Genomic DNA, 51,849 nt, shown 5'->3' on the forward strand with positions numbered 1-51,849 from the left:
GGTATGCTGTGAACGCCCCCGCCCCCGCATCTGCACCGGCAGCGGTACAGGCACAGGCACAGGCACAGGCACAGGCACAGGCATAGCAGTGGTAGCTTATTTGCTAAGTAGTTGGGGCGCGCGTGGGTTTCCCATGCAAACCCATCCGCGACGCACGAAGTGCGGAGTGGGGTGGATGAGTGCTGTGTCACGAACGGGGGAAAAGCGAGGGCAGGTCTTGTCTTGGGCCGTTTCCGGTGGCAGACCTAGATGGCTCACTACGGGCTAGCGGTTGCAGCCCGCTTTCTTTGCTTACTTTCTTTGCGGCGGCAAAGAAAGTAAGTGCCGCCCCGCACAGGGGCAACGCCAATAGACCAAAAACAAAGCAAGGAAAGGCCAACACCGCAAGAACAACAACCAAAATCAAAGCGCCGCAGGCAAAACCAAAAACCCCCGTGTAAGGCAAAAAAACCATCATTCTTTATGAATAATCCACTCATGCGCCGGATCATTCTTAAAATGCCAAACCCTCTGCTTCCCAGCCATAACATTCAGGTAGTACGAATCATACCCATAGGGCACAACAACAGGATGATACCCACGAGGAACCATAACAACATCATGATCCTCAACAGCCATGGACTCATCGATATCCCGCGAATCGGTATACACGCGCTGAAAAGCAAACCCCTGCGCCGGATCAAGCCGATGATAATAAGTCTCCTCGAGCGAGCTCTCGAGCGGCACATTATCAGTGTCATGCTTATGCGGCGGATAGCTTGAAGCATGCCCGCCAGGCGTGCGAACCTCAACAACCAGCAACGACTCCGCAGCCTCAGTCTGCGGCAAGATATCGCATACATACCGCGTGTTGAGCCCCTTGCCCCGCGTGGAACGCTTCATCTGCGATGGCTCGATCAGCCGTGCCGCAAACTCACCCTTGGCAGGCGCACTCGCCACCCCCACCTCCGCGTCGCGCAGCGCCCGCACCGTGGCCCGCACGCCGGGCGGCAAATACACCGCATAGGGCGCGGCATCCTCAAACACGCTGTCGCGTGAGCCGAGACTGCTCCATTTCTGATCCGCGGTCTCGACATCCACCGCGCCCGCCAGCACCACAATACACACCTCGCGCGTCGGCTCGAACACATGCACGACCTCGCTCGTGTTCAACCGGTACGCCGCAAAACCCACATAGCGCCATGACGCCGTCTCCGGCGTTACCCGCGCGATCGTTTGGCCCTCGCGCTGTGCCTTCACCAGCAAACTCATGCTGCCTCCTTCGTGCTGGACTCGCCCGCATCGAGCGGCGCATCCACCAGCGAACGCAATGTCCGGTATCCTTTCTCCGCATACGCATACGACGCCGCAATCACCGGGTCCTGTTCCGCTTCCACCACCAGCCAGCCGCGATAGCCGTGCCGCTTCAGGCGCCCGATAATCGCTGGGAAATCCACCGCGCCGTCACCCGGAACCGTGAACGCGCCGTTGATCACCGAATCCAGAAAACTCCAGTTGCGGTTGCGCGCCAGTTTCGTCACCGCCGGGCGCACGTCCTTGCAATGCACGTGGCACACCCGCCCGATATGCTTGTCGAGCACTGTCACCGGATCGCCGCCGGCAAACGTAATGTGCCCCGCGTCGAACAGCAGGCCAACGGCCTCGCTCGTGCGTGCCATCAGGTTGTCGACGTCGGTGGGCGTTTCCACGTAAGCGCCCATATGGTGGTGGTACGCGAGACGCACGCCGCGGCTTAATGTATAGCGGGCGAATTCGTCCACGCGAGCGGCATAGGTGTCCCACTGCGCTTCGCTAAAGAAGCGCGGGCGCTGGTACAGCGGTTGCGGGGCGCCCTGGATCGAATCGGCCACCTCGCCGTACACCATCACCGTCGCCCCGTTACGCGACAGCAGTTCCAGGTGCGAGTCCACTGACGCAATCTCTTCTTCGACGCTGCGGTGCGCCAGCTTGCCCGAATACCAGCCGGAGACGAGCGCCAGGTCGTATTGTGCGAGCAGCGCTTTCAGGGCCTGTGGTTCGCGTGGAAACTTGTTGCCGAGCTCAAACCCGTCATAACCGATTGCACGTCCTTCGGTCAGCGCAACGTCGAGCGGCGTTTCGCCGCCCAGGGACGGCAAGTCGTCGTTCATCCACGACAGCGGGTTGATGCCAATACGTACTTCGAACTGAGTCATGCCAGTGTCCTCAATCGTTTTCGGTGTCGCCGGCGCCTTTGGTGCGCTCGGCAATCTGGGCTTCGTATTTCTCACGCGCCGCGCGCACGCTTTCGCGCTCCGACACTTCCGGCACGGCCACTTCCCACCACCAGCCGCCATCGTCGGTGGTGCGGGCGGCGTCGGTGTCGATGCTGATCAGGTACGTACGGTCGGCTGCGCGTGCGCGTTGCAACGCGGCTTCCAGTTCGGCAATGTTCGCCACGTGTTCCGCTTGTGCACCGAGCGAGCGTGCATGAGCGGCGAAATCGATCGGCGGTGCGCCGAGCGGACCCTGCTCGCAATCGTCGAACATATTGTTGAACGGTGCGCCGCCGCAGGCCTGTTGCAGGCGGTTGATACAGCCGTAGCCGCGATTGTCGAGCACGACGATGATCAGCTTGGCGCCGAGCATGACCGAGGTGGCAATCTCGCTGTTCATCATCAGATAGCTGCCGTCGCCGACCATCACAATGACGTCGCGCTCGGGGCGGGCCAGCTTCGCGCCGAGGCCGCCGGCGATCTCGTAACCCATGCAGGAATAGCCGTATTCGACGTGGTAGGCGCCGGGACGGCCCGCGCGCCATAGCTTGTGCAGTTCCGCGGGCAAGGTGCCGGCCGCGCATACGACGATATCGTCGGTGGCCGAGATCGCGCTCGAACGCTGCACGGCGCCGATCACGTCCGCGTCATACGGCAGGACGGACTCGTGTTGCGGGGCATGCGTGAGCATCCCCACCGCGTCGCGCCAGCCCGCTGCCAGCTTGCGTGCGCGGGCGGTCCACGCGGGATCGGCGTGCCAGCCGCCGAGCTGTGCGGCGAGCGCGTCGAGCGCAAGGCGCGCATCGGCCTCGACCACGAGTCCACGATGCTTGAGGCCATCGAACGCATTCGCGTTGATGCCAATCACGTCTGCTTGCGTAAACAACGTGTTCGAGCCGGTCGTGAAATCCTGCAGACGTGTGCCGATGGCGAGCACGCAATCGGCGTCGTGCGCGAGCGCGTTGGCTGCGGGCGAACCGGTCACGCCCAGTGCACCGGCGTTGAGCGGATCGTTCCATGGCAGCGTGCCTTTGCCTGCCTGGGTCTCCGCCACGGGGATGCCGTGCGCGGTGGCGAAGGCGTGCAGCGCCTGCGTAGCCTGCCCATACAGCACGCCGCCGCCGGCCACGATCAGCGGCCGGCTTGCGCGCCGCAAGCGTTCGAGTGCGGCGTCAATCTCTTCGGCAACCGGTGCGGGCGTATGGAAACCGACCACGCGCGGTTCGAAGAAGTCAGCCGGGAAATCCCATGCGGCGGCCTGCACATCCTGCGGCAGCGCCAGCGTAACCGGGCCGCACAAGGCGGCATCGGTCAGCACGCGCAGTGCGCGCGGCAGCGCGCTCAGCAATTGCGCGGGATGCACGATGCGGTCGAAGTAGCGCGAGACGGGCTTGAACGCGTCGTTGGCCGAGATGCCGCCGTCGTGAAAGTCCTCGACCTGCTGCAGCACCGGGTCCGGTGCGCGCGAGACGAAGGTGTCGCCGGGCAGCAGCAGGACCGGCAGACGGTTCACGTGGGCGAGCGCGGCGGCGGTGAGCAGATTGGTCGCGCCGGGGCCGATGGAGGTGGTGACCGCCATCATCCGGCGCCGGAAATGTGCCTTCGCATACGCAATCGCACTATGCGCCATCGCCTGCTCGTTGTGTGCACGCAGCGTCGGCAGCTCATGACGATGCTGGTACAGCGCTTCGCCAATCCCCGCGACGTTGCCATGCCCGAAGATCGCGAAGACGCCGCCGAACAGCGGCTCGGTGCCGTTTCCGTCCTCGGTCCTGACATGCTGCGCGGCGAGGTAGCGCACGAGCGCCTGCGCGGTGGTAAGCCGCAGCGTGCCCGGCGTCGGCGCAGGCGATGCAGTAGCGGGGGCATGATGAGTGGAGGCCGGATCGTGATGCAAGATGCGCTGGTTCATGCAGCCTGCTCCTGGTGAACGATGGGCGGCGTCGCGCCGCGCGCCGTGATGCTGCCTCGGGTGGCGCGCCATGCGGCGATCAGCGTTTCAAAGGTCTGACGTACCCGAGCGATCAGTTCGCCGTCGCCAATCGAGCCGGCGAGCCACGCCTGGCTCGGTTCATGGAAAATCGTGCGGCCCACCGTGAAACCCCGGCAGGTTGCCGATTGCGCTGCTGCACGAAAGCCTTCGCTCAGTTGTTCGACCGCCGCCGACAATCCGAGCAGCACCACACCACGGCAGTACGGATCGCGTTCGGCGATCAGCGCGTCGATGGCCTGCCACTGCGCGGCTTCCATCGGTTCGAGCTTCCACCACTCCGGGTAGATGCCAATGTTGTACAGGCGCTTCAAGGCGCGGTACACGGTGTCCGAGCCACCCGGCAGGTGCGCGTGCCTGGGCGGAATCACTTCGAGCAGCAGTTCATGACCGCTCGCCTGGGTTGCATCGTAGAGCGCGCGCAATTGCGCTTCCTGTTCGAGCCGCTGCTCGATAGCTTCGTCGGGGTGGTATTGCACAAGGCACTTCACGACATGTTCTTGCGGCCAACTGGTGAGCGTGGTGCCGATCGAGCGTCCGTGATCGAACACGAGCGGCACCGAGCCCGGCAGTTCCACCGGGCGGCCGAGCCACCAGCCGCGGCCGGTGGCGGCGTTTAGCGCGTCCTGGCCATAGCGGTCGTCGATCAGCACGCCGATACGCCCTTGCAAGCCGAGCGCGCTTTCGGTCTGCGCGACGGCCTCGACAAACAGGCTCTTCAACTGTGCAATGCGCGCTTCGTCCGCTCCTGTCTGCTGCGCCAGATCGAAGAACTGGTTGCGGTGATCGAAGGCGAAGCCGAGTACTTCACCCCATTGCTTGCGGGCAGGGGAGACGCGGTGCAGCCGCGCGAGCTTCGCATCGCGGTCGGGGCGGCGCATGCGCTGCGGGTCCGCTTTCGCTTCGGCGAGGAAATACTCCAGTTCGGCCGGCGTCGGCATTGCCGGGGCGCAGCCGTGGCGCGACACGACCAGCGCGCCGCTCGCGTTCGCGGCCCGCGCGCACGCGTCGAGCGGCTGATCGCGCAGCCAGCCGGACAGGAAGCCGGAGGCAAACGCATCGCCCGCGCCGAGCACGTTCAACACTTCCACTTCAACGCCGCCGTGGATTGGCGCGTCGTCGAGCGAGGGCGGCACGTCGCCGTCGATGATCTGGCAGCCGAGCGGACCGCGCTTGACCACCAGCGTGGCCGGCGTCACGGCGCGCACCATCGCCAGCGCGTCGATCAGCTCGGTCTTGCCGCCGGCAATGCGGAACTCCTCCTCGGTGCCGATCACGAGATCCATCAAGGGCAGGATGCGCTGGATATGCGCCGTGACATCCTCGCTTGCGACGAAGCGGGTTTCGCCATCGGCCTTGCCGGTGAGACCCCACAGCACGGGACGGTAGTCGATATCGAGCACCGTGCGCACGCCATTGCGGCGCGCGTAATCGAGTGCGCGGCGGCTCGCGCGGTTCACCTGTTCGGTGGAGAAGTGCGTGCCGGTAATCAGCAATGCTTTCGATGAGGCGATGAACGCTTCGTCGAAATCCGCTTCGTCCACGGCCATGTCGGCGCAGTTTTCGCGGTAGAAAATCAGCGGGAAGGTATCGCGGTCCTTGAGGCCGAGCAGCACGAGCGCGGTCAGGCGCTCATGGTCGACGCGCACGTGGCTGACGTCGCAACCTTCCTTTGTGAGCGTTTCGGTGAGGAAGCGTCCCATATGGTCGTTGCCGACTCGCGCGAGCATGGCCGCGTCGAGTCCGAGCCGCGCACAGCCGAAGGCGATATTGGCCGACGAGCCGCCAAGGTACTTCGCAAAGCTCGACACGTCTTCGAGCCGCGCGCCGACCTGCTGGGCGTAGAGATCGACCGCCAGCCGGCCGAGGCAGATAATGTCGCGGCTGCGGCCCGGAGCAAAGCGGCTGCCCGTGGAAGACGTGGATGTGCTGGTGAGAGCCATGAAATGTCCTGTATGTCCTGGTGCCTGACTGACGCGCCGGGGCGCGGTGCAAGTCAGATCGTCGCGCCTTCGAGTTCGCCGATCATCTTCTGCATTTCGGCGCCGCCGGCCATCATGTCGAGCACTTCGTCCTTGGTAATGGTGTCCTTGGTGAAGGTGCCGAGCGATTTGCCGCGATTGAGCAGCGTGAACGAATCGCCGATCGGATAGGCGTGGTGCACGTTGTGCGTGATGAAGATCACGGAGATGCCTTTGGCCCGCGCCGTATGGATCAGCTTGAGTACGTTAAAGCTCTGCTTGACGCCGAGCGCCGCTGTTGGCTCGTCGAGAATCAGCACGCGTGCGCCGAAGTGAATCGCCCGTGCAATCGCGAGGCACTGCTTCTCGCCGCCCGACATGGTGCCGATCGGCTGATGCGGGTCGCGCACGTTGATGCCCATTTCCGCGAGCTTGTCGCGTGAGGCGGTCGCGCAATGGTCGAGGTCCATCACATTGATGAAGCCAAACAGCTTTTTCTGCGGCTCGCGTCCCATGAAGAAATTACGCGCCACCGAAAGCAGCGGCACCAGCGCGAGATCCTGATAGACGGTGGCAATGCCGAGATCGAGCGCGTCCTTGGGCGACGTGAAGCGCACGGGCTTGCCGTCGACGAGGTAGGCGCCTTCGCTTGGCTGGTGCACACCGGCCAGCGTCTTGATGAGGGTGGATTTGCCTGCACCGTTATCGCCGAGCAGGCAATGCACTTCACCGCGTTTGAGACGCAGCGTGATGTCCTTCAGCGCGATGACGTTGCCGAAATAGCGGCTGACGTTTTCAAGCGACAGAATGTAATCGCCGGAGGCTGCCTGGACGGCGTCCTCTGCGGTGTGGTTCGTGGTGGTGTTCATCATGACCTCCCCGATTAGCGCGATGCCGCAACGCGGCTGCGCACGTAGTGGTTAAAGAGCACCGCGAACAGCAGCATCGCGCCGAGGAAGACGCGGAACCAGTCCGAATCGATATTCGTATAGGTGATGCCGATCTGCACGACGCCGAAGATCAGCGCGCCGAAGGAGGCGCCCACCACCGAACCGTAGCCGCCGGTCAGCAAGGTGCCGCCGATCACCGCGGCAATGATGGCTTCGAATTCCGCCTGCAGGCCGCGGTCGGCCGCGGCCGAGCCAATGTCGCAGACCTGCAGCACGGAATAGAGGCAGGAGCAGAACGCAGTCAATACGAACAGTGAGATCTTCACGCGGCGCACCGGCACGCCGACATTCTTCGCGGCATTGGCGTCGCCGCCCACAGCAAAGATCCAGTTGCCGAATTGCGTCTTGGCGAGGGTGAACGCGCAGACGGCGGCCAGCGCGAACCACCACAGGATGACTTTCGGAATTCCCGGCACGAGCGGCAAGCCGTTGTCGAGCAGCTTGACGACGCCGATATGGCCGAGCCACAGAAACAGGCCCTTGAACGCGACGCCCTGGAACAGCGCGTGAGCCAGCCAGCTTTGCGCGGCAACGTCGCCGACACCGGAGATGATGGTGCGGTCGGCGAACATCACCGAGAGCGCGAGCGTGAGGCCGCGCAGGATAAACAGGAAGGCCAGCGTGACGATGAACGAGGGCAGCCGGGTGCGCATCACGAGGTAGCCGTTCAGCGCGCCGAGCAGCATCGAACCGGCAAAGGCAAACAGGATCGACAGCGCAATCGGCCAGTGAAAGTACATGGTCGGCAGCGCGACCATCATGCCGGAGAAGCCGATCATCGAGCCGATCGACAGGTCGAACTCACCGGCGATCATCAGCAGGCACGCGCCCACTGCGATGATCCCAAGATACGCGGCAACCTGCGACCAGTTCATCACGCCGTCGAGGTTGAACATGCCGGAGCTGCCGGCTGCGAACCCGAACACGAGGAACACCATGACGGTGCCGGCCAGAGCGGCGAATTCCGGGCGGCTCAGCAGATGCTTGAACCACGATTCGCGGCGCACGCGCTCGTCAGCGACAGCAGCGCTGCCGGTTTCCTGTTCGGAACGGGGATGTTTGGCGTGGAAAGGGTTGGCGACGCCCATTGAAACTCTCCTTGATGCGCCGGTGCGGCGCGCCGTGACGGCGCTTCGCTGACAGGCGCTTGATGCAGGTGAAGTGCAAGTGAAACCTTGCGAAGGGAAGCGGGGGCGGCCGGGCCAGTGGCGGCTGGCCGCATCCGCTCCCTTCATGTCTGCCGGGACGGTTCTCGCATGCCCGGATTCAATCCAGCATTGCTTAGCGGTACTGACCTGCGTACTTGATCACCTTGTCGATATTCTCCTTGGTAATGAAGCCCGGACCGGAGCCGATATTGCGCGGGCCGTAGGAGGGAGCGAGCCCGTAGGTGGACAGACGCGCCTGGAACTTGGGGTTGGCCTGCAGGATCTGGCGGATCTTCACCGGGTCGGTGGTGTGATCGTGCTTCACGATGGCCAGCACGGCGACGGCGATATAGCCCTGCAGATACGGCTGCTGGTCGATGGCGAACTGAATCGTGCCGTCCTTGATGGCCTTGGCAATGTCGTCGTCAAAGTCGAAGGTCGCGAACCAGATCTTGCCGGCGAGGCCCATCTGCTGCAGCGCCTTGATGGTCGGCGCCGCCGAGAGCGGGCCGAGGGCCAGCACGCCGCCGGTGTCCGGGTGATTGCGCAGGTATGCGCTGACTTTCGACTGGATGCCGGTCGGGTCTGTGCCTGCGTCGAGTGTGGAGGTCTTGAAGTCGACGCCGAGCGCGTCGGCAAAACCGCGGCAGCGTTCGAACGAGGCCGGGTTGGTGGCGTAGTGGTTCACGCACAGGAACGATTTGACGCCGGCGGCCTTGGCCTTTTCGCCCGCGGCCTTGCCGGCTGTGTATTCCGGCTGGCCGATGTGCATGATCGCGCCCAGATCGGCGCTCTGCTGCTCGGTGCCGGAGTTGATCGTCACCAACGGAATGTGCTTCTCGGTGACCTTGCCGATCGAGCCCTTCAGCACGTCGTAGTCGGCAATGGTGACGATTACGCCGTCGTAGTTGCGCGCCGCAGCCTGTTCGATCAGGCGGGCCATGTCGGCGATGTCGCCGTTGGGGGGATTGCGGTAGTCGGTCTCGACGTTGAAGTCTTCGTCGGCCTGTTTGATGGCGTTCTTGATGGTGTTCCACCAGGAATCGGAATCCGGTGCGTGGCTGATCAACACGAAGTGCGCATCGGCCGCACGGGCCGCGCTCGTGGCGGCCAAACCCGCCGTCAGTGCTAGTGCCGCTACCAGAACTCGCAGCGTTGCCTTGCCATTGCAAAGTCTCATTGTCTCCACCTTTCTCGGTCTTCGTTATTGAAGGGAGCGTCTGGCGTGTCCGATACCTGCGAGCCCTCTAAGCGCTGACACGCGTGCTCGCAACACCATCGCTCAGGACCAAGATTAGGCCATCTTCGAGCGTGTTGCAATGAAAATTTCATGACAAAGAAAAATGGAAAATATGTTCCATTTGATGGTGCGCCTGCCTATAATCGGCAACGTCAGCGCGGCGCACAGAGCCTTTGTGGAGGCGGTTTTGCAGCGCAATAAAGCAGCAGAGGAAGAACCATGGCGGAAGACAGCACAGAAGAATTGCCAAGCGTCGAAGATTTGATGCAACGCATCGCAGAAAATTACGAGTCGTTGCCGCGTCAGTTGAAGAACGTCGCGACCTATATCGAGCAGCATCGTTCGAGTGTGATGGTGGATCGCACCAGCGATATTGCCGCGAGTTGCGGCGTGCATCCGTCGGCGGTCGTGCGCTTTGCGCAGCGTTTCGGCTTCTCGGGATTCTCCGACCTGCAGGCGGTGTTTCGTCAGGCGTATACGGGCCAGGGCACGTCGTCGCCGAGCTATCAGCAGCGCATCCGCAAGCTGATCGACGAAAAACCGGGGGCGTTGTCGGGCGGCGCGGTGGCGCGCGAGTTCGTCGCCGCATGCCGGGGCGGTCTCGATGAACTCGAAGCAGGCCTGAACGACGCGGACTTCGACGCCGCCGTGAAGATGCTGCAGCAGGCCGACAACATCTATGTAATCGGCGTGCGGCGTTCGTTTCCGGTGGCGAGCTATATCGTCTACGCACTGCAGCACACGCCCAAGCGCGTGCATCTGGTGTCCGGCTTCGGCGGCATGTACCGCGAGCAGATTCGCAGCGTCAGGAAGGGCGACGTGGTGATCGCCATCAGCTTTGCGCCCTATGGCAAGGAGACGCAGTACTGCCTGCGCGTGGCGCACCACCATCAGGCGAAAACGCTGGTGATTACCGACAGCCAGTTGTCGCCGCTCGCACGCTACGCCACCACGCAACTGTATGTGAAGGAGGGGAGCGCGTTCGCGTTCCGCTCGCTCACCAGCACGATCTGCCTGTGCCAGGCGCTGTTCATCGCGCTCGCGTACAAGCTCGAATTGAACGTAGAAGAATCGAAAGACACTGGAGGATACGATGACTGATGTGGCAGGCGGCAAGACAATCGACGTAGCCGTGTTCGGTGCGGGGCGCATCGGCCGGATTCATGCGGCCAATCTCGCGCGGCAACCGGGCGTGCGGCTCAAGTATGTGGTGGACGTGAACAGGGAGGCGGCGGCATCGCTTGCGGCTTTGCACGGGGCACAGGTGGCGGATATTGACGGCGCCATGGGCGATGCCTCGATCGGCGCGACCGTGATCTGTTCGAGCACGGATACACACGCGGACCTGATCCAGCAATCGGCCGCGCAGAAGAAGCACGTGTTCTGCGAAAAGCCCGTGGACCTCACGCTCGAACGCGCACGGGCCTGCGCAGAGGCTGTGGAACGCGCGGGTGTGGTGTGCATGATCGGCTTTCAGCGCCGCTTCGATCCGACCTTTGCCGCGTTGAAGGCGCGCATCGACGCGGGCGAGATCGGCACGCCGGAAATGCTGATCGTCACGAGCCGCGATCCGGGCGCGCCGCCGGTCGAGTACATCAAGCATTCGGGCGGTATTTTCAAGGACATGCTGATCCACGACTTCGATATCTTCCGCTGGATTCTCGACGACGAAGCCGAGACGCTGCATGCCACCGGCAGTTGCCTTACCGATCCCGCGATTGCCGAGGCCGGCGACATCGATTCGACCGCCGTGACGATCCGTACGAAGAGCGGGCGCCTGTGCCAGATCAACACGGCGCGGCGCGCAGCCTACGGCTACGATCAGCGCTTCGAGGTGCTCGGCAGCACCGGCATGCTGCAGGCCGGCAACGTGCGTCCTACCGAGGTGGTGGCGTATTCGAAGACGGAAGTGTCGAGCGATGTGCCCGAGGCGTTTTTCCTCGAGCGTTACCGTGCTGCGTACGCCGCGGAAATCGCGCATTTCTTCGAAGCGGTCACCCATGGCCGGCCGGTTCGCACCACGGTCGCGGACGGGTTGAAGGCGCTCGAATTGGCAGAGGCCGCCACGCGCTCATGGCGTGAAGGGCGGCCGGTGCGGCTCGGGGAGGGCGCGTGATGAGCACGGCCTCTACCAGCCGCAAACCGGTGCGGGTAGGCGTGGTCGGCTTGGGACGCCTCGGCAGGCGTCACGCGGAGAATCTGGCGTATCGCGTGCCGGGTGCAGCGCTCGTGGCGGCCTGCAGTCCGCTTGAGGAGGAGCTTGCATGGGCCGGCGACGCTTTGCCGGCACCGCGTTTGTACAAGGACTACGCCGCACTGCTCGAAGACCGTGAGGTCGACGCGGTGTGGCTCGTCACACCCTCGGCGTTGCACGCGCAACAGATTGTCGACGCACTGCGCGCCGGCAAGCATGTGTTCTGCGAGAAGCCGCTCTCGCTCGATCTCGCGGAGTGCGAGCGCGTGCTGGCCGAAGCCGAACAGCGCCCGCATCTGCAGGCGACCATCGGTTTCATGCGCCGTTTCGATCCGAGCTATCGCGATGCGTTCGAGAAGATCGAGGCGGGCGTGATTGGCCGGCCGTTCCTCGTGCGTTCGCAAACCACCGACAAGAACGACCCCGACGGTTTCTTCGTGCGTTTCGCGCCGACCTCGGGCGGGATCTTTCTCGACTGCACGGTGCACGACATCGACGTGGCGCGCTGGCTGCTCGGCAAGCCGCGCGCCAAACGCGTGTTTGCCAGCGGCACGGTTGCGCTGCATGAAGGACTGCGCGAATTCGGCGACGTCGATAACGGCGTGGCGATCTGCGAGTTCGAGGACGGACGCCTTGCGATGTTCTACGCCTCGCGCACCATGGCGCACGGTAACGACACCGGCAGCGAAGTGATCGGCACGGCGGGCTCACTGGCGATCGGCCACAACCCGCGTTTGAACCGCGTCGAGATTACGGACGCGAGCGGCATTCGCAACGAATGCACGCCGACCTTCTTCGACCGCTTCGAAGACGCGTTTCTGTACGAAGCGCGGGCGTTCGTGGCGGCGGTGCAGGGCGGGGCGCCGGCAGGCGCGACGCTGGCCGACGCACTGGAGGCGACGCGCATCGGCAGCGCGCTGCGGCAGTCGCTGCAGACCGGGCAGGCAGTCACGCTATAAGGGGCGCGAAGGGACTTCTGTGATGACCGTCATATCCGCGCCGCACCGGGCGAGGATATGACGGCTGCGGTAGAATTTGGCCCTCTGTCCGGCGTCGTTCGCGGCGCCTCATCCCGAAGGTCATCGTCGATGCAAATTCAGGTTCACAAGGAAGTCGATGCGCGTGGGCTGAACTGTCCGCTCCCCATTTTGCGCGCCAAGAAGGCACTCGCCGACATGGAAAGCGGCCAGGTTCTCAAGGTGCTCGCCACCGATCCTGGCTCGCAGCGTGATTTCGCCGCGTTCGCCAAGCAGACGGGCAATGAAATCGTCGAGGTGTCGATGCAGGACAAGGTGTTCGTGTTTCTGATGCGGCGCCGCTAAGCCGTGAGACCGCGCCCTGAACTGTCCAGCACCGTGTTCAGTTCGTCCAAGGTATAGGGTTTGCGTAGCGCCTTCCAGTGAAACGTCAGCGCCGGCACAGCGGGCATCTCGTTGCCCGAAGCGAAGATCACACGCAAGGTCGGCCGTAACTGCAGCGCCCTTTCTGCGAGTTCGATGCCCGACTTGCCCGGAATCGCGAGATCGGCGAGCAGGACGTCGAACGTGCGGCTTTCAAGCAGGCACAGCGCCTCGTCCGGAGAGCCGGTGATCACCGGAACATGGCCGAGCATCTTCAGCAATTCGCTGGTGGCTTCCAGCAAGGCAAGATCGTCGTCGACCACCAGCACTCTCAAACCTGACATACCTGCGTTGAGCGTAGGGTGCGTGGCGTCGCCGCCGCTGTCTGCGCCTTCCTTATGCAGCATCTGGCGGATCTTGTAGGCGAGTTGCTCGCGGCTGTATGGCTTGCTCAGCAGCTCGACGCCTGGGTCCAGACGTCCGCCGTGGACGATTGCATTCTGCGCGTAACCCGAGGTAAACAGCACCTTCACGTGTGGCAGCAGCCGTACCGCCTGGGCGGCCATCTCGGGACTGCGTGGCAAGCCGGGCATCACGACGTCGGTGAAGAGCAGGTCGATGTGGACGCCGCTGCGGATCACCATCAGCGCCTGCTCGGTGCTGTCCGCCCTCAGTACGCTGTAGCCGAGGCCCGACAGCATGTCGACCACCGTCGATTGCACCTTGGGATCGTCTTCCACCACGAGGATCGTTTCGGTTCCGCCCCGAAGCTTCACGCTCGGCCGCGGCGGGGGCTCGACCGCGGTTTCGGTCGAACGCGGCAGGTAGACCCTGATCGTGGTGCCGTGCCCCACCTCACTGTAGATGCGGGCGTGTCCGCCGCTCTGCCGGACGAAACCGTATGCCGTGCTTAAACCCAGGCCGGTCCCCTGGCCCTCGGGCTTCGTGGTAAAAAATGGCTCAAACGCCTGTTCGACCACATCGGGTGGCATACCTGTCCCGGTGTCGGTCACGGCCAGCATGACGTACTGGCCCGCCGTCACGTCGGGCAGCGCGGCCACGTAATCGGTGTCGAGCATCGCGTTGGACAGTTCGATGGTCAGCTTGCCGCCGTCCGGCATCGCGTCGCGCGCGTTGATCGCCAGATTCAGGATCACGTTCTCAAGCTGATGGATGTCCACAAACGTGTTCCACAGACCGCCCGCCACCACGGTTTCCACGCCGATCGTTTCACCTAGCGCGCGCCGCAGCAGGTCGTCCATGCCGTGAATCGCGGTACCGAGGTTGATCACAACCGGTTGCAGGGGCTGCTGGCGGCCGAAGGCGAGCAGTTGCGATGCAAGCTTGGCGCCGCGCTCCACGGCGTCGACGGCCTTGTCCAGCCGCTCGCGTGTCCAGGCGTCGCCGGAGTGGCGCCTCTCCAGCAGTTCGAGGTTGCCGCGCAATACCTGCAGGACGTTGTTGAAGTCGTGCGCGACCCCACCCGTCAGCTTGCCGATTGCCTCCATCTTCTGCGACTGGAACAAGGCCTTCTTTGCATCCTCAAGCAGCCTGTTCGCTTCCATCCGCTCGGTGATGTCGCGCGTGATCTTGGCGAATCCGGCCAGCGTGCCATCGTCCTCGCGGATCGCGTCGATCACGACATGCGCCCAAAAACGCGTACCGTCCTTTCTGACCCGCCATCCTTCCGCTTCAAAGCGCCCATCCCTCGCCGCTGCATCCAGCCCGCGCTGCGGCAGGCCCGCCGCGGCGTCCTCGGGCATGTAAAAGCGCGAGAAGTGCGAGCCGATTATTTCGTTTGCCGTGTAGCCTTTGATGCGCCGTGCACCGGAGTTCCAGTTCGTGACCACCCCTTCCGGCGAGAGCATGAAGATTGCGTAATCGGTGACACCATGAACCAGCATGCGAAAGCGGCGCTCGCTTTCGAGCACCGCGTCGTGGGCGGCCTTTTTGTCCGTGATGTCGCGCACGATCTTCACGAAGCCCGCAAGCTGCCCATCTCTGGAGTGCAAGGCGGTCGTGACGACGCTGGCCCAGAACGCTTTACCGTCCTTGCGGATGCGCCACCCTTCGGTGTTGTGACTGCCTGCACGCCGGGCGATATCGAGGCCGGCTGCCGGCAGGCCTTCCCGGCGCTCCTCGTCGGTATAGAGGACGTCCAGCGGCTGGCCGATGATCTCGTCCGGCTGGTATCCGTGCATCGCTGTCCCGCCCGGATTCCAGGTCAGAATCCGGCCGTCCGCTGAAACCACGAAAATCGAGTAGTCGGAGACAGATGCAACCCAATTGTCGGTCCAATGCTGGACGTTATCGATTGACTGCCGCTCGTTCGGCATATCGGGCTCCCGATTTCACCGTCTTCTGAGTTCTTCAGTTTGCAAGCCTGGGCTGCGACGGGCGCGCCGCGCAGGAACGCTCGCGCGTGCTTCGCCCGCAGCAAAACAAAAAGGCGCCGTGCCCGGCATGCAGGGCAACAGCGCCTTTCTCGGTTCTACTGCGCGCTTTCCCGCACCTTCGCCGAGCGTCTACTTCGGACTGCCTAGCCTTCCAGCACCGGCGAACGCGTGCGCAGGTACTCCTGGAAGTCCGCGGCCACTTCGGGGTGGCGCAGCGCAAACTCCACGGTTGCCTTCAGGTAACCGAGCTTGCTGCCGCAGTCGAAACGCGTGCCGTGATATTTGTATGCCAGCACCTGTTCGTCGGCGAGCAGCGACTGGATCGCGTCGGTCAGCTGCAGTTCGCCGCCGGCGCCCGGCTTCAGCGCGCGCAGATGTTCGAAAATCCGCGGCTTGAGCACGTAGCGGCCGACCACGCCCAGGTTCGACGGCGCCACTTCCGGCGCCGGCTTCTCGACGATGCCCGACATCTTGATGATGGAATCTTCCCATTCCTTGCCGTCGACAATCCCGTAGGACTTCGTTTCCGACGGCGGGATCTCTTCGACGCCGATCACCGAGCTGTGATAGTGATCGAATACCTCGATCATCTGCGCCATTACAGGCGGCGTGCCATACAGCAGGTCGTCCGCGAGGATCACGGCAAACGGGTTGTCGCCCACCAGCTTTTCGGCGCACATCACGGCGTGACCGAGGCCGAGCGCCTCGGGCTGGCGCACGTAGAAGCAGTCGACATGGCTCGGCTTGATGCTGCGCACCAGATCCAGCAGCTTGTCTTTGCCGCGCGCTTCGAGTTCAGCCTCGATTTCGTACGATTTGTCGAAGTGATCCTCGATCGCCCGCTTGCTGCGGCCCGTGACGAAGATCATTTCAGTGATGCCGGCCGCCATCGCCTCTTCGACCGCGTACTGGATCAGCGGCTTGTCGACGATGGGCAGCATTTCCTTCGGGCTCGCCTTGGTGGCGGGGAGGAACCGGGTGCCGAGGCCTGCTACCGGAAAGACCGCTTTTGTAACTTTTAGCATGTTGTTTACCCCTGAATCCTCTAGTGGCTACGCCGGTGCGCAAGCACAGGCGTGGAGCATCAATCAGGCCGGCAGGCGCGCAAGTTGCGCGTTCAGCTTGCCGATAGTCGTTTCGTATTCTGCCAGCCTTTTCTGCTCCTGCTCAACGACCGCGGGCGGAGCTTTGGCAACGAAGCTCTCATTTTGCAGCTTGGCGTTGCATTTCGATACCTCTGCGACCAATCTTGCGATCTCTTTTGACAAACGCTCGCGTTCGGCGGCGACATCGATCTCGACCTTCAGCACCAGCTTGTCATTGCCTACGATAGCAATTGGCGCGCCATGTGCCTGGGCGTCGAGGGTGGCCTCGTCGGCGATGATCTGCACTTCGGACAAACGCGCCAGCGCCTGGGCATACGGCGCGAACGTGCGCAGCCGCTCGGCGTTGCCGGTGGCGAGCAGCGGCACCTTGGTGGCCGGCGACAGGTTCATTTCTCCACGCAGGTTGCGGCAGGCGTCGATCACGGCTTTCAGGTCGGCTACCCACTGCTCGGCGGCCTCGTCGAGCTTGCTGAGATCGGCCGCCGGATACGCCTGCACCATGATGGAGGCTTCGCCTTCGGCCTTGCCCTGCGGGTAACGGTCGGCAAGCGGCGCCACCTTTTGCCAGAGCGCCTCGGTGATGAAAGGAATCACCGGATGTGCGAGGCGCAGGACCGTCTCGAGCACGCGCAACAGGGTGCGGCGGGTGGCGCGCTGCTGTTCCGGCGCACCGCTCTGGATCTGCACCTTGGCGAGTTCGAGATACCAGTCACAGTATTCGTCCCACACGAACTTGTATAGGGCGTTGGCCACATTGTCGAAACGGTAGTCGGCAAAGCCCTTGGCCACTTCGGCTTCGACGCGCTGCAGGTGCGAGACGATCCAGCGGTCGGCCTGCGAGAAGTCGAGATAGGCGCCCGGGCCGCAGTTGCCTTCGCCATTCGGGCCGCACGCATCGGCGGGCTTGCCGAAACCGCAGTCATGGCCTTCGCAGTTCATCAGCACGAAGCGGGTGGCGTTCCACAGCTTGTTGCAGAAGTTGCGGTAGCCCTCGCAGCGTGCAAGGTCGAAGTTGACGTTGCGGCCGAGCGTGGCCATCGACGCCATGGTGAAGCGCAGCGCGTCGGTGCCGAACGCGGGGATGCCGTCCGGGAATTCCTTGCGGGTCTTTTTCTCGATCGACGCCGCCTGCTTCGGGTTCATCAGGCCGGTGGTGCGCTTGGCGACCAGCGAGTCGAGGTCGATGCCGTCGACGATATCGATCGGATCGAGCGTGTTGCCCTTGCTCTTCGACATCTTCTGGCCTTCGGCATCGCGCACCAGACCGTGCACATAGACGGTGTCGAACGGCACCTTGCCGGTGAAGTGGGTGGTCATCATGACCATCCGCGCGACCCAGAAGAAGATGATGTCAAAGCCGGTGACGAGCACGGAGGAGGGCAGGAAGGCTTCCAGTTCCTTCGTTTCGTTCGGCCAGCCGAGCGACGAGAACGGCACCAGCGCCGACGAGAACCACGTGTCGAGCACGTCTTCGTCGCGCTTCAGGGCGCCCGTGTAGCCCTTGGCCACGGCTTGCGCGCGGGCTTCTTCTTCCGATTTGGCGACGAAGATTTCGCCGTTTTCGCCATACCAGGCGGGAATCTGATGGCCCCACCAGAGCTGGCGCGAAATACACCAGTCCTGGATGTTTTCGAGCCATTGGTAATACGTGGTGGTCCAGTTCTCCGGCACGAACCTGATCTGGCCATTGCGGACCACGTCGAGCGCGGCTTCGGCGATCGATTTGCCCGGGTTATAGGTGCCTTCCGGAGCCGGCTTGCTCATGGCGACGAACCACTGGTCGGTGAGCATGGGTTCGAGCACGACGCCGGTGCGGTCGCCGCGCGGCACCATCAGCTTGTGCGGCTTGACGGATTCGAGCAGGCCGATGGCTTCGAGATCGGCCACAACCTGCTTGCGTGCTTCGAAGCGATCGAGACCGCGGTATTTTTCGGGCGCGTTGTGGTTGATCTTCGCTTCGAGCGTGAGGATTTCGATTTGCGGCAGCTTGTGGCGCTGACCGACCTGATAGTCGTTGAAATCGTGCGCCGGCGTGACCTTGACGACGCCGGTGCCGAATTCACGGTCCACGTAATCGTCGGCGATGATGGGGATTTCGCGGTCGGTGAGCGGCAGCTTGACGGTCTTGCCGATCAGGCCGGCGTAGCGCTCGTCTTCCGGATGAACCATCACGGCGACGTCGCCGAGCATGGTTTCCGGACGGGTGGTGGCAACCGTCAGATGGCCCGAGCCGTCGGCAAGCGGGTACTGGATGTGCCACAGATGGCCGTTCTCTTCTTCGCTGGCGACTTCGAGATCGGAGACGGCGGTCATGAGGACCGGATCCCAGTTGACGAGGCGCTTGCCGCGATAGATCAGGCCCTGTTCATACAGACGGACGAACACATCGCGCACGGCGGCGGACATCTTGTCGTCCATGGTGAAGTATTCGCGCGACCAGTCGATGGAGGCGCCCAGACGGCGGACCTGGCTGGTGATGGTCGAACCGGATTGCTGCTTCCACTCCCAGACGCGTTCGACGAACTTTTCGCGGCCGAGGTCATGGCGCGAGACACCCTGGGCGTCCAGTTGGCGTTCGACGACGATCTGGGTGGCGATACCCGCGTGATCGGTGCCGGGCACCCAGAGGGTGTTCTGGCCGAGCATGCGATGGTAGCGGGTGAGGCCGTCCATGATCGTCTGGTTGAAGGCGTGGCCCATGTGGAGGGTGCCTGTGACGTTCGGCGGCGGGAGCTGGATGGAGAAGTTTTTCGCGTTTTCCGCGAACGCCGGCGCGGCGTAGGCGCGTTTTTCCCACTCCGGGCCCCATTGGGCTTCGATGGTGTGGGGTTCGAAACTCTTGGCAAGCGTGCTGTCGCTCATTGTTCGTGGTCTGCTGGGAAGCGGTGGAATCCTTGATTATAAAGGGTGCGGCCTGTCGGGAGGTTGGCCTGCGGCGCCTTGCTCTTTTGGTTGTTGTTCCTGGGGTGTTGGCCTTTCCTGGTTTTGTTCATCGACGTCGAGCGACTCCTCGATGAACGCGGTGCGAACCGGGTACGCGAAGCCGTTGACGAAGCCGGTACGGCGGCGGTTGAGGGTTTTCCACGCTTCAAGCCAGCCCACATCGCGCGGGCCTTTGGGGGGCAGGTACAGCACTGAAGCGCCCTGATTTACCGGCATGTTAGTCAAATTTTGCTGCCTGTGAAATTTTGTGAGAATCACTTACCGGCAACGATCCTGACCTTTTTAATACTTGTCTGACTGCGTTTCGGGCCAAACGGGACGAGTATCAGAAGGATTAGGGGCGCGCCTTGCTGGCACCCCTGAGATATTCACCTGCGTTGGTTGGGTGCTCTTTTCCCTCAGGAGGGCTATCAATGTCGAATCAGCAGAAACACCAAGGCGTGCTGTACCGCTTCGTAACCGTCGGATCGCGCATCGGGCGCGGGGGACAAGTGTCTTCGCGGCACGCGGGAACACTCTCGGGCCTGGAACCGGCATGTGTAGCTGATACGGTGACTTACAGCGATGGAGCCGAAGTTGTGATTATGGACGGTGCTGGGGATGCTGACCGGAACGGTAACCCGATCACATGCCAATAGCGGAGCACCCATGCGAATCCCTATCGTATGTCATGGTGACGAGACGACTACACGCGGAAAGGTTGTTGCCTTCAGTGCGACCGTGCACGACCACGGCCGGAAGATCGCGCTTTATGACGATGAGGCAACGTGCGGTAACTGCGAAGGCTTGTGGAAAATTTTCGGCACTGGTGAAGGTGTGCGCGAAAAAGGACGTGTTGCCGTTGTCGACGGCGATCATGTTCTTTGCCCTTGTGGCCAGAACCGCGTTATCGCGAACGCCGATGCAGGAATGTTTATTCATCGCGACACTGGTGCGGCCAGTACCAGGGCGCATGATCCGGCGAGCGCCGCGCGCACAAACGGGATTGCCGGTCACTGGATTGGCTTCAGGTTGACCGAACCGGGGAGCTGCGAGGGTTTGCAGTGCGTAGCGCATTTCACCGATGGGAGCGAGGCGAACGGAACACTCGACGCGAACAACACCGTTCGATTCCAGCGCGCCAGCAATGGAAATGCTTGCGTCCGCATCGAACTATTGACCGGCGGCGACCCGGCCGTTTCAGGCTCCATAACAGACTGTATTCTTTCGTTAATCGCGAGGTAGGCATGTCAGAAGTTCAAGCCACACAGTCTATTGTTCATGAAGGCCCGTTCCACACCCGGCAGGAGCATTCGTTGCCGAGCAACCTGTTGCGAGACGCGCGCGATTCGCTCGAAGCGGCAGGTGCGAAATTTTCGGCTGACGCGATAAGCGACGAAAGAATCCGCGGCCGTTATGCAGCGGGAATTCAGCGGGTTAGCCAGCTTGCGCAATCCGAAGTCGATTCGGGAAACATGACGGCTTATGAAGGTGCGAAATATTGCAACCAGCTTAGAAACCAGATTCTCATAGAGACCCGCAAGGTAACATCATCGTGGAATCGCGCGAGAGCCGAAAAGAAGAAGCCAGTTGGCCCAACCATTGAGGAATCACTCGATAAATATTCGTATCGGATTTTCAAAAAACCTTATTCGGCTCTTTCTGGTATGGAGAGAGAAAGGGCAAGTTACGCGGTGATTGCGTCGGCGGGGAGAAATGATAGCCAGATAACGGCAGGCACCAAGGTAATGAAAAATGCCGCTAGAGGTGCGATCCTGCTTACGGCCGGTCTTGCTGCTTACGCGATCCTGAGTGCCGATGATAAAATCAGGGAAACGGCGCGGCAGGGAACCGTAATACAGGGCGGAGTGCTAGGGGGTTATCTTGCAGGCCTTGGAACAACCTTTCTTTGTGGACCCGGTGCCCCACTTTGCGCTCTTGCCGTCGCAATTATGGGAACAACCGCAGGAGCGATGGTGACGGAATACGGCTTCGATGCCTATAAAATCGAAATACAGGAGCTTCAAAAATGGGGGATTCAATAACCGGAGAGGACCGTGAGTTTGTGTGGATTTTCCTCGCAGATGCTTTTGCCGGAATTGAATTGCAAGGGGATGGAATAGCGAAGCTAAAAAAATTCCCTATTGAAGAAATCAGAAGGATTTTTTTTGACGAAATTTCTGTGGCTTGTGCATTTAACCTGTATATAACGACACCGGAAATGGATGGTTTCGATCCAAGGTGGGTAAAGGCGGAAATTTCACGTATTCTCTCTGAGAGAGACGCGTCCATCTTCGGCAGGATTTCGTATCAGTCGCGGGCACTGGTCTGCAAGTGCATTTCGCGGGATGTCTGGAAAGACGTAAAGAAGTCCCTTGGAACGTGAGTGTTGAGTTGTGGTTTCGTAGCTCCGCTTCGGCGGGGCTTTTCATTGTGCGCCTCATTGCACAGCGGCGCCACGCGTGTCCGAAGGGGCCGAGTATCTTTCGGCCCTGCTGGCGATTGCCGCCCACCGTCTTGGGCTTGTCCCAGCGGTAATAGTATCTGACGGTGTCGGTAGGGCTGACCTTTACGCAGAAGCCGCGCAGGCAACCAACCCAAGCCGCCTGCAAGGCAAAACACCCCCCGAACCTTATAATAACGAACGACCCGCCGCCGACCCCCTTGGAAAATGCCCGAACTCCTCACCAACCTGAACCCTGAACAACACGCAGCGGTCACGCTGCCAAACGAACCGGCACTGATTCTGGCCGGCGCGGGCAGCGGCAAAACCCGCGTTCTGATTACCCGCATCGCCTGGCTCATCCAGCAAGGCCTGGCATCGCCGGCAACCATCCTCGCGGTGACCTTCACCAACAAGGCCGCCCGCGAAATGATGGCGCGCCTGCAAGCCCTGCTGCCCATCGACACCCGCGGCATGTGGATCGGCACGTTCCACGGCCTCTGCAACCGCATGCTGCGCGCCCATCATCGCGATGCCGCCTTGCCCGCCACCTTCCAGATCCTCGATACCGCCGACCAGTTGTCCGCGATCAAGCGTCTGATGAAGGGCCTGAACATCGACGACGAGAAGTACCCGGCGAAAAATCTCCAGTACTTCATCAACAACGCCAAAGAGCAGGGTCTGCGCCCCAAAGACGTCGACGCCACCGATAACTTCAACCGCAAGTTCGTCGAGCTCTACGAGGCCTACGAGCAGCAGTGCCAGCGCGAAGGCGTGGTGGATTTCCCCGAACTGCTGCTGCGCTGCTATGAACTGCTTGCGCACAATCCGCCGCTGCGCGCGCACTATCAGGCGCGTTTCCGCCATATCCTCGTCGACGAGTTCCAGGATACCAACAAGCTCCAGTATGCGTGGCTCAAGCTGCTCGCCGGACAGACCAACTCGATCTTCGCGGTCGGCGACGACGATCAGTCCATTTACGCGTTTCGCGGCGCGAACGTCGGCAACATGCGCGACTTCGAGAACGAGTTCAATGTCCGCCATCTGATCAAGCTCGAACAGAACTACCGCTCGCACGGCCATATCCTCGATGCGGCCAATCAGTTGATCGCCAACAACTCGCGGCGTCTGGGCAAAAACCTGCGCACCGACGCGGGTCACGGTGAACCGGTGCGCGTCTACGAAGCCGCCACCGACTCGCAGGAAGCCGGCTGGATCGTCGAGGAAATCAAGGCGCTGATCAGCACCGGCACCTCGCGCAGCGAAGTCGCCGTGCTGTACCGGAGCAACGCGCAGTCGCGCACCATCGAACACACGCTGGTCAATGCCGGCATTGCCTACCGCGTGTATGGCGGTCTGCGCTTCTTCGAGCGTCAGGAAATCAAGCACGCGCTCGCCTATCTGCGCCTGATCGATAACCCGAATGACGACACCGCGTTCGCCCGCGTCGTCAACTTTCCGACGCGCGGCATCGGCGCGCGCTCGATCGAGCAACTCGCGGACGCGGCGCGTCTCTACAACTGCTCGATGGCGGCTGCGATTCCTTATGTCGCCGGCAAGGCAGGGTCGAGTCTCGCCGGCTTCGCCAATCTGATCGGCAAGATGCGCGCGGAAACTCAGCAGATGAGCCTGCCGGAAACCGTCGAATACGTGGTGCGCACGAGCGGTCTCGCGGAGTTTTATCAGACCGAACGCGAGGGCCAGGACCGCCTCGAAAACTTGCAGGAACTGGTCAACGCGGCAGCGGCCTTCGTCAGCGAAGAAGGCTACGGGCTCGACACACCGGCGCGCTCCATTCCGCTGCGCCCGGGTGCGACCGCCGCGCCTGAACTGGCGGCGGAAACCGACGATCCGAACGTCGTCGTCCTCGATGCGCCGGATCTCACCGACCCGGCGCAGAACCCCGACACCATGACGCCGCTGGCCGGCTTCCTGTCGCACGCCTCGCTCGAAGCCGGCGACAACCAGGCGCAGGCTGGCCAGGAAGCCGTGCAGTTGATGACGGTCCACGCGGCGAAGGGACTCGAATTTACCGCGGTGTTTATCACGGGTCTCGAAGAAGGCCTGTTCCCGCACGAGAACAGCGCGATGGAAACCGACGGGCTCGAAGAAGAGCGTCGTCTGATGTACGTCGCCATTACGCGCGCCAAGGAGCGCCTGTACCTCTCATTCGCGCAGAGCCGGATGCTGCACGGCCAGACCCGTTACAACATCCGTTCGCGCTTTTTCGACGAACTGCCGCAGGAAACGCTCAAGTGGCTCACGCCCAAGGTCGAGGCGGGCGCTCGCTGGGGCGGCCGCTCCGACAACGCCGGCTATGGCCGCGACTGGTTCGCGCGGCCGGGCTACACCGGCCCGTCGTCATCGACCTCGGCGCCGCTGCCGGCTTTCGCCAACGAACAGCGTGCAGCCGAAAGCGGTTTCCGGGTCGGCCAGCAGGTGTTTCACACCAAGTTCGGCGAAGGCACGATTACCGCGCTCGAAGGCGGCGGCGCCGACGCGAAGGCGCAGGTCAAGTTCAAACGGCACGGCGAGAAGTGGCTGGCGCTCGCGGTCGCCAAACTGCAGGCGGTCGAATGAGCACAGTGCAAACCGGAGCTGCGGGCGCCCGTCGTCCGCTTGGAGTGATGGCGGCATTGCCGCAGGAACTCGGTGATCTGCTCGAGGCGATGCGCGCCGAATCCGAGGTGCGCACGCTTACGCACGGCCGGCGTGACTATCACGTCGGCACGGTCCATGGCGCGCCTTGTGTCGTCACGCTTGGGCGCATCGGCAAGGTGGCCGCGGCAGCGACGGTCAGCGCGCTGATTCACGTGTTCGATGTCGAGGCGGTGGTGTTTACCGGCGTCGCGGGCGGAGTCGGGCGCGAAGTACGGATCGGCGATGTGGTCGTGGCCGATACCTTGACGCAGCACGATCTCGACGCGTCGCCGCTGTTTCCGCGTTTCGAAGTGCCGTTGCTCGGCGTGGCGCGCTTCGCTGCGGATCGGGTGCTGGCCGATCAACTCGCGGCGGCGGTGGAGCAGTTCGTGGCGCAGGAGGGGCCGGCTCTGGCGGCGCGCTTTGGTACGCAACTGCCGCAGGTGCACCGTGGGCTCATCATCAGCGGCGACCAGTTCGTCGCCAGTGCGGCGGCGGTCGAAGCGCTGCGCGAGGCCTTGCCCGATGCGCTCGCGGTCGAGATGGAAGGCGCGGCGATTGCGCAGGTCTGCCATGAGTACGGCGTGCCGTGCGCGGTCGTGCGCACGGTGTCCGATACCGCGGATGCGCATGCACCGGCGTCGTTCAAGTCGTTCTTGACCGAGATCGCCGGGACTTATTCGAACGGTATTTTGAAGCGGTTTCTGCAGGCACGCGCCTGAGCGCGCGGGGCGAATGAGGCCTGCGCGATGCAGCCCCCATCTGCTTGCATCGCGCAATCCTTATGCTTTCCCACCCGCCGCCAGCGCATCGCGCACCTGCTGCAGGGCGCTGGCATCTTCGATGGTAGGCAGGTCGCCGGGGTCGCGCCCTTCGGCCAGCGCCGCAATCGCGCGGCGCAGCAGTTTGCCCGAGCGCGTCTTCGGCAGCATCGCCACCATATGCACCCGCGCCGGCCGCGCAATCGCTCCAAGCTGACGGTCCACCGTTGCAGCCAGTTCGGCCTCCAACTGCGCACGCGCGTCGTCCGCCTCGTAACGCCCGGCATCACGCAGCACCGCGAAGGCCAGCGCCACCTGCCCCTTGAGCGGATCGGCCACCCCCACCACCGCGACTTCGGCCACCGCCGCATGGCTCGACAGCGCTTCCTCGATCTCGCGCGTGCCGAGCCGGTGACCGGCAACGTTGATGACGTCGTCGGTGCGGCCGAGAATCGTCACGTAACCGTTGGCATCCTGGATGCCCCAGTCGAACGTCGAATACAGCTGCTGATCCGGCACGCTCGACCAGTAGGTGCTGACAAAGCGCCGGTCGTCGCCCCACACGGTCGACATGCAACCCGGCGGCAGCGGATAGCCGAGCGTGATGACGCCTTTCTCGCCCGGCGCGCAGACGTCACCGGTCTGCTCGTTGCGCAGCGTCAGGTTGTAGCCGTAGACCGGTACGCCCGGCGAGCCGAGCTTCGGCGGCAGCGCTTCGACGCCGCGCTGGATCGCTAGCATCGGCCAGCCGGTTTCGGTCTGCCAGTAATTGTCGACCACCGGCTTGCCGAGCGCATCGGCGATCCACGAGGCGGTGGGTTCGTCTAGCGGCTCGCCGGCCAGAAACAGCGCGCGCAAGCTCGACAGGTCGGATTTCTTCAGCAGCGCCGGGTCTTGCTTCTTGAGCACGCGCAACGCGGTCGGCGCGGTGAACATCAGGTTGATCCGATGCTGCTCGACGAGCCGCCACCAGATGCCGCCGTCCGGGCGGATCGGCGTGCCTTCGTACATGACCGTGGTCAGGCCCGCGATCAGCGGTGCATAGATGATGTAGCTATGGCCGACCACCCAGCCGATATCCGAGGCGGTGAACATGGTGTCGCCCGCACGGCCCTCGAAGATGTATTCCATGGATGCCGCCAGCGCCACCGCATAGCCGCCCACGTCGCGCACCACGCCTTTGGGCCGCCCGGTCGTGCCCGAGGTGTAGAGCACATACGACGGCTCGTTGGATTCCAGCCATTCGCACGGCACATGGGCATCGAAAAACTGTTCGCGCAGCGGCTCGTAGTCGACCAGGTAGCTGGCGCTCAGGCGCTCGGGCGCAAGCTGCCGGTCGATCCGCAGCACATGCGGCGGCTTGTGCTGCGCGCGGGCGAGCGCCTCGTCGACGAGCGGCGTGTAGTCGATCACCTTGCCGCCGCGTGCGCCGGCATCGGCGGTGACGATCAGCGCCGGCCTGGCGTCGTCGATGCGCGCCGCGAGGCTCGGCGCCGCGAAGCCGCCGAACACCACCGAGTGAATCGCCCCGAGCCGCGCGCAGGCGAGCATGGTGAATACGGCTTCGGGGATCATCGGCAGGTAGACCAGCACGCGGTCGCCGCGCTTCACGCCCAGTGAGCGCATCACTGCGGCCATGCGGTTGATTTCGGCGTACAACTCGGCGTAGGTGTAGTGCCGCTCGATGCCGGTTTCCGTCGATACGTAGACCAGCGCATTCTGCTGCGCCCGTTCGGCCAGATGGCGGTCCACTGCGTTATGGCACAGATTCGTCCGGCCGCCCACGAACCAGCGCGCAAACGGCGGATTCGAGCGGTCGAGCACGGTCTCGAACGGCGTTTCCCAATGGATGCGGCGTGCTTCTTCGCGCCAGAAGTCTTCCGGTGCTTCGACGGAACGGCGGTGGAACTCGCGGTAACGGGTCATCGGCGGCGATCCTTGTCCTGCTGCGTGGGTGAGCGGGCGGGCGAGCATCCGCGCCGGCGGGTGAGCGGCGACCCCGGCCGGGGCGGAGCATGTGCGCACAGCATAGAGCAGGCTCACCGGCGCGGACAACGCGGGTTCACCATAGGCGCGGCGCACGCCCAGAATGGAAAAAGGCGCCGCAGCGCCTTTTTTCCATTCGGTCCCGGGCGTCGACTCCCGGTCGGGATTCCGCGGTTCAGGTCCGCGGCGGGTTCGATCCCGCCATCCCGCCTGCTCAAGCCTTGGCGCGCTTGCCCTCGACGTCAGGCAGGAACACGGTGAGGATGCCGATCAGCGGCAGGAACGAGCAGACCTTGTACACATAGCTAATGCTGGTCGCATCGGCCAGCTGGCCGAGCACTGCCGCGCCGATCCCGCCGAGACCGAACGCAAAGCCGAAGAAGAGGCCCGCGATCATGCCCACCTTGCCGGGAATCAGTTCCTGCGCATAGACCAGGATCGCCGAGAACGCCGACGCCAGCACCACGCCGATAACCACGGTCAGCACGCTGGTCCAGAACAGGTTGGCGTACGGCAACAGCATCGTGAACGGCGCGACACCGAGGATGGAGACCCAGATCACGTATTTACGGCCGATCCGGTCGCCGATCGGACCGCCGATGATCGTGCCCGCTGCGACGGCCGCGAGGAAAATGAACAGGTGGACCTGCGCGGCCTGCACCGGCAGATGGAACTTGTCGATCAGATAGAACGTGAAGTAGCTGTTGATGCTGGCGAGGTAGAAGTACTTCGAGAACACCAGCAGCACGAGCACGCCCATTGCAAGCAGCACCTGGTTGCGCGACAGCGTGGCATGAGCGGCCTGTGCGCCGCGCGCTTTTTTTGTTGCCGGATGACGCTTGTACCAGCGGCCGATCTGCGTGAGCACGACGATCGCCACCAGCGCCGCGGCCGACACCCATGCGATGCTGCGCTGGCCGTGCGGGATGATGATCAGCGCGGCGAGCAGCGGTCCGAGCGATGAGCCGGCGTTGCCGCCCACCTGGAACAGCGACTGCGCGAGCCCATGCTGGCCGCCCGAAGCCATCCGCGCGACCCGCGACGATTCCGGGTGGAATACCGAAGAGCCGCAGCCGACCAGCGCCGCCGCCACCAGCAGAATGCCGAAGTTCGGCGCCACCGACATCAGCAGCAGGCCGGCGAGCGTAAAGCCCATGCCGATGGGCAGGGAATATGGCTTCGGATGCTTGTCCGTATAGCTGCCGATCAGCGGCTGCAGCAGCGAGGCGGTGATCTGATAGGTCAGCGTGATCAGGCCGATCTGGCCGAACGACAGCGCAAAGTTGGCCTTCAGCATCGGATAGATCGCGAGGATCAGCGACTGGATCATGTCGTTGATCAGGTGCGAAAAGCTGATTGCGCCCAGTATGGAGTAGACCGTGCGCTGCGCCTTGGCGGCCAGAGGAGGAGTGGCGGGGCTGCTTGAGACGCCGGCGAGGGCGTTTTTGTCGAGGCTCGTTTGCATACGCTTGGGGAGGGAGACAAAAGTGAACGAGGGCCGGATCCGCGGGCTGCGGCATATCGGCACATTAGCCGGAACTATCTGAACTTTCACAAAGTGTAATGTGGCTCACGTGAAATGTACGGACAACTTTTGTCGCGAATCGGACATGGGATGGCCTCGAATGCGCCATGAGTCGGCTGTGACCCGGCTGTGGCCCGGCCGTGACATGACGCGCCTGCGAGGAATTTTGGCCGGGTATAAGACGGCACGCGGGGCGCCGCCTACGAGGCGGATGCGTCATGGCGCAAGGAGCACCGGGAGGCGGCGGCATTAAAGATTGCAGCCGCAAATGCCGTAGACCCGGTGAGATAAAGATGAATGCCGGAACTGACCTTTCCGGGCGGTCGATATGTGGGGACGAAATATGAAAGCAGTTTCGCTGGGCAGCCAGACTAGCGCGGGGTTCGTGGCGGACGGGGAGCCTGCGGGCAAGGCGCCGCGTTCGGGCGCGCCGGTTGGGCGGCTCAAGGGCTTGTCGGTGAAGGCGACGTTGCGCCTGGCTTTCGCTGTGCTGCTGATCGGCACGCTGTTGATCGGCGTGTTTTCGCTGGCGCAGATCAGCCGGCTCAACGGTTCGACGCAGTCGATCTACGACCAGGGCCACGTGGCGAGCCGCGCGGCCGAGGAAGCGCGCGGTTACGTGTTGCGCGCGAGCCGGGCCCAGAAGATGCTGCTGACCGCGACGACCGGCAAGGAACGCGACGACCTCGGTTCGGACATCGACAAGGACCTCGCCGGCCTGTCCGCGCAGATGAGTACGCTGCAACAGTATGTCGACGCCTCGGACGCCGATCAGGTTGCCCAGCAGAAGAAATTCGCTGCGGCGATCGCCACCTGGAGCGGCCACCTGCGCGATTTCGTGACGCTGGTGAAGGCGCAGCCGCTCGACCTGTCGCAGATGAACTGGCAGGTGGGCACGCAGGACGTGTCCTTGCTAGTGGAGACCGAGAAGCTCGAGAAGATGGTGGACGTGCTGGTCGAACAGCGCAGCGTGGCCGCGAAGGCGACCATTGCGGCTTCGGCGTTCATCTACCACTCGTCGTTTGTGATGATGGCGGCGATGACGCTCGGCCTGATCGTGCTGGCGTTTGTGATCAGCGAATGGGTGGTGCGCCGGCTCGCGCGGCAACTGGGCGGCGAGCCCGCGTATGCGAAGGAGATTGCGAGCCGGATTGCGGCGGGCGACCTGTCGAACCGGATCGCGCTGGCGCGTAACGATCATTCGAGCATGCTGTCGGCGCTGCACGACATGCAGAGCGGACTGTCGACGACGGTGTCCGACATCGCCGCGAGCGCGGACGCGATTGCGACGGCGTCGGGCGAGATTTCGATGGGCAACCTGGACCTCTCGCAGCGGACCGAGCAGCAGGCGATGGCGCTGGAGCGCACGGCGAGCAGCATGGAGGAGTTGACTTCGACGGTGCGGCAGAACGCCGACAACGCGAAGCAGGCGAGCACGCTGGCCAATAACGCATCGGCGATTGCCGAGAAGGGCGGCGACGTGGTGAGCCGCGTGGTTTCGACCATGAACGAGATCAACGATAGCGCGCGCAGTATTGGCGACATCATCGGCGTGATCGAGGGGATTGCGTTCCAGACCAACATTCTCGCGTTGAACGCGGCGGTGGAGGCTGCGCGGGCGGGTGAGGAAGGGCGCGGTTTCTCGGTGGTCGCGGCGGAAGTGCGCAATCTTGCGCAGCGTAGTGCGGCGGCTGCCAAGGAGATCAAAGGGTTGATCAGTACTTCTGTTGAACGCGTCAGTAATGGTTCGACTTTGGCGCAGGACGCCGGGCAGACCATGGATGAGGTTGTTAAGGCTGTGAAGCGTGTGACCGACATCATGGGGGAGATTTCGGCTGCTTCCGCCGAGCAGAGTTCCGGGATTGAGGAGATTAATCTCGCGGTGACGCAGATGGATGCTGGGACTCAGCAGAATGCGGCGCTGGTGGAGCAGGCTACTGCGGCTGCTCGGTCGTTGGATGATCAGGCTAAGGCTTTGAAGGTTATGGTTGGGAAGTTTTTGTTGAATGGTTGATGTGGTTTTTTTGCCTTGCAGGTGGCTTTTGGTTTTGCCTGCGGCGGCTTGAGTTTGGTTGTTGTTTTTAGGGCGTTGGCCTTTCCTTGCTTTGTTTTTGGTTTATTAGCGTCGCCCCTGTGCGGGGCGGCACCTACTTTTCTTTGCCGGCCGCAAAGAAAAGTAGGCAAAAGAAAGCGGGCTCACACCGCTAGCCTGTAGTGAGCCATCCCGGTCTGCTACCGGGAACGGCCCGAGACGAGACCAGTTCTCGCACCACTGGTGTTAGTGACAAGGCACTCATCCGTTCCAGCGTCGCGCTTCGCGCCCCGCCGTTGGGTATAACCCTTTCTGCAAATTATGTAGGCATTCTAACTATCCAGGCTCGCCAACCCTGCGAATTCCAGGTGATGCGTAAGCCACATGTCCCGCCTCCCCCCGTTTTCCCATGCAAACCCGTCCGCGACGCACGTAGTGCGGAGTGGGGTGGATGAGCGCTGTGTCACGAAGGGGGAATTTGCGAGGGCGGGTCTCGTCCTGGGCCGTTTCCGGTCGCAGACTGGGATGGCTCACTACGGGCTAGCGGTTGCAGCCCGCTTTCTTTTGCCTACTTTTCTTTGCGGCGGCAAAGAAAAGTAGGTGCCGCCCCGCACAGGGGCAACGCCAATAGACCAATATCAAATCAAGGAAAGGCCAACACCCCAGGAACAACAACCAATAACAAGCCGCCGCAGGCAAAACCAAAAGCCGCCTGCAAGGCAAAAAAATCAGCTAGGCTTAACAACAACCGTGCACGTAGTGCCAGCCGAAAGCACAACCCCATCAGGAACACGATCAATATGAATCCGCACGGGCACCCGCTGCGCCAACCTGACCCAGTTGAAAGTCGGATTCACATCGGCCAGCAACTCCCGGCTCTGCGGATTATCGCGATCATAAATACCGCGTGAAATACTCTCAACATGCCCCTGCAAAACCCCGCCGCTCATCAACCGCATCTCGGCCTTGTCGCCAATCCCGACATGCGGCAGCTTGGTCTCTTCAAAATACCCATAAACCCAGAACGAATGGCTATCCACAATAGCAAGCTTCGCCGACCCGGCAATCGCATAATCCCCCTGGAACACCGCCAGATTCGTCACATAGCCATCCACCGGTGACACCACGCGCGTGCGCTCCAGATTCAGCTTCGCGGCATCCAGCGCAGCCAGCGCCTGCTCATAAGCAGCCTCCGCCGCCGAGGCGGTATGCGTCGCGTTATCGCGGCTTTCCTTCGATACCACCAGGCTGTCCATGTCCGCGCGGCGTTGCGCATCGTCGCGGCGCATCTGCAGTTCGGCCTTGCGCGCGGCTACCGCCGCCTCGGCCTGCTCGACCGCGATCTGGTAGTGCGACGGGTCAATCTGCATCAGCAAATCGCCTTTCTTTACCAGCTCGTTGTCGTGCACCGGGAGCGCCACCACCGCGCCCGAGACGTCCGGCGCTATGTTGACGACATCGGCCCGCACCCGGCCGTCGCGCGTCCAGGGTTCGTCCATGTAATGAACCCACAGGGCGCGGCCTATCAGGATCGCGATAACGAAGACGACGGCTGTCGCGACAAAACCCAGAATATTTCGGATGGTCATGATTCGACTCTGATCAACGATAAACGGCGAGACCCAGCACGCCGCATACACACACGAGCAGACTGGCCCGGAACAGGTTCGGATGCCAAACCACGCGATAAAGCCCCGTATAGGCAATCACGCGATCCAGCAACCAGGTAAGCGCAGCACCGGCCACGAACAGCAGCACAATGGCCGGCACGTAAGCGTCAAGAACAGCAACTTCACGCGGCATGGCGAACTCCTTTTTCTCCCTCGCTGCGGTTCGCCACCAGCGTTTCCAGCGGCGATTGCGGATCGAGCAACGCAGTACGAATGAAATGCAGATGACTCAAAATGCGTTGCAGTTGATGGCGCTCCTCGCGTGGCGGCGTGAACGCCGTCAGCACTTGCTGGACGGCGGCTGTCGCTGCCACCGTCGCCGCCAGCGCTGCATCCATCCTCTGCGGGTTCGGCCGGTCGAAGAGCGCCGCCACCGCGTCGCGCATCTTGCGCTCGGCAATGCGCCACGGCATCGTCGCGGCATAGCGGGCGTCCCGCGGCAGCGCGGCGATCTCACGCCGCAAATCGATCATTGCGTTACCCACTTCGAGCACGGCAAACAGCCAGCGCAGGCTGTCGCGCCTGACTTCGGGTTCCTTGTCGGCGAGCGCGTTGATCTGGAACATCAGATCGCGTGCGCCGCTTTCGAAACGCGAGCGCAACCGCGACAGACGCGAATGGCAGGCGTGCACGACATGGCGGCGCAGGTCGATCAGCAGGCGGTTGCGCATCCAGGGCAGCGACGGCGGCAGCAGCAGCGCGAACGCGACCGAACAGGCCAGCATCGACAGAAACAGCGCCAGCGCATCATTGATGAAGCTGGTCGGATCGTAATGAATCACGTTGTCCGGGCCCGCAAGGAAACAGAAGAAGATGCAGTAACCCACCCCGTAGCCGGCCAGCTTCGGGCGCGTCGTCATGAACACGCCGAGCAGCAGGAACGGCGTGAGCGCGACACACAGCAGAGGAAACCCGTCGACGTGCGGATACACGCCGAACACCAGAATCATTCCCAGCAGCGACGACAGGACCGTGCCGCCCGCCATCTGGAACGCCATGCGCGTGGGGTTCGGCGAGGTGGACGCCAGTGCGCAGGTTGCCGCGCCCACCGGCAGCAGCGTGACGCCGCTCGGCCACGCGGTCGCGATCCAGAACGCGCCCAACAGCGCGATCACGATGGCCGCGCGCGCGCCGGCCACACCTGCGGTCAAGACGTTGGTCTTCGGCTCGTAGCGGTCGATCCAGCGCTCGCGCTCGTGGGTATCGACAGCCAGCGATGCATAAGTGGCCGCATAGGCGTGCAGGTCGTCGACGAAGCGCGAAAGCAGTTCGGCTGCGGTATCGAAATCGAGCAGCGGCACATCCGGCTGAGACTCCAGCGCTTCGCGCGTCGCACGCAGCCGTTTGGACAATTCGGCCTTATAGGCGTCGAGCTGCCCGGTCACGTGCGCGGCGTCGGCGGCGGTAAGCACCGGTTCGCCCGATTTGTGGAGCAGCGGCGCGATCTCCTTGAAATACGGTTCCAGCGCTTCAATTACGACGGACGCACCGGCGTCGTGCAGGCGGTTCATCAACTGATGCAAGGCGTGAAAGCGCGTCGATGCGGTCATGAACTCATTGTTCAGCCGCGACAGGCGGCCACTCCTCATCCGCGAGGCGGGTGTTTCGAATACAGCGACGCTGCGGATCGCTTCGAAGCCGACGATGTCGGCGACAAAGCGCGCGTTGGTGGCTTCGATCTGCGCGCGGTCGACCTGTCCCGACAGCGAGGCCGAAACATAGTCGACGAACGCGCTAAAGCGGGCGCGGATGGTGGTGCGCATCTGTTCGCCGGTGAAGCGCGGAAACACGAGCCCGCTGACCACACCCGAACAGACGATGCCGACCACGATTTCCGCCACGCGGGTCAGCGCGGACATGAACGCGCCGTCCGGATTCTGTGCCGCCGGAAAGCCGATCAGTGCCGCGGTGTAGCCCGCCAGCACGAAGCCGTAAGTGCGGAAATTGCGGTTGCGCGCGGCGCCTGCGGTACAGATGCCGACCCAGATCGCCGTCGTCGCGATGAAGAGTTCCGGCTGCTGGGCAAACAGCCCGATCAGCGCCAGCATGACGACGAGTCCGACCAGCGTGCCGCAGATCCGGTAGAAGCTCTTCGCGAACACCATGCCGCTTTGCGGCTGCATCACGATGAATACGGTGGTCATCGCGGTGCGCGGCTGCGGCAGATCGAGCTTCATTGCTACGTACAGCGAAAGGAATGCGGCCGCCAGCGCCTTGAACAGGTAGATCCATGTCAGCCCGTCGGTGCGGGCCCAGTCGGCGGCAGCCGTGGAGAGCGCCGCGAATGTGAACGGCTGACGCGCAGCGGAAGAGGGAGCGGTGGACATGGTCAGCTCCGCGCTTACTGAACTGCTGCCGGATGAGCAGAGGCCTGGCTGCTCACCGCCGCGCTGCCGGATACGGGCGTGGTGAGCGTGGTGGCCGCGGCCGCCTTGCCCTTACCATGCGCGGGCAGTGTCTCTTCCGTGTTCGGGCCATCGGACGGATCGGCAAGGCCGCCGCCGAGCGCCGTCATCAGCGAAGCATGGGCACCGAGCCGTTCGGCCTGCACCCGTGCCACGCCTTCCTGGGCTCGCAGCAACTGGTTCTGTGCAATCGGCACGTTCAGATAGTCCGTCAGACCACGCCGGTAGCCTTCCTTCGCCAGGCCATAGTTCTTACGCGCAGCGGCGACCGATCTCTCGGCATCGTTTTCCTGCGTTTCCAGCGAGCGAATCCGTACCACCTGATCGGCAACATCTTTCAGCGCGCTCACGATAGTCTGGTTGTACTGCTCGACCGCGGCGTCATAGCCCGCGTCGGCTGCACCCAGTTCGGAGCGTAGCCGGCCGCCGTCAAAGATCGGCAGCGACAGGGCCGGGCCGGCCGTCCAGCCGCCGTTTGCCGAGCGCAGGAACTGGAACAGCGGGCCGGCCGCGGCATAACCGCCGATCGACGCCAGCAGGTTGATGTCCGGATAGAAATTGGCCTTTGCCACATCGATACCGCGCGCCTGTGCCGCCACCGTCCAGCGTGCCGCGACGATGTCGGGCCGATGGCCGAGCAGTTCGGCCGGCAAGGCCGACGGCAGGCCCGCGGGTGCGGCGAGCGAGAGCGTCGGACGGGTGATCGAATCGCCTGCGCCCGGGCCCTTGCCGGCCAGCGCCGCAAGCTGGTTGCGGCCCAGCGCGATCTGCTCTTCGAGTGCGTCGATCTGGCGTTCGTATTCGGGCACCGGCGTTTCGGCCTGGCTGACTTCGAGCTGGGTGCCGAGCCCCCCGTTCAGGCGGCGCGTGGCGAGATCGACGATCTGCTGCTGTTGTTGCAGCGTCGCCCTGGCGATATCGAGCAGCGCGTAGTTCATCGACAGGCCGATATACGCGCGCACCACATTCGCTTCGAGTTCGAGCTGGGCGGCGCGTTCGTCCGCGGCGCTGGCGTGGGCGGCGTCGAGCGCGCCCTGCGCAGCGTTCTTGTCTTTGCCCCACACGTCGAGGTGGTAAGACAGGCCGATCGTGCCGGTGTTGTCCCAGGTCGTCGCGTTGGAAAGCGAGCCTGGGCCGTAGTAAATATTGTCCGCCCAGTGCTGGCGCTCGACCGAAAGATTGCCGTTGACCTGCGGCGAGAGCGCCGCGTGCGCCACGCCGGCCATCGACTGCGCCTGGCGCACCCGTGCCTGGGCGATCGCGAGTGTCGGATTGCCGGCCTGGGCGGCGTCGATCCAGGCGTTGAGCTGCGGATCGTTATAGGCGCGCCACCAGTCTGCGGCGGGCCATTGCGCGTCCGCGTTGGCGGCCCGAATGGCGGCGCCGGCATCGAGCGAGGACGGTGCAATGCCGCGAGCTTGCGGTGTGATGCCTCCGGTACTGGCACAGCCGGCGATTGTTAGTGAGATCGTAAGAACGGCGATAAAGGCGACCCCTTTTTGTACCGGAGACTGCACGATTTACCCCCTTAATTGACTAAAGAACCTTGTGCGTTATTATATTTTTTGCGGTATTCCTGAATAACCCGTAAAGATGCAAGGTATCTTTACCTAAACTGAGACAATCGCTCTTACGAAGCATGTAACAATCACCTTGTCTCAGTAAGGATATGTATGGATACGCTTCAAAACATGCGTGTATTTGTCCGAGTCGTCGAAGCAGGCAGCTTCACAGGCGCCGCCCAGCACCTGAATACGACCACGGCGTATGCCTCGCGCGCGGTCTCCGATCTCGAGGCGCATCTGCGCACGCGCTTGCTGAATCGCACGACCCGGCGTATTGCGCTGACCGAAGCCGGCGAGCGTTATCTGCAACGTTGCGAACAGATTCTGGCCTACGTCGATCAGGCGGAAGCCGAGGCGAGCGACGCCCATGCGCGGCCGTCCGGCAAGCTGAAAGTCCATGCCATGACGAGTCTCGGCCAGCATTACGTGGTGCCGGCCGTCGGGCGCTATCAGCAGCGCTATCCGGACGTGAATATCGAACTGACGCTGGCCCATCGCGTGCCTGACCTGCTCGACGAGGGTTACGACGTCGCTCTGGTGCTGGCGTCGCAGGCTCTGCCTGATTCGGGGCTGGTGTCGCAGCGCCTGGGCAGCGCATTCAGTATTGCGTGCGCCTCACCCGCCTACCTGGAGCGCCATGGCGTGCCGCAGACGCCCTCCGACCTCAGCCGGCATACCTGTCTGCAAATGGTCACGCCGGTTTTTCCCGCGAACGAGTGGACCTTCGATGGTCCGAGCGGCCAGGAGACCCACGTGCTCGGGACGGCGAGCTTTCAGGTGAATGTCGCAGAGGCGCTGGCGGTCGCGGTGCGCGAAGGCATGGGCATTGGCCTCGTGCCGATCTACTCGGCGATCAGCGGTCTGCGTAGCGGCCAGCTGGTGTGGGTGTTGCCGGAGTACACCTCGCAGGAGATGAAGCTGTATGCGCTGTACCCCTCGCGTCAGTATCTGGACGCGAAGATTCGCACCTGGGTCGAATTCCTGCGCGATGAACTGCCCACGACGCTCGCCACCGATCAGGCCGAACTGCGCAAGTTCGCCCGCACCTGAGCGCGGCGCCGGCCGGCTGACGCCGGCTCCCTTACGTTGACAGTCGCCGCCGCACGCGCATCACGGCCTGTTACAGATGTGCGGCGTCGCAACATTTCCTTACTTCTGCGGCCGATTTGATTTGGTAACGTTGGGTCAACGCGCTGGCCGACCGCTGGGTTGCCGTCAGAAACTGGATCTAACTGGAATAAAGAGGGACTCATGGATACGCATCTGCTCATCGGCGTGGCCGTCATGCTGGGACTGATCGGAATTGCCGCGTCGCGTGAACTGCTGCGCAACCTGCGCGCGCAACCGCAACTGGTGCCGGTTCGCGCCGAGCGCCGCGACGCTGCCGGTTATACGCGTCGCCGCTGAGCGGGGCCCACGGTTCTGACCTTCCAGACGTCGATCATCTAGACGTCAATCACCTTATCCCACGCAAACTGCGGATTCTCCGGTTGGCGCGTGCGGCGGTCGAGATAACCGCGCGGGTTGCATACCACCCGCGTGCCCTCGACGGTGTAGTCGAACGCCGTGTGCGTGTGGCCGTGAATCCATAGCGCGACGGGCGAGCGCACCAGCGTCGGCAGATGGTTGACGAAACCGGCCGAGACGCGGTCGTCCGCATAGCGCTCGGCGAGGCTGAGCCGGTGTGGGGCGTGGTGCGTGACCACGATGGTTTTTCCCGCAAACGGTTTGGCCAGCTCGCGCGCGAGCCATGCGCGCGCCTGCATATGCAGGGCGAGCGAGTCGGCAGGAGTGAAATCGCGGGTGGCCGTGGGGTCCGCGGGGGCGGCGCCTTCATGCGAGCGCTCTTGCGCCGGCGCATCTGGTCGGCCATGCGGCCAACTGAGTTGAATCAGGCCGCGGAAGTCGAGCATGAAGCGCCGGGCGGCTTCGATAGATTCTGCAAACGCTTCGTCGTCGGCGCCGTAAAGCGTGAAGTCGGTCCACAAGGTGGTGCCGAGTACGCGCCACTCGCCGGCGGGGTCCACCAGCGCCGCGTTGTTCAGCAGATGCACATTGTCGACCGATGCCGCCGCGTCGTGCATCGCCGCTTCCAGCGCGCCGAATTCGCCGTCGTAGTATTCGTGATTGCCCGGCACATAGACGACCGGCACGGCGCCGTCGAAGGTCTGGGCGGCCCAGCGCGGTCCGGCCGCGTGATTGTGGATGTCGCCCGCAAGCACGACCAGGTCGGCCTGCGCATGCGGAATCACCTCGGGTTCGTCGCACTCCAGATGCAGATCGGACAGCACACGAATCTTCACGACAGGCACTCCTCTGAAGAAACCGCCGGGCCGCGCGGGGCTTACGCCGTGCCCCTAGCGTAGCACCTTGCCGGGGTTCATCAGGTTGAGCGGATCGAGCGCCTGTTTGAGCGCACGCATCAACGCCACTTCGACGTCCTGCTTGTAGTGCATTGCCTCGTCGATCTTCAACTGGCCGAGCCCGTGCTCCGCGCTGATGCTGCCACGATGCCGGTGCACGCTGTCATACACGACCTGGTTGATGGGGCTCTGGTATTCGGCAAGAAACGCTTTGGCGTCGACGCCTTCAGGAGCCTGCACGTTGTAGTGCAGATTGCCGTCGCCCAGGTGGCCGAACGTCACCATCCGCACACCCGGCACGGCCTGCGCGATCGCTGCGTCGGTTTCCTCGATAAAGTGCCCGATGCGCGAGATCGGCACGGCAATGTCGTGCTTGATGTTGAGACCCTCTTCGGCCTGCGCGAGTGGAATGTGTTCACGCAGATTCCAGAACGCCTGCGATTGCGCGAGGTTTTCCGCCACCACAGCATCTTCCACGACACCTTCTTCGAGGGCGGTTTCCATCAGCCGCTCGAACAGCTCGCGCGCATGTTCCTCGCTTTCGCTGTCCGAGAGTTCGAGCAGCACGACTTGCGCATGCGCCTCTGCGAACGGATAGCGCATCTGCGGAAAATGCCGGCCCACAAGCCGCAGGCAGAAATCGGACATCAGCTCGAAGCCGGTCAGAAGCGGCCCGGCGAAGCGTTGCGTGAGCGCCAGAAAATCGAGCGCGGCATGCGGCGAGGCAAGTGCGGCGAGCGCCGTGACGCGTGCGGCGGGTAGAGGATGAAGCTTCAGCACGGCAGCAGTGATGATGCCGAGCGTGCCCTCCGCGCCGATATACAGGTCGCGCAGGTCGTAGCCGGTGTTGTCCTTGCGCAATCCGCGCAGGCCGTCCCACAGCTCGCCTTGCGCCGTCACCACTTCGAGGCCGAGACACAGTTCACGGGTATTGCCGTAGCGCAGCACGCCGGTGCCGCCCGCGTTGGTGGCGAGATTGCCGCCGATCGTGCAACTGCCTTCGGCGGCGAGGCTCAGCGGGAACAGGCGGCCGGCTTCTTCCGCGCGAGCCTGCACCTCGGCGAGGATCACGCCGGCCTCGACGGTGATCGTGTTGTTGTGCGGATCGATGTCGCGTATGCGGTTCAGGCGGCGCAGGCTCAGCACGGCTTGCGTGCCGCTCTCGTCCGGCGTGGCGCCACCTGCGAGACCCGTGTTGCCGCCCTGCGGCACCAGCGCGACGCGGTACTCGACCGCCAGCTTGACCAGCGCGGCGGCTTCGGCGGGCGTCGACGGACACAGCACCGCGCATGCCGCGCCGGCGTAGCGGCGGCGCCAGTCCGTGAGGTAGGGGGCGGTGTCGTGCGCATCGGTCAGCACGTGGGCTGCGCCGATGGCATCGCGGCAGGCGGCGAGGAAGGCGGCGCTCGACGTGGCGGTTGCAGCCGCGCCGGATGCCTGGCCGCTTGTCTGCGCTGTTGATGGGTTATGTGCCGGTTGGGAGGCGGATTCGGTCATGATGGTCGGTCGGTGGAGTGGGGCAGGCAGCCTTGCGCATCGTCTCAGGCGGCCCGTTTCGCACGCCGTGCCGCGCGCTTGAAGGGCGCCACGTAGGCCAGCGTGCAGACAAAGAAGACTAGCGCAAGCGCGGTTTCGAGCCAACCTAGCCGGGCGGACAAGCCGCCATCGCTCATGCCTCGCACGATGCCCTCGGCAAAATACAGCAGGATCAGCATCGACGCCCATTGCAGCGTATAGATGCGTCGACGCAGCACGCCGGGCAAGGCGAGCAGCAGCGGGACGGCCTTGAGAACGAGCGCGGTGCCGCCTGGCCGCAGCGGTGCGAGCCACCATTCCCAGGCCACCGAGAGCACGATCAGCGCCAGCAGTGCGGCGGCTGCGCCAAGCGCCGCGCCGCGGCGCCGCGCGACCGGCTCCTGCGCGCTGTTCACGGCCGTTCGCTCATGACTGCCGCGGTGCGCGCGATGCGTGTGCCGAGCGCGACAGCGAGCGTTTTCTCGTCAGCGGAAATGCCGTGTTCCGCGGAGCCGGCCCGCGCGAAATGCGACGCGCCGTAAGGCGTGCCGCCAGTCAGCGTGGTGGTCAAGGTGGATTCCGTGTAGGGAATGCCGACGATCAGCATGCCGTGGTGCAGGAGCGGCAGCATCATCGACAGCAGCGTCGATTCCTGGCCGCCATGCAGGCTGCCGGTCGACGTGAACACGCAGGCCGGCTTGCCTGCCAGGGCGCCGGAGAGCCACTGCGGCGTGGTGCCGTCGAGAAAGTATTTGAGCGCGGCGGCCATGTTGCCGAAGCGGGTCGGCGAGCCGAGCGCGAGGCCCGCACACTCTTCCAGATCGCGCAGTTCGACATAGGGCGGCCCTTCGCCAGGAATGTCGGGCTGGGTCGCCTCGCAGACGGTCGAGACGGGCGGCACGGTGCGCACACGCGCCTGCATCCCGGGGACGCTGTCGATGCCGTGCGCGATCGCCAGCGCGAGTTCACGCGTGGCGCCGTACCGGCTGTAGTAGAGCACGAGAATGTCTTTCATAGGCCTGATCGAGTGAGCAGGTATTATAGGGGTTGGGTCTGCGGCACAGGCCGGTCGCAGGCAATCCGGGCCGGCTCGCGGATGGTTCACGAAGGCGAAGGAGGTGTGGTTTGTTGTCCAGGGTGCGTTTCGACCTCAATACGCTCAAACGCCTCGCGCAGTTCGCCGCGAAGCGCAGCAGCGAAGATCGCATTCCCCAGGTGGCCGGCAGTCTGACGTTCACCACCATGCTCTCGCTCGTGCCGCTTGCGACGGTGGCGTTCGCATTGTTTACCGCGTTCCCGATCTTCGGTTCGTTCCAGATGTCGCTGCAGGGTTTCCTTGCCGATCACCTGATGCCCGCGCAGATCAACGACCAGATTTTCAAATACCTGAACCAGTTCGCGTCCAAGGCCAAAGGGCTGACGACGATGGGCATGATCGTGCTGTTCGTCACCTCGGTGATGACGATGATGACGGTCGAATCCGCCTTCAACGTGATCTGGCGCGTGCGCAAGCCGCGGCCGTTCGCGCAGCGCGTGCTGGTCTACTGGGCGATCATTACGCTCGGGCCCATTCTGATCGGCGTCAGCCTGTCGATTTCGTCCTATCTGTTCACGCGTTCCATGGCGTTTAGTGCCGCGCAGCACATCACGCCGGTGATCGACTGGGCGCTGACGGGCGCGGCGCTGCCGCTCACCGCGCTCGCCTTCACGATGCTCTATGTGTACCTGCCGAACTGCCGCGTGGAGTGGCGCGATGCGGTGGTGGGCGGCCTCGGCGCCGCGATTGCGTTCGAACTGGCCAAGCGCGGTTTCGGCTATTACATCCGGCGCATTCCGACTTATACGGCGGTGTACGGCGCATTTGCGGCGCTGCCGATGTTCCTGCTGTGGATGTACCTGAGCTGGTTCATCACGCTGGCGGGAGCCATGGTGGCTTCGGCGTTGCCGGCGATACGCATCGGCCAGTTCCACCGGCCGCGCTTCGCGGGCAGCGACCTGTTCGATGCGCTCGAAATGCTGGCGCGGCTTTCCGAAGCGCGCGAAGCGGGCAAGCCCGGTTACACGCAGCAGGATCTCGCGCGCATGCTGCGCCGGGACATGGATACGACCACCAACCTGCTGGACAGCCTCGAGGAGATCGAGTGGATTGCGCGTCTGCACCAGGACGGCTCGCGCCCGCGCTTTGTGCTGCTGGCCAATCCTGCGCAGGTGACAGTGGCGCGGCTCTTCGACCTGTTTGTGATCGACCGCGCGGAACTCGAATACCAGCTCAATCTGGAATCGACTCGCGTGGACGGCGCGACGCTGCTGGCGGCGCTTGAAAACGACAAGCTGGGCGTTTCGCTCGCTGTTCTGCTGGCCGTGCGGGCCTCGGCGCGCGCAGCGCAGGCGGCGGAAAACGAAGGCCGCAGTGCGGCGATGCCGCATCAGACAGCATAAGCGGGCATACGCGGCCCCCCTCCCGCTAGAGGGAAATCTTCCCGATGCAGATATCCTTGAACATTACCCAGTCGCCCATCAGGCTATAAACCGGGTGCCGGAAGGTTGCAGGCCGGTTCTTCTCAAAGAAGAAATGCCCGATCCACGCGCACCCGTAGCCGCTGACCAGCGCGGCAGGCAGCCACAGCCAGTCCCCGGTGGCGAGCGCCATGGCGAGGCAGCCGATGACGCCCAGCGAGCCGACAAAGTGCAGCCGCCGCGAAACCAGATTGCGATGCTCTTCGAGGTAGAACGGATAAAACTCCGCAAAATTCGCGAAGTGATCAGTGTGAGCGGATTGAGACATCATGGCCTCCGTTTCGCTGCTCTTTTGTGGACTTCACCTCGGGCCCATCCCAGGCCGACCCGGAGTCTGTCCCGGCGCCCAGTTCCGGCGCCCAGTTCCGGGTCTGCGCCCCAAGCCCATCCCCCCGCCGAACCGGTTTGCGCGGTGCGGCGAGCCCGGCTGCCAGCATGTACACATACGTATGCTTGAAACCGGGCGGGCCTGAATCATTGTGCTGCTAGAGGCGCTTGCGTGCAACCTGGCCATTCGGCATATGGTGCGTCGTGTCCTGCGACGGTATCGTCGAACTTACTGAACCGGTGCGGCGGGTGCAGCCGCGCTGGAGAATGCGTGCGTCGCAAAGCCGAACAGCGCATCGAGCGTGGCGTCCGGTTGCTCGCTCATCAGCGCATGGCCGGCGTCGAGCGTCACGGTGTCCACGGCTGTGCCGGCTTGCGCGAACGCTTGGGCGAGCGCTTTCGTGGCACGCGGTGGCGTCATGGCGTCGCGTTGTCCCACGATCAAGCGAACGGGGCAGCGCACCTCGGCTGCGCGAACGAGGCCGTCCGCGTACGCGTTGCAGGCCGTGAAGTCGGTGTGGAACAGACCGGCTTCGCCGTTGGCCGAGATCCGTTCCATCAGCCGCTGGTTCATGCCGTGCAACCAGAAGCCTGGGCCCGGGCAGGACGGTTTGGCGGCGAGCGTCGAATGAGACCACTGGTTGACCATGGCGATGGCTTCCGGCTCGCGGTTGAGGGCGGCGTCGAGCAGTGCGTCGGAGACGGCCATCGGCACCGCGGTCGCCACGAGAGCAAGCGCGCCGGCCCGTTGGGGATAGCGCGCGGCGAAGTCCAGCGCGATCAGCGAGCCCATGCTGTGGCCGATCACGCAGGCTCGCGCCACGCCGGCCGCATCCAGCAGCGCGGCCAGCCAGTCGGCCATGGCGTCGATCCTGGTGAGCGCCGGGCCGGCGCTGCGATGGTGGCCCGGCAGGTCGACCGCCAGCACACTGAAGCCGTGATGCGCGAAGTAGCGGGTCTGCAGCGCCCACACGCTATGGTCGTGCTCGGCGCCATGAATGAACACGGCAGTGGGCAGGCTGGCGTCGAACGGTTTGCCGCCGGTGTAGGCATAGGCCGACTTATGCTGGACCTCGAAGATCATGCCGGCTCCTTGCGTGCGCCGCCGTCGCTGGGGTTGTTGGGACTGTCGTTCGGTTTGGCAGCACCTGCGCCGGCCGGCTTTTGCTCGGCCTTGTTTGCGGCCTTATTTGCGGCTTTGAGCGCGCGCTTGAGATCGTCGATCAGATCGTCCGGGTCTTCGAGGCCGATCGACAGGCGGATCGTGCCTTCCGCAATGCCCGCTGCGGCGAGGGCGGCGGCGTCCATGCGGAAATGAGTGGTCGATGCGGGATGAATCACGAGCGAGCGGGCGTCGCCGACATTGGCCAGATGCGAGAACAGCGTCAGCGCCTCGATGAAGCGGCGTCCGGCGGCGCGGTCGCCGCGCAGGTTGAAGCTGAACACGGCGCCGGCGCCGCGCGGCAGCAGGCGCTTCGCGAGTGCGTGATCGGGGTGCGAGGCCAGTTCCGGATAGGCAACGGACTCGACCGCGGCGTGCGCGGCGAGGAATTCGACCACTTTGCGGGTGTTCGAGACGTGCCGGTCCATGCGCAAGGGCAGGGTTTCGATGCCTTGCAGCAGTTGCCACGCGGCCTGCGGATGCAGGCACGCGCCAAAGTCGCGCAGCCCTTCGCGGCGGGCGCGCAGCAGGAACGGGGCGACGGTGCTTTCCTCGGCGAACACCATACCGTGAAAACCCTCATACGGCTCGGTAAATTCGGGGAAAAGCCCGGAGGCTTCAAAGTCGAAAGTACCGCCGTCGACCAGCACACCGCCGATGGTCGTACCGTGGCCGCCGAGGAATTTGGTTGCGGAGTGATAGACGAAATCCGCGCCGTGCTCAAAGGGTTTGAGCAGATACGGGGTGGTAAAGGTCGAGTCGACCAGCAGCGGCACGCGCTGGCCATGCGCGATTTCCGCCACTGCGGCAATATCGAGCACGTCGAGGCCCGGATTGCCGAGCGTTTCGCCGAACAGCAGGCGCGTGTTCGGGCGCAAGGCGGCGCGCCAGCCGTCCAGATCGCCGGGTTTGACGAAGGTGGTTTCGATGCCGAAGCGCCGCAGCGTGTAGTTCAGCAGATTGTGCGAGCCGCCGTAGAGCGCGCCCGAGGCGACGATATGGGAGCCGGCGCCCATCAGCGTGGCAATCGCCAGGTGCAGCGCCGCCTGGCCGCTGGCCGTGCCGATCGCCCCGGCGCCGTTCTCCAGCGCGGCGACGCGCTCTTCGAAAACGGCCACGGTCGGGTTCGAGATGCGCGAGTACACGTGGCCGGCGCGTTCCATATTGAACAGCGCGGCGGCGTGGTCGGTGTCGCGAAACGAGAACGAGGTGGTCTGGTAGATCGGCGTGGCGCGCGCGCCGGTCGTGGGGTCGGGGGCTGCGCCTGCATGCAGCGCAAGCGTGTCGAAACGGTTGGCGGACATCCTGGGCGGCGGAGCCACGGGCGGCTCCGCGAAGGGTGAAAGTGGGGGCATCGTATCACCGGGGCACGCGGCTTGAACTCCGGTTTTCCCCATGCGCCTTGCCGGCAGGCCCTTGCCGCCATGGTGGGCGGGCCGCTTTCCTTTTACAGGTCTTTCCGCTAGGATCGAAAGTCAGTCATGTATTAACGGCTTCACCGGATTTTGCAACTATTGTGCATGGGACGGGAGTCAGCGTTTTTCTCTCACTCCCGGCGACAAAGGAGACAATCATGCGAGTCAGCGACATTCTCAAGGTCAAGGGCAATACCCTTTTCACCGTCACGCCGGATACGCCGCTCATCGACGCAGTCAATGCGATGGCGGAGCACGATATCGGCTCGCTGGTTGTCATGGAATATGGCGATCTGGTCGGCATGCTCACGTTCCGTGAAATCATCCTGACGCTCAGCAAGCACCACGGCAGCGTCGGCACGGCAACCATTCGCAAGGTCATGGACGACCATCCGCTCACGTGCACGCCGGAAACGGATGTGAACGAGGTGCGCCGCATGATGCTCGAACATCACGTGCGCTACCTGCCGGTCATGGAAAGCCGCACGCTGATGGGCGTGATCTCGTTCTACGACGTCGCGAAGGCAGTGGTCGAGGAGCAGGGCTTCGAAAACCGCATGCTCAAGGCATATATCCGCGACTGGCCGGAAGAGCAGGAGCCGCAGCAGGCGAGCTAGATTGTTAGCCCGGGTCTTAGCATGGTGTTAGCCGGGCCGGCCGCGGCGCCGTCGTCCCCGCTGCTCATGCGGGCGCAAACCGGCGTCAACGGCCATCGGATTGCCACAGCCTGAGGTCATCATCGAGGGGCGTGCGCGCAAGCGTGCGCCTTTTTTGCGTCAGGTCCCTTCTCCCACTCACCAGCCTTCATGAGCGATCGTCCCTTACCCGCCGCCCGCCGCGCCGCCCACCGTAGCGACGCACACGAGTCCCAGTTCCGCCTTCTGGGCGAGCGGCGTTTTGCACCGTTTTTCTGGACCCAGTTCCTGGGCGCCATGAACGACAACGTGTTCAAGATTGGCTTTACCTCGCTTGTCACGTATCAGACCGCACGCTTTTCGGGCGTCGATGCGAAGACCGCGGCCTTTCTGATTTCCGCAATCTTCATCCTGCCGTTCGTGCTGCTGTCCGCCACCTCCGGACAGATTGCGGACAAGTACGACAAGGCGATGCTGACGCGCTTTGTGAAGACCTTCGAAATCGGTGTGATGCTGATCGGCGGAACCGGCTTCTGGCTGCATAGCGCGCCGTTGCTGTACCTCTGCACGTTTTTGATGGGGGTGCATTCCACGCTGTTCGGCCCGGTTAAATACTCGTACCTGCCGCAGCATCTGCAGAAAAACGAGCTGGTCGGCGGCAACGGCATGGTGGAAATGGGCACCTTTGTCGCGATCCTGGTGGGCACCATTATCGGCGGGGAGGCGGCCGGTTTCGTCGAGCACGGCGCGGTGGTGCTGGCGTTTGCGTGCGTCGGGATCGCGCTGGTGGGGCGTGCGGTGTCCGCGTTCGTACCGGCCACGCCGGCGCCGCAGCCCGATCTGCAGATCAACTGGAACCCGGTTAGCGAAACCTGGCGCAATCTGAAAATCGCCGCCGGGAATCGCACGGTATTTCTCAGCTTGCTGGGGATTTCCTGGCTGTGGTTTGTCGGTGCGATCTTCCTGTCGTCGTTTTTCAGCTTTGCCAAGAATGTGCTGTCGGCCAACCCCGATGTCGTGACGGTGCTGCTCGGCACCTTTTCGATCGGTATTGGCCTCGGTTCGCTGATGTGCGAGCGGCTTTCCAAGCGGCGCATCGAAATCGGCCTCGTGCCGCTCGGCTCGATCGGCATGAGCGTGTTCGGCATCGACCTGTTCTTCGCGAGTCACGCGCTGCCGCCGGCCGGACATTTGCTCAGTGTCGGCGAATTCATGCTGATGCCGGCCAACTGGCGTGTCCTCGCCGATCTGTTCCTGCTCGCGATGTTCGGCGGCTTCTATAGCGTGCCGCTGTATGCGCTGATCCAGAGCCGCAGCCAGCCGAGCCATCGCGCACGCATCATCGCGGCGAACAATATCCTCAATTCCGCGTTCATGATCGTCTCGTCGCTGATGGCCATGGCGTTGACTTCCGCGGGCGTCAGCATTCCAGGCATTTTCCTTGTGACGGCGCTGCTCAACATCGTCGTGGCCACCTATATCTACTCGCTGGTGCCGGAGTTTCTGCTGCGCTTTGTGGCGTGGGTGCTGGTGCACACGTTCTACCGGATCCGCCTCGTGCACGCGGAGCGCATTCCGGAAGAGGGCGCGGCGGTGCTGGTGTGCAACCACGTCAGCTATGTGGATGCAATCGTCATCATGGCCGAGAGCCCGCGTCCGATCCGCTTCGTGATGGATCATCACATCTTCAGGACGCCGCTGGCCGGCTGGGTGTTCCGCCACGCCAAAGCGATTCCGATTGCGCCGTCCCACGAAGACCCGGAAATGCTCAAGCGGGCCTATGAAACCTGTGCGCAGGCGCTCAGCGAGGGCGACCTGGTGTGCATCTTTCCGGAAGGCAAGCTGACCAAGACCGGCGAACTCAACCCGTTCCGTCACGGCGTGACCGAAATCATCCGCCGCACGCCGGCGCCGGTGGTGCCGATGGCGTTGCGCGGGCTGTGGGGCAGTGTGTTTTCGCGCGCGGCCGATGCGCGCTGGCCGCGGCCGGTGCAAAAGGGCGTGATGAGCCGGCTGACGCTCGCGGTCGGCGAGCCGCTCGGTCCGGCGCAGGTGACGCCGGAAGGGCTGCAGCAGATCGTCACCGAGTTGCGCGGGGCGCGTAAATAGGCGGGCTGGCATAATAGCGGTTTCCCCGCATTTCTTTGGACGACGCTCATGTCCGGCAATACGCTTGGTACGCTTTTCACTGTCACGACCTTCGGCGAATCGCATGGTCCCGCTATCGGCTGCGTGATCGACGGTTGCCCGCCGGGCATGGCGCTGGTTGAAGCGGACATCCAGTTCGAACTGGACCGCCGCAAGCCGGGCACTTCCCGCCACGTCACGCAGCGTCAGGAAGAGGACAAGGTCGAGATTCTGTCCGGCGTGTTCGAGGGCGTCACCACCGGTGCGCCGATTGCGCTGCTGATCCGTAATACGGACCAGCGCAGCAAGGACTACGGCAACATCGCGGAAACGTTCCGCCCGGGCCACGCCGATTACACCTACTGGCAAAAATACGGCATTCGCGACTATCGCGGCGGCGGCCGTTCGTCGGCGCGTCTGACTGCGCCTACCGTGGCGGCGGGGGCTGTGGCTAAGAAATGGCTGCGCGAGCATTTCGGCACGGAGATCCGCGGCTACATGGCCGCGCTTGGCGAAATCGACGTGCCGTTCCTCGACTGGTCGCATGTGCGCGAAAACCCGTTCTTCGCGCCGAATGCAGACGTGGTGCCGCAGCTCGAAAGCTATATGGACGCACTGCGCAAGGATGGCGATTCGATCGGTGCACGCATCAACGTGGTCGCCTCGGGCGTGCCGGTTGGGCTCGGCGAGCCGCTATTCGACCGGCTCGATGCCGATATCGCCCACGCCATGATGGGCATCAACGCGGTGAAGGGCGTGGAGATCGGCGCGGGCTTCGCCAGCGTCGCGCAACGCGGTTCGGTGCATGGTGACGAGCTGACCCCGGAAGGCTTTGTCGGCAATCACGCGGGTGGTGTGCTCGGCGGCATTTCCACGGGGCAGGACATTACCGTGTCGATCGCCATCAAGCCGACCTCGAGCATCCGCACGCCGCGCCGCTCCATCGACAAGGCGGGTCAACCGGCCGTCGTCGAGACCTTCGGGCGTCACGATCCTTGCGTCGGCATCCGCGCCACACCGATCGCCGAGTCGATGCTGGCGCTGGTGCTGATCGATCATGCGCTGCGCCATCGCGCGCAGTGCGGCGATGTCGCGGTCGGCACGCCGAAGATCGCGGCGAGCGCGCCTTAAGGTGCTCTAGGCCACCTTCAGTTACCCTCAATTACCCTCAGTTACCAGCAGCCGCGTCTCACGTGTCTTCGCGTCCCGGCCGGAACGACCTTGATGATGGACCCGAATAGCCCCGTGGCCGGCGACGCCCTGGCGCAATTGCGCACACGGGCCGCCGCGCCGCAGGCCGGCGCCACAGACTGGCTCGCGTTCGGCCAGGCCCTGCTGCAACAGGCAGGGCGCAACCGCGAGCAGCAACGCGAGGCGCTGGCCGCGCTGGTGCAGGCCTACCAGCTTGATCCTGCCTGCGAACCCACTCTGCTGCATACGATTGCTCAAACCGGCTTTGTCGTACGCGACTGGCCTTTGGTCGAGTCGGCCACGGGCCTATTGCTGGCGCGCAATGCCGAAGATGCCAACGCGCTCGTCTGGCGTGCAGCCGCTATCCAGCATCACAACCATTTCGACGAAGCCGAGCGCCTTTTGCGCGAGGCGGTGCGGGTCGTGCCGGACAATCCGGTCGCGTTGCACAAGCTCGCGTTGTGCATCAAGGAGCAAGCGCGCTTCGTCGAAGCCGAGGCCCTTTTGCGACGCGTGCTCGAACTCTCGCCGAACAATGCGCATGCGACGTTCGACCTCGCGGAGCTGGAAATACGCTCGGGCCGCTACGCCGACGGCTGGGTGAATTACGAAGCGCGCGTCGTATTCGGCGACGACCTGAACAACGCACACCATGCGCTAGGCGAGATTAGCCGCTACTGGCAGGGCGAGCCGCTTGCCGGCAAGACATTGGTCGTCTACGGCGAGCAGGGCAACGGCGACTGCCTGTGGGCGGTGCGCTTTCTGCCGCTGCTGGCCGAGCGGGCGCGGCGTGAGGGCGGGCGAGTGATCTTCGGTCACGATGGACCGCTGCGGCATCTGTTCGAAAGAATGCTGCCCGCCGACGTAGCGCTTGAAACCAACCTCATTACACGGCCGGATTTTCATTGCGGGCTGATGAGCGTGCCCGTGCGGCTCGGTGTGTTCGATTCCGCGGGCTGGGGCCGCGCCTATCTGGGCGCCGATCCGGCTCGCGCCGGGCAGTGGCGTGAGCGCGTCGCACAGGCCGTGCCGCACGGCGGTCCCAAAGTCGGCCTGGTGTGGAACGGCAATCCGCAGCACATTCGCGATGTACGGCGTTCGGTGCCGGTCGATCAGCTCGAACCTCTGCTGACGGTGCCGGGCATCACGTATTTCGCACTCTCGCCGGGACGTTCCGCGACGGTCGGGCAATGGCGTGCGCATGGTATCGAAATTGTCGATCCCACGCCGCATTTCGAAGCCGGCTTCGACGATGTGGCGGCGCTGCTCGCCAACCTCGATCTCGTCGTGACCATCGATAGCGGCCCCGCCCACCTGGCGGGTGCGCTGGGCGTGCCAACCTGTCTCATGATCGACCACGTGTCGGCGTGGTTCTGGGGCGATCAGGTGCAGCGCACGCCGTGGTACGACTCGGTCGAGCTGTTTCGCCAGCCGGCGATCGGCGCCTGGGCGCCGGTGCTGGCGAGCGTGCGCGCGAGACTGGAGGCCCTGGCGCGACGCTGAGCGGGCGAGTGCATCACATCAGAAGCCAGCGCGGCAACCGAAGCGGGCACGAAACGCGGACGAAAAAAAGCGCCGCTCGAAGCGGCGCTTTCTGCACGCTGCAACTCAGCGCCAATGCGCCGCCTCACATGTTCGGATAATTCGGCCCACCGCCACCTTCAGGTGTAACCCACACGATATTCTGCGTCGGGTCCTTGATATCGCAGGTCTTGCAGTGCACGCAGTTCTGCGCGTTGATCACCAGCCGCTCGCTGCCGTCGTCGTTCTTCACGAACTCATACACCGCTGCCGGGCAATAACGGCTCTCGGGTCCCGCGTAGGTGTGCAGATTGACGTTCACCGGCACGTTCGGATCTTTCAGCGTCAGGTGAGCCGGCTGGTTTTCCTCATGGTTGGTGTTCGAGATGAACACCGACGAGAGCCGATCGAACGTCAGCTTGCCGTCCGGCTTCGGATACACGATCGGCTTGCACTGCGAGGCCGGCTTGAGCATCTCGTGATCCGAATGCTGGTGATGCAGCGTCCACGGCACATTGCCGCCCAGCACCTTCTGCTCGAGGCCCACCATCAGCGTGCCCAGATACAG

The 51,849-nt window shown here is 63.5% G+C and carries 44 protein-coding genes; 18 read left to right on the plus strand and 26 right to left on the minus strand.

The window, feature by feature from the left end:
• Nucleotides 1–187 precede the first annotated feature (187 nt).
• The 8 genes from FFS45_RS42170 to FFS45_RS34050 form a co-directional block, all read right to left on the minus strand.
• Nucleotides 188–457 carry a hypothetical protein gene (locus tag FFS45_RS42170; RefSeq protein WP_212745786.1) on the minus strand — a complete coding sequence of 90 codons (270 nt, stop codon included), beginning with the start codon at nucleotides 455–457 and terminating at the stop codon, nucleotides 188–190.
• The gene (gene iolB / locus FFS45_RS34020; protein ID WP_137959023.1) at nucleotides 454–1,251 is read right to left on the minus strand and encodes a 5-deoxy-glucuronate isomerase; all 798 of its coding nucleotides are present in this window, start codon (nucleotides 1,249–1,251) and stop codon (nucleotides 454–456) included. Before iolB ends, FFS45_RS42170 begins: the two co-directional genes overlap by 4 nt.
• A complete protein-coding gene (iolE, locus tag FFS45_RS34025) occupies nucleotides 1,248–2,174 on the minus strand; it encodes a myo-inosose-2 dehydratase (RefSeq protein WP_137959024.1) in 927 nt (308 codons plus the stop codon). Before iolE ends, iolB begins: the two co-directional genes overlap by 4 nt.
• A 10-nt stretch (nucleotides 2,175–2,184) precedes the next feature.
• Nucleotides 2,185–4,146, minus strand: a complete 1,962-nt coding sequence (iolD, locus tag FFS45_RS34030) for a 3D-(3,5/4)-trihydroxycyclohexane-1,2-dione acylhydrolase (decyclizing) (RefSeq protein ID WP_137959025.1) — start codon at nucleotides 4,144–4,146, stop codon at nucleotides 2,185–2,187.
• Complete coding sequence (gene iolC / locus FFS45_RS34035; RefSeq protein ID WP_137959026.1) at nucleotides 4,143–6,167, minus strand: 5-dehydro-2-deoxygluconokinase; 2,025 nt, start codon at nucleotides 6,165–6,167, stop codon at nucleotides 4,143–4,145. The genes iolD and iolC overlap by 4 nt, the downstream gene beginning before the upstream one ends.
• Before the next feature lie 53 nt (nucleotides 6,168–6,220).
• A complete protein-coding gene (locus tag FFS45_RS34040; protein ID WP_137959057.1) occupies nucleotides 6,221–7,054 on the minus strand; it encodes an ATP-binding cassette domain-containing protein in 834 nt (277 codons plus the stop codon).
• Nucleotides 7,055–7,068: 14 nt separating this feature from the next.
• Nucleotides 7,069–8,223, minus strand: coding sequence for an ABC transporter permease (locus FFS45_RS34045; protein ID WP_137959027.1), 1,155 nt, complete (start codon nucleotides 8,221–8,223; stop codon nucleotides 7,069–7,071).
• A 193-nt stretch (nucleotides 8,224–8,416) separates the two neighbouring features.
• Nucleotides 8,417–9,463, minus strand: a complete 1,047-nt coding sequence (locus FFS45_RS34050; protein WP_137959028.1) for a sugar ABC transporter substrate-binding protein — start codon at nucleotides 9,461–9,463, stop codon at nucleotides 8,417–8,419.
• 163 nt (nucleotides 9,464–9,626) lie between these two features.
• Here FFS45_RS34050 and FFS45_RS41950 point away from each other — a divergent pair, with 163 nt between their 5' ends.
• The 5 genes from FFS45_RS41950 to FFS45_RS34070 all read left to right on the plus strand — a co-directional run bounded on the left by FFS45_RS41950 (nucleotide 9,627) and on the right by FFS45_RS34070 (nucleotide 13,039).
• Entirely contained in the window at nucleotides 9,627–9,788 is a 162-nt protein-coding gene (locus FFS45_RS41950; protein ID WP_171029829.1) for a hypothetical protein, read from the plus strand.
• Nucleotides 9,743–10,624 (plus strand): MurR/RpiR family transcriptional regulator, encoded by an 882-nt coding sequence (locus tag FFS45_RS34055; protein WP_137959029.1) that lies wholly within the window; start codon nucleotides 9,743–9,745, stop codon nucleotides 10,622–10,624. The genes FFS45_RS41950 and FFS45_RS34055 overlap by 46 nt, the downstream gene beginning before the upstream one ends.
• A complete protein-coding gene (gene iolG, locus FFS45_RS34060) occupies nucleotides 10,617–11,639 on the plus strand; it encodes an inositol 2-dehydrogenase (protein ID WP_137959030.1) in 1,023 nt (340 codons plus the stop codon). Before FFS45_RS34055 ends, iolG begins: the two co-directional genes overlap by 8 nt.
• Entirely contained in the window at nucleotides 11,639–12,676 is a 1,038-nt protein-coding gene (locus FFS45_RS34065) for a Gfo/Idh/MocA family oxidoreductase (RefSeq protein WP_137959031.1), read from the plus strand. The genes iolG and FFS45_RS34065 overlap by 1 nt, the downstream gene beginning before the upstream one ends.
• A 135-nt stretch (nucleotides 12,677–12,811) precedes the next feature.
• Entirely contained in the window at nucleotides 12,812–13,039 is a 228-nt protein-coding gene (locus FFS45_RS34070; RefSeq protein ID WP_137959058.1) for a sulfurtransferase TusA family protein, read from the plus strand.
• On the opposite strand, the gene FFS45_RS34075 is transcribed toward FFS45_RS34070, so the two are convergent.
• From FFS45_RS34075 to FFS45_RS34090, 4 genes are all read right to left on the minus strand, one after another.
• Nucleotides 13,036–15,393, minus strand: coding sequence for a PAS domain S-box protein (locus FFS45_RS34075; protein ID WP_137959032.1), 2,358 nt, complete (start codon nucleotides 15,391–15,393; stop codon nucleotides 13,036–13,038). The two genes, FFS45_RS34070 and FFS45_RS34075, sit on opposite strands and share 4 nt — an antisense overlap.
• A gap of 203 nt (nucleotides 15,394–15,596) precedes the next feature.
• On the minus strand, nucleotides 15,597–16,478 hold the full coding sequence (gene galU / locus FFS45_RS34080; RefSeq protein WP_137959033.1) for a UTP--glucose-1-phosphate uridylyltransferase GalU: 882 nt from the start codon (nucleotides 16,476–16,478) through the stop codon (nucleotides 15,597–15,599).
• Between the two features lie 63 nt (nucleotides 16,479–16,541).
• Nucleotides 16,542–19,421 carry a valine--tRNA ligase gene (locus tag FFS45_RS34085; protein ID WP_137959034.1) on the minus strand — a complete coding sequence of 960 codons (2,880 nt, stop codon included), beginning with the start codon at nucleotides 19,419–19,421 and terminating at the stop codon, nucleotides 16,542–16,544.
• A gap of 36 nt (nucleotides 19,422–19,457) precedes the next feature.
• Entirely contained in the window at nucleotides 19,458–19,760 is a 303-nt protein-coding gene (locus tag FFS45_RS34090) for a hypothetical protein (RefSeq protein ID WP_137959035.1), read from the minus strand.
• A gap of 390 nt (nucleotides 19,761–20,150) precedes the next feature.
• On the opposite strand from FFS45_RS34090, the gene FFS45_RS34095 reads away from it, so the two are divergent.
• The 5 genes from FFS45_RS34095 (at nucleotide 20,151) to FFS45_RS34115 (ending at nucleotide 25,286) form a co-directional block, all read left to right on the plus strand.
• Nucleotides 20,151–20,726 carry a PAAR domain-containing protein gene (locus FFS45_RS34095; RefSeq protein WP_137959036.1) on the plus strand — a complete coding sequence of 192 codons (576 nt, stop codon included), beginning with the start codon at nucleotides 20,151–20,153 and terminating at the stop codon, nucleotides 20,724–20,726.
• Between the two features lie 2 nt (nucleotides 20,727–20,728).
• A complete protein-coding gene (locus FFS45_RS34100; protein WP_137959037.1) occupies nucleotides 20,729–21,526 on the plus strand; it encodes a hypothetical protein in 798 nt (265 codons plus the stop codon).
• The gene (locus FFS45_RS34105; protein ID WP_137959038.1) at nucleotides 21,511–21,867 is read left to right on the plus strand and encodes a hypothetical protein; all 357 of its coding nucleotides are present in this window, start codon (nucleotides 21,511–21,513) and stop codon (nucleotides 21,865–21,867) included. Before FFS45_RS34100 ends, FFS45_RS34105 begins: the two co-directional genes overlap by 16 nt.
• A 285-nt stretch (nucleotides 21,868–22,152) precedes the next feature.
• Nucleotides 22,153–24,504 carry a UvrD-helicase domain-containing protein gene (locus tag FFS45_RS34110; RefSeq protein WP_137959039.1) on the plus strand — a complete coding sequence of 784 codons (2,352 nt, stop codon included), beginning with the start codon at nucleotides 22,153–22,155 and terminating at the stop codon, nucleotides 24,502–24,504.
• Nucleotides 24,501–25,286, plus strand: coding sequence for a 5'-methylthioadenosine/adenosylhomocysteine nucleosidase (locus FFS45_RS34115; RefSeq protein ID WP_137959040.1), 786 nt, complete (start codon nucleotides 24,501–24,503; stop codon nucleotides 25,284–25,286). Before FFS45_RS34110 ends, FFS45_RS34115 begins: the two co-directional genes overlap by 4 nt.
• 60 nt (nucleotides 25,287–25,346) lie before the next feature.
• On the opposite strand, the gene FFS45_RS34120 is transcribed toward FFS45_RS34115, so the two are convergent.
• Together FFS45_RS34120 and FFS45_RS34125 are read right to left on the minus strand one after the other, a co-directional pair.
• Nucleotides 25,347–27,251, minus strand: a complete 1,905-nt coding sequence (locus FFS45_RS34120; protein ID WP_137959041.1) for a propionate--CoA ligase — start codon at nucleotides 27,249–27,251, stop codon at nucleotides 25,347–25,349.
• 274 nt (nucleotides 27,252–27,525) lie between these two features.
• Nucleotides 27,526–28,776: an MFS transporter gene (locus FFS45_RS34125; RefSeq protein WP_137959042.1), complete on the minus strand. Its 1,251-nt coding sequence runs from the start codon at nucleotides 28,774–28,776 to the stop codon at nucleotides 27,526–27,528.
• 403 nt (nucleotides 28,777–29,179) lie between these two features.
• Between FFS45_RS34125 and FFS45_RS34130 the strand changes: the two genes are divergently transcribed.
• Nucleotides 29,180–30,850 carry a methyl-accepting chemotaxis protein gene (locus FFS45_RS34130; protein WP_137959043.1) on the plus strand — a complete coding sequence of 557 codons (1,671 nt, stop codon included), beginning with the start codon at nucleotides 29,180–29,182 and terminating at the stop codon, nucleotides 30,848–30,850.
• A gap of 746 nt (nucleotides 30,851–31,596) precedes the next feature.
• Here FFS45_RS34130 and FFS45_RS34140 read toward each other — a convergent pair.
• From FFS45_RS34140 to FFS45_RS34155, 4 genes are read right to left on the minus strand one after another with little or no spacing between them, the layout of a single operon-like run.
• Nucleotides 31,597–32,457 carry an HlyD family secretion protein gene (locus FFS45_RS34140; RefSeq protein ID WP_137959059.1) on the minus strand — a complete coding sequence of 287 codons (861 nt, stop codon included), beginning with the start codon at nucleotides 32,455–32,457 and terminating at the stop codon, nucleotides 31,597–31,599.
• Nucleotides 32,458–32,470: 13 nt separating this feature from the next.
• On the minus strand, nucleotides 32,471–32,671 hold the full coding sequence (locus tag FFS45_RS34145; RefSeq protein WP_137959045.1) for a DUF1656 domain-containing protein: 201 nt from the start codon (nucleotides 32,669–32,671) through the stop codon (nucleotides 32,471–32,473).
• A complete protein-coding gene (locus FFS45_RS34150) occupies nucleotides 32,661–34,865 on the minus strand; it encodes an FUSC family protein (RefSeq protein ID WP_137959046.1) in 2,205 nt (734 codons plus the stop codon). The genes FFS45_RS34145 and FFS45_RS34150 overlap by 11 nt, the downstream gene beginning before the upstream one ends.
• A 14-nt stretch (nucleotides 34,866–34,879) precedes the next feature.
• Entirely contained in the window at nucleotides 34,880–36,460 is a 1,581-nt protein-coding gene (locus FFS45_RS34155; protein WP_137959047.1) for an efflux transporter outer membrane subunit, read from the minus strand.
• Between the two features lie 156 nt (nucleotides 36,461–36,616).
• Between FFS45_RS34155 and FFS45_RS34160 the strand changes: the two genes are divergently transcribed.
• Together FFS45_RS34160 and FFS45_RS41955 are read left to right on the plus strand one after the other, a co-directional pair.
• Entirely contained in the window at nucleotides 36,617–37,558 is a 942-nt protein-coding gene (locus FFS45_RS34160; RefSeq protein WP_137959048.1) for a LysR family transcriptional regulator, read from the plus strand.
• Between the two features lie 201 nt (nucleotides 37,559–37,759).
• Nucleotides 37,760–37,915: a hypothetical protein gene (locus tag FFS45_RS41955; protein ID WP_171029830.1), complete on the plus strand. Its 156-nt coding sequence runs from the start codon at nucleotides 37,760–37,762 to the stop codon at nucleotides 37,913–37,915.
• A gap of 38 nt (nucleotides 37,916–37,953) precedes the next feature.
• On the opposite strand, the gene FFS45_RS34165 is transcribed toward FFS45_RS41955, so the two are convergent.
• The 4 genes from FFS45_RS34165 to wrbA are packed head-to-tail and all read right to left on the minus strand — an operon-like array spanning nucleotide 37,954 to nucleotide 41,401.
• Nucleotides 37,954–38,811, minus strand: a complete 858-nt coding sequence (locus FFS45_RS34165; RefSeq protein ID WP_137959049.1) for a metallophosphoesterase — start codon at nucleotides 38,809–38,811, stop codon at nucleotides 37,954–37,956.
• 54 nt (nucleotides 38,812–38,865) lie between these two features.
• Nucleotides 38,866–40,368, minus strand: coding sequence for an FAD-binding oxidoreductase (locus FFS45_RS34170; protein ID WP_249363035.1), 1,503 nt, complete (start codon nucleotides 40,366–40,368; stop codon nucleotides 38,866–38,868).
• Between the two features lie 44 nt (nucleotides 40,369–40,412).
• A complete protein-coding gene (locus FFS45_RS34175; RefSeq protein WP_137959050.1) occupies nucleotides 40,413–40,802 on the minus strand; it encodes a DUF2069 domain-containing protein in 390 nt (129 codons plus the stop codon).
• Entirely contained in the window at nucleotides 40,799–41,401 is a 603-nt protein-coding gene (wrbA, locus tag FFS45_RS34180; RefSeq protein WP_137959051.1) for an NAD(P)H:quinone oxidoreductase, read from the minus strand. The genes FFS45_RS34175 and wrbA overlap by 4 nt, the downstream gene beginning before the upstream one ends.
• 110 nt (nucleotides 41,402–41,511) lie before the next feature.
• Here wrbA and FFS45_RS34185 point away from each other — a divergent pair, with 110 nt between their 5' ends.
• A complete protein-coding gene (locus FFS45_RS34185; protein ID WP_137959052.1) occupies nucleotides 41,512–42,825 on the plus strand; it encodes a YihY family inner membrane protein in 1,314 nt (437 codons plus the stop codon).
• Nucleotides 42,826–42,850: 25 nt separating this feature from the next.
• Here FFS45_RS34185 and FFS45_RS34190 read toward each other — a convergent pair whose 3' ends face one another.
• The 3 genes from FFS45_RS34190 to FFS45_RS34200 form a co-directional block, all read right to left on the minus strand.
• Nucleotides 42,851–43,171: an Mpo1-like protein gene (locus tag FFS45_RS34190; protein WP_137959061.1), complete on the minus strand. Its 321-nt coding sequence runs from the start codon at nucleotides 43,169–43,171 to the stop codon at nucleotides 42,851–42,853.
• Nucleotides 43,172–43,459: 288 nt separating this feature from the next.
• Nucleotides 43,460–44,314, minus strand: coding sequence for an alpha/beta hydrolase (locus FFS45_RS34195; protein WP_137959053.1), 855 nt, complete (start codon nucleotides 44,312–44,314; stop codon nucleotides 43,460–43,462).
• Nucleotides 44,311–45,696, minus strand: coding sequence for an O-acetylhomoserine aminocarboxypropyltransferase (locus FFS45_RS34200; RefSeq protein WP_171029833.1), 1,386 nt, complete (start codon nucleotides 45,694–45,696; stop codon nucleotides 44,311–44,313). Before FFS45_RS34200 ends, FFS45_RS34195 begins: the two co-directional genes overlap by 4 nt.
• Nucleotides 45,697–45,965: 269 nt before the next feature.
• Between FFS45_RS34200 and FFS45_RS34205 the strand changes: the two genes are divergently transcribed.
• The 4 genes from FFS45_RS34205 to FFS45_RS34220 all read left to right on the plus strand — a co-directional run bounded on the left by FFS45_RS34205 (nucleotide 45,966) and on the right by FFS45_RS34220 (nucleotide 51,263).
• Nucleotides 45,966–46,424 (plus strand): CBS domain-containing protein, encoded by a 459-nt coding sequence (locus FFS45_RS34205; RefSeq protein ID WP_137959054.1) that lies wholly within the window; start codon nucleotides 45,966–45,968, stop codon nucleotides 46,422–46,424.
• 189 nt (nucleotides 46,425–46,613) lie between these two features.
• Nucleotides 46,614–48,551 (plus strand): MFS transporter, encoded by a 1,938-nt coding sequence (locus FFS45_RS34210; protein WP_137959055.1) that lies wholly within the window; start codon nucleotides 46,614–46,616, stop codon nucleotides 48,549–48,551.
• A gap of 48 nt (nucleotides 48,552–48,599) precedes the next feature.
• Entirely contained in the window at nucleotides 48,600–49,700 is a 1,101-nt protein-coding gene (aroC, locus tag FFS45_RS34215) for a chorismate synthase (RefSeq protein WP_137959056.1), read from the plus strand.
• A gap of 96 nt (nucleotides 49,701–49,796) precedes the next feature.
• Nucleotides 49,797–51,263, plus strand: a complete 1,467-nt coding sequence (locus tag FFS45_RS34220) for a tetratricopeptide repeat protein (protein ID WP_137959062.1) — start codon at nucleotides 49,797–49,799, stop codon at nucleotides 51,261–51,263.
• A 124-nt stretch (nucleotides 51,264–51,387) separates the two neighbouring features.
• On the opposite strand, the gene FFS45_RS34225 is transcribed toward FFS45_RS34220, so the two are convergent.
• The coding region (locus tag FFS45_RS34225; protein ID WP_171029831.1) for a 4Fe-4S dicluster domain-containing protein at nucleotides 51,388–51,849 on the minus strand (462 nt) is incomplete at its 5' end.

It is taken from the genome of Burkholderia sp. 4M9327F10, from assembly GCF_005503145.1.
Classification (GTDB): domain Bacteria; phylum Pseudomonadota; class Gammaproteobacteria; order Burkholderiales; family Burkholderiaceae; genus Paraburkholderia.

Coding starts and splice junctions, on each gene's coding strand:
- FFS45_RS34045 (WP_137959027.1), bottom strand. CDS start 8,223: ATGGGCGTCGCCAACCCTTTCCACGCCAAACATCCCCGTTCCGAACAG.
- FFS45_RS34095 (WP_137959036.1), top strand. CDS start 20,151: ATGCGAATCCCTATCGTATGTCATGGTGACGAGACGACTACACGCGGA.
- iolB (WP_137959023.1), bottom strand. CDS start 1,251: ATGAGTTTGCTGGTGAAGGCACAGCGCGAGGGCCAAACGATCGCGCGG.
- iolE (WP_137959024.1), bottom strand. CDS start 2,174: ATGACTCAGTTCGAAGTACGTATTGGCATCAACCCGCTGTCGTGGATG.
- FFS45_RS41950 (WP_171029829.1), top strand. CDS start 9,627: ATGGAAAATATGTTCCATTTGATGGTGCGCCTGCCTATAATCGGCAAC.
- FFS45_RS34190 (WP_137959061.1), bottom strand. CDS start 43,171: ATGTCTCAATCCGCTCACACTGATCACTTCGCGAATTTTGCGGAGTTT.
- iolD (WP_137959025.1), bottom strand. CDS start 4,146: ATGAACCAGCGCATCTTGCATCACGATCCGGCCTCCACTCATCATGCC.
- FFS45_RS41955 (WP_171029830.1), top strand. CDS start 37,760: ATGGATACGCATCTGCTCATCGGCGTGGCCGTCATGCTGGGACTGATC.
- FFS45_RS34150 (WP_137959046.1), bottom strand. CDS start 34,865: ATGTCCACCGCTCCCTCTTCCGCTGCGCGTCAGCCGTTCACATTCGCG.
- FFS45_RS34210 (WP_137959055.1), top strand. CDS start 46,614: ATGAGCGATCGTCCCTTACCCGCCGCCCGCCGCGCCGCCCACCGTAGC.
- FFS45_RS34040 (WP_137959057.1), bottom strand. CDS start 7,054: ATGAACACCACCACGAACCACACCGCAGAGGACGCCGTCCAGGCAGCC.
- FFS45_RS34125 (WP_137959042.1), bottom strand. CDS start 28,776: ATGCAAACGAGCCTCGACAAAAACGCCCTCGCCGGCGTCTCAAGCAGC.
- FFS45_RS42170 (WP_212745786.1), bottom strand. CDS start 457: ATGATGGTTTTTTTGCCTTACACGGGGGTTTTTGGTTTTGCCTGCGGC.
- FFS45_RS34065 (WP_137959031.1), top strand. CDS start 11,639: ATGAGCACGGCCTCTACCAGCCGCAAACCGGTGCGGGTAGGCGTGGTC.
- FFS45_RS34140 (WP_137959059.1), bottom strand. CDS start 32,457: ATGACCATCCGAAATATTCTGGGTTTTGTCGCGACAGCCGTCGTCTTC.
- FFS45_RS34195 (WP_137959053.1), bottom strand. CDS start 44,314: ATGATCTTCGAGGTCCAGCATAAGTCGGCCTATGCCTACACCGGCGGC.
- FFS45_RS34075 (WP_137959032.1), bottom strand. CDS start 15,393: ATGCCGAACGAGCGGCAGTCAATCGATAACGTCCAGCATTGGACCGAC.
- FFS45_RS34220 (WP_137959062.1), top strand. CDS start 49,797: ATGGACCCGAATAGCCCCGTGGCCGGCGACGCCCTGGCGCAATTGCGC.
- FFS45_RS34130 (WP_137959043.1), top strand. CDS start 29,180: ATGAAAGCAGTTTCGCTGGGCAGCCAGACTAGCGCGGGGTTCGTGGCG.
- FFS45_RS34105 (WP_137959038.1), top strand. CDS start 21,511: ATGGGGGATTCAATAACCGGAGAGGACCGTGAGTTTGTGTGGATTTTC.
- FFS45_RS34205 (WP_137959054.1), top strand. CDS start 45,966: ATGCGAGTCAGCGACATTCTCAAGGTCAAGGGCAATACCCTTTTCACC.
- FFS45_RS34170 (WP_249363035.1), bottom strand. CDS start 40,368: ATGACCGAATCCGCCTCCCAACCGGCACATAACCCATCAACAGCGCAG.
- FFS45_RS34055 (WP_137959029.1), top strand. CDS start 9,743: ATGGCGGAAGACAGCACAGAAGAATTGCCAAGCGTCGAAGATTTGATG.
- iolG (WP_137959030.1), top strand. CDS start 10,617: ATGACTGATGTGGCAGGCGGCAAGACAATCGACGTAGCCGTGTTCGGT.
- iolC (WP_137959026.1), bottom strand. CDS start 6,167: ATGGCTCTCACCAGCACATCCACGTCTTCCACGGGCAGCCGCTTTGCT.
- aroC (WP_137959056.1), top strand. CDS start 48,600: ATGTCCGGCAATACGCTTGGTACGCTTTTCACTGTCACGACCTTCGGC.
- FFS45_RS34120 (WP_137959041.1), bottom strand. CDS start 27,251: ATGACCCGTTACCGCGAGTTCCACCGCCGTTCCGTCGAAGCACCGGAA.
- FFS45_RS34145 (WP_137959045.1), bottom strand. CDS start 32,671: ATGCCGCGTGAAGTTGCTGTTCTTGACGCTTACGTGCCGGCCATTGTG.
- FFS45_RS34100 (WP_137959037.1), top strand. CDS start 20,729: ATGTCAGAAGTTCAAGCCACACAGTCTATTGTTCATGAAGGCCCGTTC.
- FFS45_RS34200 (WP_171029833.1), bottom strand. CDS start 45,696: ATGTCCGCCAACCGTTTCGACACGCTTGCGCTGCATGCAGGCGCAGCC.
- FFS45_RS34050 (WP_137959028.1), bottom strand. CDS start 9,463: ATGAGACTTTGCAATGGCAAGGCAACGCTGCGAGTTCTGGTAGCGGCA.
- wrbA (WP_137959051.1), bottom strand. CDS start 41,401: ATGAAAGACATTCTCGTGCTCTACTACAGCCGGTACGGCGCCACGCGT.
- FFS45_RS34115 (WP_137959040.1), top strand. CDS start 24,501: ATGAGCACAGTGCAAACCGGAGCTGCGGGCGCCCGTCGTCCGCTTGGA.
- FFS45_RS34085 (WP_137959034.1), bottom strand. CDS start 19,421: ATGAGCGACAGCACGCTTGCCAAGAGTTTCGAACCCCACACCATCGAA.
- FFS45_RS34160 (WP_137959048.1), top strand. CDS start 36,617: ATGGATACGCTTCAAAACATGCGTGTATTTGTCCGAGTCGTCGAAGCA.
- galU (WP_137959033.1), bottom strand. CDS start 16,478: ATGCTAAAAGTTACAAAAGCGGTCTTTCCGGTAGCAGGCCTCGGCACC.
- FFS45_RS34110 (WP_137959039.1), top strand. CDS start 22,153: ATGCCCGAACTCCTCACCAACCTGAACCCTGAACAACACGCAGCGGTC.